Source organism: Curtobacterium sp. BRD11, from assembly GCF_031844345.1.
GTDB lineage: Bacteria > Actinomycetota > Actinomycetes > Actinomycetales > Microbacteriaceae > Curtobacterium.
In genome coordinates this window covers 1-57,318 of sequence record NZ_JAUZUZ010000008.1, presented here as the reverse complement: position 1 = coordinate 57,318, position 57,318 = coordinate 1, and the positions used below count along the sequence as shown (strand labels likewise).

Sequence of the window (57,318 nt, the reverse complement as noted above, 5' to 3'; positions counted from 1 at the left end):
GCCTGCTCGCGCAGCGCCTCGGTCGTCCACCGGACCTGCCGGCTCTCCGCGTCGACCGCGTCGGCTCGGCGGAGCCGTCGGGCGATCACGAGTGACAGGAGCACGCTCGCGAGCGTCGCCGCGACGAGCGCGCCGGTGCTCCACGGGAGCAGGGTGCCGAGGGCCCGTTCCCGGTCCGCCGCGATGGTGGACTCGAGCACGCCGACCGCCACGACGCCGACGACCTCGCCCTCCGCGCCGACGACGGGCACCTTCGCACGCAGGGTCGTCCCGGTCGGGCCGGTCTCGGTGCCGACGAACTCCGCACCGCGGAGCACGGGCGCGATCGTCGTCTCGACGGGCTCACCGCGTTCCGCCGGGTCCGGGTGGGTGATCCGCACGCCGTCGTCGTCGGTGACCACGACGTACGAGACGCCGGCGGCACCCTCGACGAGCGTCGCGATCGGTTGCAGTGCCGCGGTGGCGGAGGCGAGGTCATCGGCGTCGGCGAGCGCCCCGGGTGCGCCCCGGTCGGCGACCGACGCCACCGCGTCCCGCACCTCGGGCAGGTCGGCCAGGCTCGACGCGACGCCGGACACCTGGTCGACCACGGACGTGCGGATGGCGCGCTCCTGCACCACGGCCGCGACCCCGGTCGTGACACCCGTCGCCGCGAGCACGATGACGCTCGGCAGCGCGAGCACCGCGGTCCGCCGCAACCGCCCGAGACGAGCCCTGGTCACCGTGGCGTCCCCCTTCGGCCGCGACGCCGTGAGCGTCAATGAGCACATCTCCGCCGCCGGGTGCTCGCCCGGTCGGCGGCTGCCATCGTACTTCTCGACCTGCGGCACGACGACGTGCGCAGGAGGGAGTCAGCAATGCCAGAGCAACCAGTGCAGCCGGAGCAACCCGTGCCCGCGGAGCAACCAGTGCCGGAGCAGCCGACGACGGGGACGCCGGGTCCGCCGCGTGCCCGTCGCCCCGTCGCACGCGTGGTCGGGACAGCCGTCGCCGCGGTGTCCATCGCGGTCGCGGCCTTCGGCTCGGTGACGTCGGCAGCGGCCGGAGGTGACCCGACCCGGTCGGTGACCCTCGTGGCGCCGGCGGCGGCCGGCGGCGGTTGGGACGGCGTCGCACGGTCCATGCAGCAGGCGCAGCGCGCGAACGGCATCGTCAACTCGGTCCAGGTGGTCAACATGCCGGGCGCCGGTGGCACCATCGCGCTCGGGAACGTCGCTCGGCTCGCCGGACAGACGGACACGCTGCTCGTCGGTGGGACGGGACTCCTCGCGGCCGAGATCCAGTTCGGTTCCGCGGTCACCCACGACGACATCACGCCGCTCGCGGTCACCGTCGAGGAGTACGACGTCATCGTCGTCCCCGCCGACTCGCCGTACGAGACGCTCGACGACCTCGTCAGCGCCTGGCGCGAGCGCCCCGGCTCGGTGCCGTGGACGGGCGGCGGCTCGTTCGACCAGCTCGTCGTCACCGACCTCGCCGTCTCGGCCGGGATCGACCCGAAGGACACGAACTACATCCCGTCGGACGGCGGTGGCGAGGCCATCCAGGCGCTCCTCAACGGCACGGCGGCGGCGGCCTCGGGCGGGTACCCGGACAACATCGACCAGATCGAGTCCGGTCGTCTGCGCGCACTCGCGCTCGTCGCGGCGGAGCCGGTCGAGGGCATCGACATCCCCACCGCGGTCGAGCAGGGGCACGACGTCACGCTGACGAACTGGCGCGAGATCGCTGCACCGGGCGGACTCGACGACGAGCAGCGGGCGCAGCTGACCGACATCGTGCTGGACACGCTCGACACCCCCGAGTGGGCGGACGCCATGGAGCGGTACCACTGGACCGAGCGGATCATCACGGGTGACGAGCTCGACGCGTTCATCGACGAGGAGCGCGAGCGCATCACCGGGCTGTACGAGGAGCTGGGCCGATGACCCGTCCGAGCAACCCCACGTCGTCCTCCGCGGTCGTCGGACAGCGGCTCACGCTGCGGGCCGACCCCGGCCGCGTCGCCGCGGTGGCGAAGGAGCTGACCACCCCGGCGCTCTTCACCGCCTTCGCGGTCTACCTCGTCGTCGGCATCGTCACGATGGAGGTCCCCGACGGAACCGCGTTCCCCGGGCCCGCGGTGTTCCCCGGCATCGTCGCCGCCGCACTCCTGCTGCTGGCCGCCCTGCTGGTCGTCCGGTCCGTCCGGGCTGCGCGCGGCCGACGGGTCGGGACCGACGGCACACCGTCGGAGGCCCGCACCGACGCCGCCGTCCGCGCCGACACGCACACCGCCGACACTGGAACGACCGGCACCTCGGTCGAGCAGCGCTCGGTCCGCGTCGACTGGCGCTCCCTGGCCTGGGTGGTCCTGTCCTTCGCCGCCTTCGCCCTGCTGCTCGGCGTGCTCGGGTGGATCGTCGGTGCCGGACTGCTCTTCCTCGGTGTCGCGAAGGGGCTCGGCGCCCCGGGGTGGCTGCGTCCGCTCGTCGTCGGGCTGACGGTGAGCGCGATCAGCTACATCGCCTTCGACATGCTGCTCGACCTGTCGCTGCCCTCGGGCATCGTCGGATGGGAGTTCTGACGTGGACGTGCTCGGTCTCCTCGGTGACGGCTTCGCCGGCGCCCTGACCCCCGCCAACCTGCTCTGGGTCGTCGTCGGGTGCCTCCTCGGCACCGCGGTCGGCGTCCTCCCCGGCCTCGGCTCGTCGATGGCGGTGGCGCTGCTGCTGCCCGTGACGTTCTCGCTCGACCCGACCGCGGCGTTCATCATGTTCGCCGGCGTCTACTTCGGCGGGCTCTTCGGTGACTCCACCATGGGCATCCTGATGAACACGCCGGGCCAGGCCTCGGCCATCGCCTCGACGTTCGAGGGCCACAAGATGGCGCTGAACGGACGAGCGGCCCAGGCGCTCGCGACGGCCGCGATCGGCGCGTTCGTCGGCGGCATGATCGCCTCGGTCCTGGTCGTGTTCCTCGCACCGGCACTCGCGTCGTTCTCGTCGAGCTTCGGACCGGCGGAGTTCTTCGCCCTGGCACTCTTCGCGTTCGTCACGACGTCGTCGGTCGTCACCGACGACGCGCTGAAGGGCCTCGGCTCGCTGTGCCTCGGTCTCGGCATCGCGGTGATCGGCGTCGACGGCATCTCGGGTGCACCGCGCTTCACGATGGGCGTGCCCGAGCTCTTCGACGGCATCTCGCTCGTCACGGTGACGGTCGCGGTCCTCGCGCTCGGCGAGGTCATCTACGTCGCGTGCCTGGCCCGACACCTGAAGGACGGCCGGATGGTGCAGGCGACCGGACGCCCGTGGCTCTCGAAGCGGGAACTGCGCGAGGCGGCGCCCGCCTGGCTGCGGGGCACCGCGATCGGGCTGCCCTTCGGCGTCGTGCCCGCCGGCGGGTCGGAGATCCCGACCTTCCTGGCGTTCGGGCTCGAGAAGCGTCTCGACGCCCGCCGGAAGGACCCGCAGTTCGGCACGGGTGCGATCCGCGGCCTGGCGGCACCCGAGGCAGCCGGCAACTCCACGACCGGCATGGCGATGGGTGCGCTGCTGTCCCTCGGCCTGCCGGTGTCGGCGACCGCCGCGATCATGCTCGCCGCGTTCCGCCAGTACGGCCTGCAGCCGGGTCCGCTGCTCTTCGACCGGTCCCCCGACCTGGTCTGGGCGCTGCTGGCGTCGTTCTTCATCGCGATGGTGGTGCTGCTCGTCATCAACCTCCCGTTCGCGATGCTGTGGGCGAAGCTGCTCCGGATCCCGCGCGCGTACCTCTACGCGGGCATCGCCGTCTTCTGCGGGCTCGGCATCTACGCGACGAGCGGTTCGGTCTTCGACCTGCTCATGCTGCTCGGCATCGGCCTCGTCGGGTTCCTCATGCGGGCCCTCGACATCCCGCTCGCACCGCTCATCATCGGGATGGTGCTCGGTCCGCTCGCCGAGACGAGCCTGCGGGACGCGGCGCTGAGCGCCGACGGGGACTTCTCGGTGCTGGTGGCCGGCCCCATCCCGATCGTGCTCTACGCGGTGCTGGCGGTCGTGGTCGCGGTCACGGTGACCGGCCGCGTCCGCGCACGCCGAGCGGCGCGGCGCGAGCTGGTCGACGCGTAGCCACGACCGAGCGGCGCCGGCCCGCGGCGCGCGGTCCGGGTCGGACCCGCCCCGTGTCGGACGGGAGGCACGGGGCGGTCCTGCACCGCACCTCCCGTCCGTCACCGCGACGGACGGGAGGCACGTGGCGGCACCGCACCGCGCCTCCCGTCCGCCGGGCGGCGCGCTACGCTCGTCCCGATGCGCGCGACCGTGCGGGACGTGGCGGCCCTCGCCGGGGTCTCCCCGAAGACCGTCTCCAACGTGGTGAACGGCGGCGTGCCCGTGCGGCCGGCGACACGGGAGCGGGTCGAGCGCGCGGTCGCCGAGCTCGGCTACGTGCCGAACCTGTCCGCGCGCGGCCTGCGCAACGGACGCTCCGGCGCGATCGCCCTGACGCTGCCCGAGCTCGGCAGCGCCTACTCGGCCGAACTCGCCCAGTGGTTCGTCGAACTCGCCCGCGAGCGCGGCTGGACGGTGCAGCTCGACCAGACCGGACACGACCCCGGACGTGAACGGGACCTCGTCTCCCGGGCCCGGGCCCACCTGGTGGACGGCCTCGTGCTCAACCCGGTGTCGCTCAGCGCGAGCGTCCTGGCCGAGACCGAGGGGCTCCCGCCGACCGTCGTCATCGGCGAGGTCGAACCGGAGCACGTCGACCAGGTGCACGTGGACAGCCGCCGCGCCGCACGCGAGGTCACGACCCACCTGCTCGACCGCGGGCACCGTCGGATCGCGGTCGTCGGGGCCGCCCGCTCGACGGACGCCACCGCCACGAGCGAGCTGCGCGACCAGGGCCACGCGGATGCGCTCGGCGCGGTCGGCCTCGACGTCGACCCCGCCCTGCGCGTGCCGCTGCCGACGTGGTCGACGAGTGCGGCGGCGACGGGGTTCGCGACCTGGCTGGACGCGCACCCGCTGCCGGACGCGGTGTTCGCGTACACGGACTCGATCGCCTTCGGCGTGCTGCACGTCCTGGCGGCACGGGGTGTCCACGTGCCGGAGCAGGTCAGCGTCGTGGGGTTCGACGACGTCGACGCCGCAGCCTTCGCGATCCCGGCGCTGACGACGGTGTCGTTCGACCGGCGGGCCTTCGCCACGGCGGCACTCGACCTGCTCACCCGACGCATCGCCGACCCGACGGCCGCTCCGGAGACCGTCGTCGTGCCGCACCGGATCGTCGAGCGCGCGAGCGTCGCCGCCCGCTGACCAGCCGGCAGCCGTCGCGCGGCCGTCGCGCGGCCGTCGCGGTGCTGGACCGTCCTGTCGACAGGCCCGGGTACCGTGCGCCGCATGAGTGCCGACGACCCCGCGATGCCCGTGCTGACCGCGACCGTCCTGCAGTCCCCCGACCCGGTGCGCCTCGCGCGGTTCTGGGGTGCGCTGACCGGGTGGACCGTGCACGAGGACGGTCCGACCTGGCTGCGGGTGCGCCCGGCCGACGGCGGGGTCGGGCTCTCGGTGCAGTACGACGACGCCTACGAGGCACCGACCTGGCCCCCGGTCACGGGGACGCAGGGCATGCAGCTGCACCTCGACCTGCAGGTGGAGGACCTCCACGCCGCGACCGCCCGCGCGCTCGAGCTCGGTGCGACCGAGGCGGACTTCCAGCCCCAGGACGACGTGCGGGTGCTCCTCGACCCCGACGGGCACCCCTTCTGCCTGTTCCTGCCCGGCGCCTGACCGCGGCGGCAGCGGCGCGGCACAGCACGGCCCCGAGACTCGGCCAGGCGGACGAGACTCGCGGGCCCCGGGGACGAACGTGTCCGTCAGCGCGAGTCTCGCGCACGGCCGCCGCACGGCCGCGCTCGGCTCAGCCCGCTGAGCCCGGGCCCGCGGCCGCGTCGAGCACGACCTCGCGGGTCTGCTGCGCGCCGAGGATCCGGAAGTGCCCGCCGACGGGCACGCGCACGTTCGTGGCCCCGGCGAGCTCGCTGCCTCCCGGGATGAGCGTGTCGAAGACCCCGTAGACGGACGTGATCCGGGCGTTCACGGCGAGGTCGCGTCCGAGCGCTGCGAGCACCGGGTCCGCCGCACGGAAGGCCCGCAGGTGCGGCACGGGCGCCAGCCGGGCGTACACGGACCCGCCGAACGGCGTCGACACCGCCACCATCCGGTCGATGCGCTCCCCCTCGGGCAGGGTCATCGCGTACTTGCCGATCAGACCGCCCTTGCTGTGCGCGACGACCAGCACCCCACGGAGGTCGTGCTCGTCGAGGTACGCCAGGACCTCGCGCGCCGACTCCGGCACGGGACGCAGATTGTGCCGCAGGACGGGCAGCACGTGCACCGGGTGCCCGGCGTCGTGCAGGGCGTCCATCAGCGGGCGCATGAAGTGCCAGGTCTCGTAGACGCCGGGCACGACGACGACCGGCTGGCCGTCACCGGTCCGGTAGTCATCGGCGGTCGTCGGTCCGGTGCTCCGCAGCTGCCACCGCGCGGCGTACCACCAGTCGAGGGCGGCCCACCAGGCGCGACGCAGCAGCGGCACACGGCCGGGAGGCACGGCCGCCGTCCCCGACGCCGCTCCCGTCCCCGGGGTGGTCCGGTCCGTCACCGTGCCGGCCCCGTCGTGGTGTCACCGGTCGACGGGCCACCGGCCGCGAGGTCCTCGACGGTCTGCACCCGCCGGAGCTCGTCGACCAGCCGCGCGAACGCGACGGGCTGCCGGTCCTGCACGTGGTGACCGCCGGGGAGCTCGACCAGGACACCCCGACGCGCTGCGACCGCGAGCGCAGCAGCCCAGTCCCGTCGCCCGATCGGGTCGCGGTCACCGCGCACGACGAGCACCGGCTGCGGGAGCTCCGGGACGGTGTCCTCGAGCCGGTAACGGAGCATCGGTCGGAGCTGCCGGACGTACTGTCGCAGGCTCCGCAGGTAGTCGGTGAGCACGACGAGGTTCATCCGCGGGTCCTCGACGAGGCAGTCGCGTCCGAGGTCCGTCGCCTGCTGCAGCAGCGTCCGCCGCGCCGGGTCCACGACGGGCCCGACCAGGACGACCGCGGTCACCGTCTCGGCGTGCCGACGGGCTGCCTCGACGACGACCTGGGTGCCCATCGACTGGCCGACGAGCACGAGGTCCCCGACGCCGCGCGACCGGACGGCTCCGACCACCAGGTCGCCGAGCTCCTGCAGGTCGAGCGGGCGGCCTGCCGGGGGGAGCCCGCCGAAACCCGGCAGGTCGACCGCGACCGTGCGGTGGGTGCGGGCGAGGTGGCGCTGCGTCCGGTCGAAGGAGCGGTGCGACATGCCGATGCCGTGCACGAGGACGACCGTCGGCGCGAGCGTGTCGTGCAGCCGCCCGGCCGGCGCGAGGGTCCGGAGCCGCACGGACAGCCCACCGACCTCGAAGGACTCCACCCGTGCGCGCACGGTGCGAACCTACCCGGCGCTCCCCGGCGCGGGATCAGCCTGATCAGCACGCACCTCTCGACGCGGGGTCGCGGCGGCCCTATGCTCCGCAGCATGCGCAAGGTGACCTCGGGGCTGTTCGCATCGATCGACGGTGTGGTGCAGGACCCGTACGAGTTCCAGTACGACTCGTTCGACGCCGAGCTCGGGACCGCCATGACGGCGTGGATGGAGCGGACCGAGACTGTGCTGCTCGGCAAGCAGAGCTACCTGGAGTGGTCCGAGTGGTGGCCCCGGCACGAGGACGACCCGTTCGGCCGGTGGATCAACCCGATCGAGAAGCACGTCGCGTCGACCACCCTCGGTGACGACCTGACGTGGCAGAACGCGCACCGGATCCAGGGCGACGTCGACGACTTCGTCCGCGACCTCAAGGCCGGCGAGGGCGGCGACGTCGCGGTCACCGGCAGCGTCACGCTGGTGCGCCACCTGCTGTTCGCCGGACTCCTCGACGAGCTGCAGCTCATGGTGCACCCGGCGATCGCCGGAGCCGGGCGGCGGCTCTTCGAACCGACGGACCCGCCCACCCGCCTGCGCCTGGTGCAGAGCGTGGTGACCAGCAAGGGGAACGTGCTGAGCACCTACGCGCCGTTCGACGCCTGACGGCGGCGGGGCGTGCCTCCAGGCCGGACCGCGGGACCGCTCCATCGGCAGCCGGACGGGCAGGTGGACGGACGGGTGCCGAGACCGGCGTACCCTTCTGGGTGGCCGTCGACCGCACCACCCTGGAGAACACCATGTCCGAGGACACCCGCCCGCACGTCGTCATCGTCGGGGGTGGCTTCGCGGGGATCGCGGCCATGCGTGAACTCGCCGACGCGGACGTCCGGGTGACGCTCGTCGACCGCCACGTCTACAACATGTTCCAGCCGCTCATGTACCAGGTCGCCACCGGCGGCCTGAACGCGGGCGACGTGACGTACTTCCTGCGGAGCCTGCGGGCGAAGCAGTCGAACGCCGACTTCCGGCACGGACTGCTCACCGGCATCGACACCGAGCACCGCATCGCGGAGATGTCGGACGGCGAGCACCTGCACTACGACTGGCTGATCCTGGCGAACGGCGTCAACACGAGCTACTTCGGCACCCCCGGTGCGTACGAGTACGCCTACTCGATGTACTCCCGCTCGCAGGCACTCCGCATCCGCGACGAGCTGTTCACCCGCCTCGAGCAAGCCGCGGCCCAGCAGGGTCCCGACGAGATCCGCGTGGTGATCGTCGGCGGCGGCGCGACCGGCGTGGAGATGGCCGGCGCCCTGGCGGAACTCCGCGACCAGGCGCTCGTCGGTGCCTACCCGGAGATCGAGCGCGGCAACATCTCCATCACGCTGGTGCACCGCAGCGGCGAGCTGCTCAAGCCGTTCGCCCCGCGCCTCCGTCGGTACGCGGCCAAGGTCCTCCGGAAGCGAGGGGTCGTGCTCCGCCTGGACACGGGCGTCGCCGAGGTCAAGGAGGACGGGGTCGTCACCGCCTCGGGCGAGTTCATCCCCGCGTCGCAGGTCATCTGGGCCACCGGGGTCGCGGCGCACAAGGAGGTCTCCGGCTGGGGCCTGCCCCAGACCCACGGCGGTCGCATCCAGGTGAACGACGACCTGAGCGTGAAGGGCGTGGAGCGGATCTTCTCGGCCGGCGACATCGCGGCGCAGGACGACGCGCTCGCGCAGCTCGCCCAGCCCGCACTGCAGGGCGGCAAGCACGTCGCGCGCCAGGTGGTGCGGCTGCTCGACGGGAAGCCGACCGAGCACTTCAAGTACTTCGACAAGGGCACGATGGCGACCATCGGGACGAACGCCGCGGTGGCGCAGCTGCGCGGCGGCATCACGATGGTCGGCCCCGTGGCGTGGCTGGCGTGGGTCGCGGTGCACATCGCCTCGCTGCTCGGCAACGGCAACCGGCTGTCGACGCTCTCGCACTTCTTCGTCCGCTACCTGTGGTTCATGCGGAAGCGCTCGATCCCGATCGTCGGGGACGTCCGGCCGGTGCGCCCGAACGGCGACCGCGAGCCCGAGCCCTGGCAGATGCAGAAGGCCGAGTAGGCCGGCCGGGCCGGCCCGGCCGGGCCGGGCCGGCCGCCGGCCCGGCGCCGGCCCGAGCCGAGACTCGACCATGCGGACAGATTCGCGGCGGTTGCGTCGCGAAACTGTCCGCTGTGCCGAGTCTCGCAACCGTGGTGACGAGCGTGACGAGCGCGGCGGGCGCGGCCGTCAGCGCGCGGCGGCGTGTGCGTACGCCCCCGCGGCGATGTCCTCGAGCAGGGACGGCCCGACGGGCTCCCACCCGAGCAACTCCTGCGTCGCGGTCGACGACGCCGACATCTCCGCGCCGAAGAACCCGCCGATGAACCCGAAGTGCGCCGACGCGTCCGACGGGTCGATGCTCGTGACCGGCAGCCCGAGCGCATCGCCGATCGCCGCGGCGATGTCCCGCGTGGGGATCCCCTCCTCGGCGACGGCGTGCAACCGTGCGCCCGCGGGGGCCTGCTCGAGACCGAGCCGCACCATCCGGGCGGCGTCGCTCACGTGCACGGCCGCCCAGCAGTTGCTGCCGTCGCCAACGTGGCCGGACACGCCCCGCTCCAGCGCCACGGAGGTCAGGTACGCGACGAAGCCGTGATCGCCGACGCCGTGCGTGGTCGGGCTGAACCGCGCAGCGATCGTGCGGACCCCCTGGTCCACGAAGTCGAGTGCCCGGTTCTCGCTGCCACCGCGGGGGCTGTCCACACCGGTGAAGGGAGACGGGTCCCGCTCCTCGGCGGGACGACCCGGAGCCAGGGCGGCGACCCCGGATGCCACCACGAACGGGCGGTCCGTGCCGACGAGGGCGTTCGCGAGGGTCTCGACGGCGGCGCGCTCGGTGGCGTTCGTCGCAGCCTGGTCGGACCAGTCGTGCTTGTTCGCGAGGTGCAGGACCCCCTCGGCACCGGCCGCACCCCGGGCGAGCGCCCCGAGGTCGTCGAGGTCGCCGCGCAGGACCGTGACGCCCTTCGTCTCGAGCGCCGCCGCCGCCGCGTCGGAGCGCGCGAGGCCGGTGACGTCGTGCCCGGCGGCGAGCAGGTCGTCGACGGTGTGGGAGCCGATCCATCCGGAGGCCCCGGTGACGAACACGTGCATGAGTGGTCCCTTCGTGGGGTGCCCACGACCTGATGTCATGGACTGACATCACCGTAGCACTCGATGTCAGCGACTGTCATCAGTAGGATCGTCCCATGGCACGATGGCGATCGGGCACCCGGGAACGACTGCAGGCGACCGCACTGCAGCGCTTCGCCGAGCACGGCTACGACGAGACGACCGTCGCCGAGATCGCCGCGGCAGCCGAGGTCACCGAGCGCACCTTCTACCGGCACTTCGCCGACAAGCGCGAGGTGCTGTTCGCCGGGCAGGACGACTTCACCGGCATGTTCACCGACCCGATCGCCCAGGCGCCCGTCGGGACGCCCGCCCTGGCCCTGGTCGGTCGCACGCTCGACTCCGCGGCCGCGTTCTTCCCCGACGACCGTCGCGCGTGGTCCAGGGCCCGACAGCAGGTCATCGACGCCGTCCCCGCACTGGGCGAGAGGGAGCTCGGCAAGCTCGCGACCCTGAAGGTCCACCTGGGCGGCGCACTGCGCGCACACGGGATCGACGAGCCGGCGGCCACGATCGCCGCAGAGACGGCGGTCACGGTGTTCCACCTGTCCTTCACGCAGTGGATCGCGGACGGCGAGGACCGCGACTTCGCCGCGATCGTGCACGAGCGGCTGGACGCACTGACCCGGATCCTGCACCCCGGATCTTGAGCGTCCTCTTACCCGGACAGGGCAAGCTCGTCGTCATCCGTTCGAACGATCCTCACAGGGAGGAACCGTGGCGACGAACACCCTCGCCCCCGAGCACGCCAACGCGGTCGACCGCAGCACACCGGTCGGCCGTGGGATCCGTGCTGCCCGGCCGACGCCGCCACCGCCGCTGACCCGCCGCGCTCCGGCCCTCGACGGGCTCCGGACGATCGCCATCGCCATGGTGATCCTGTACCACCTGCACGTGCCGCAGTTCGAGGGCGGCTTCATCGGCGTCACCGTGTTCTTCGCCCTGTCCGGGTTCCTCATCACGACGCTGCTGCTCGGCGAGCACCGGAAGACCGGACGCATCCGTCTCGGGACCTTCTGGCTGAAGCGTCTGCTCCGGCTCTACCCGGCCCTCGTCGCTCTCGTCGTGGTCGGGCTGCTCCTGTGGAACTGGGTCGGTGACTACAAGGGCGCCTCGTTCAGCCCCGGCGAGGCCGCGTTCATCGCACTGACCTACACCGGCAACCTCTTCCGCTCCTTCTGGGACACCACGCAGGGCGTCTTCGCGCACACGTGGTCGCTGTCGATGGAGGAGCAGTTCTACCTGGTGTGGCCGCCCGTCCTGGTGCTCCTCTTCCTGGTCCGCTCCCGTCGACGCTGGCTCGTCCTCGGGCTCGGCGCGGTGATCGTGACGTGCTCGGTCGTCGCCGGCCTGGTGTACGCGAAGCCGAACAGCGGCGCGACGCCCGACGTCTACTTCTCCCCCGTGCTCGGGGTCGTCCCGCTGGCGACCGGCTGCCTGCTCGCGCTGCTGCTCGACGACGAGCGCGTCCGCACGTGGGCCGCCGGGATCGCCGGGCACGTCGCGACCTGGGCCGGGATCGTCCTGCTCGCCGGGACCATGCTGTGGATCGGCGACGACTGGGCGCAGCACGCCTGGACCTTCAGCGTCGTGCTGCCGCTCACGGGCGTCGTCTCCGCGGTGCTCATCGGCGGGCTCGTGTCGGTGCGGTCGCCGCTGTCGGCCGCACTCGCCTGGTCGCCGGTCTCGTGGTTCGGTCGGCGCGTGTCGTACGCCGCGTACCTCTGGCACCCGCTCGTCATCGCGCTCCTCGCCCCCTTCGCCGTCGGGCCGTGGGGCAAGGTGCTCATGATCGCGGTCGCCGTCGTCGTGGCGGTCGGCGCCGCGTACGCCGTCGAGGTCCCCGTCGAGAAGGCACAGAAGCGCTTCCGCGAGGCCCGTCGACTCGCCGCCGAGGACCGCGCCGAACGCGCACGCGTCACCACCTGACGACGTCGGCGAGCGTCCGCCGACGTGACGCACCCTCGGACGGGAGGCCCGTGGCGCGCCCGCCACGCGCCTCCCGTCCGACGACGCCTGGGTGGGTCGCCGCGACGGGTCCGTAGGCTCGCCTCCGTGACCACGGAACGCGTCGACGTGCTCGTCGTCGGGGGCGGGCCCGTCGGCCTGTTCGCCGCTGCGCTCCTCGAGCGGGCGGGCGTCACGGTCGCCGTCTGGGAGCGGCGCGACACCGAGCCGACGGGCTCGCGCGCGATCGGGATCCACCCGCCGTCGCTCGACGCCTTCGCCGCGATCGGCCTGGACACCGCGGTGCTCGCCGAGGCGGTGCTCGTCCGCACGGGCGTGGCCCGGAGTCGCGGACGGGAACTCGGGACGCTGTCGTTCGACCGTGCCTCCGCGACGCACCCGTACGTCGCGACGCTCGACCAGCACCGCACCGAGGCGCTGCTGCGCGACCGGCTCGCGTCCGGGACGCTGCGGACGGGCACGACGGTGACCGCCCTGTCCCGCCGCGTCGGGGACGTCGAGGCGCACGGTGTCGGACCCGACGGTGCCCCGGTCGTCGTCGAGGCGGCCTTCGTCGTCGGCGCGGACGGCGCCCGCAGCGCGGTGCGGGACCTGGTCGGCATCGCGACCTCGGGCCGCGACTACCGCGACCGGTACGTGATGGGCGACTTCGCCGACCCCGAACCCGAGCAGGCCCGGTCGTCGGCACTGGTCGACGTCGGACCGGAGGGGGTCGTCGAGTCGTTCCCGCTGCCGGGTGGCAGGCGGCGGTACGTCGCCCTCGTGCCGGACGACCGCACCGCACCGGCCGGTGGCGAACCGGACCCGGACGCCGCCGCCCGCCTCGCCGCGATCGTCGCGGGACGCACCGGCGCCCGGCCCGACCCGGCGACGTGCACGATGACGAGCGGCTTCCGGGTGCGGCGGCGGGAGGCGTCGCACGTCGGTGTCGGACGGGTGGTGCTCGTCGGGGACGCCGCGCACGAGATCAGTCCGATCGGCGGCCAGGGCATGAACCTCGGCTGGCTCGACGCCGCCGCGCTCGCGCCACTGCTCGCCGAGGCCGTCCGTTCAGGCACGGACGGACCGTGGCAGGAGTCCGCGAACGGGTACGCCGTCGGGCGGCAGGCCGCGGCGCGGCGGGCTGCTCGGCAGGCGGAACTGAACATGGCGCTCGGGCGTCCCACGGGCGTGCTCGGGTCGGTGGGGCGGGAGGCGCTGCTCCGCACCGTGCTCGCGCTGCCGAGCGCCGACGGGCTCGCCGGGGTCTACGCGATGCGGTGGGCCTGAGTCAGCCGGTGCCGATGCCGTTTCCGGTGCCAGTGCCGGTGCCGGTGCCGGTGCCGGTGCCAGTGCCAGTGCCAGTGCGAGTGCCTGTGCCTGTGCCTGTGCCTGTGCCTGTGCTTGCGCCTGTGCCGGTCCCGGTGCCGCTTCCGGTGCCGTCAGGCGATCAGTCGGGCGCCGGCGACGCCGAGCTCGACGACGAGGACGAGCGAGGACGTGATGACGAGGCGGAACAGTGCCCGCGTCGGACGACCGGCGAACACGAGGCGGATCCCGACCACCGCGAGCACGACGACCACGAGGGCTCCGACGACCGCCAGGACCGTCCCGGCCGTGCCGACGCCTCCGCCGGCGGCCTGGCCGCCGAGCACCAGCGCCGCCGCGACGACGAGCGACCCGAACGCCAGCGTCCCCGCGCCCCGGAGCCCCAGCCGGTGGGGGAACCCACGGACGCCGGTCGCCTCGTCGTCGAGCAGGTCCGGCAGCACGTTGGTGCAGTGGATCGCGACACCGAAGACCGCTCCGGTGGCGATCGCCCACCACGCCGGCCACGAACCGTCACCCCCGGCAGCGACGGACACGACCGGCAGCAGCCCGAACGCCACCACGAACGGCACGACGGACCAGACCGTCCGCTTCAGTCCGGCGTCGTAGGCCCAGCCGGCCGCGACGAGGACGACGTGGGCCACCGCGGCGACCGGGCCCAGGGCGAGCGACAGGAGCACGGCGACACCCGCGGTCGTCACGGCCGCGGTCCGGACGGTCCCGACGGGGATCAGTCCGCGGGCGACGGGCTTGTCACTGCGGCCGACGGCCCGGTCGCGGTCGGCGTCGATCCAGTCGTTGGCGAGGCCGATCGACAGCTGCCCGGCCACGACGGCGAGCGCCACGAGCACGACGAGCCACCACGGGTGCCCGACGGCCGCGGCGATCACCGCGGCGAGGACCGTCACCGTGACCGTCGGTCCGGGGTGTGACGACGCGAACAGCAGGCGGACGGTCGAGGGCCGGCGGGTGTCGCTCACACCGGCGAGCGTACGGACCGGTGGCTGCGCGAGTGCGACGACGGCCACGGCCCGCGCCGCACCGGGTGTCGATGCGACGCGGACCGTGCGGCGGTCAGGCCGCCGGGATCAGGCCGTTCGGGTTCAGCACGTACTTCGTCGCGGCACCCTTGTCGAACTCCTCGTACCCGCGAGGGGCCTCGTCGAGTCCGATCGGCTTCGCGTTGACGTTCTTCGCGATGCTCGTGCGGTCGTGCAGGATCGCCATCATCAGCTGCCGGTTGTACTTCATCACCGGGCACTGCCCCGTGGTGAAGGACAGCGACTTGGCCCACCCGGTGCCGAGGCTGAGCGACAGGGCGCCCTTCTTCGCGGCCTCGTCGACGCCGCCCGGGTCACCCGTGACGTAGAGCCCGGGGATGCCGAGTGCGCCGCCGGCGGCCGTGACGTCCATCAGGGAGTTGAGCACGGTGGCCGGGGCCTCGTGTCCGGCACCGGAGCCGTGCCCCTTCGCCTCGAAGCCCACGGCGTCGATGCCGCAGTCCACGAGGGGTTCACCGAGGATCTGGTCGATCTGGTCGGCCGGGTCGCCCTTCGTCAGGTCGACCGTCTCGCACCCGAAGCTGCGCGCCTGCGCCAGCCGGTCGGCGTTCATGTCCCCGACGATCACCACGCTCGCTCCGAGCAGGAACGCGCCCGTCGCGGCGGCGAGACCCACGGGCCCGGCGCCGGCGACGTAGACCGTCGAGCCGACCTCGACCCCGGCGGTCACCGCACCGTGGAAGCCGGTCGGGAAGATGTCGGAGAGCATCGCGAGGTCGAGGACCTTCTCGAGGGCCTGGTCGCGGTCCGGGAACTTCAGCAGGTTCCAGTCGGCGTAGGGCACGAGCACGTACTCGGCCTGGCCGCCGACCCAGCCGCCCATGTCGACGTAGCCGTAGGCGCTGCCCGGGCGGTCCGGGTTCACGTTGAGGCAGATGCCGGTCTTCCGCTCCTTGCAGTTCCGGCACCGCCCGCAGGCGATGTTGAACGGCACGGAGACGATGTCCCCCACCTTGATGAACTCGACGTCCGGACCGACCTCGACGACCTCGCCGGTGATCTCGTGCCCGAGCACGAGGTCCGTCGGAGCGGTCGTGCGGCCGCGGACCATGTGCTGGTCGCTGCCGCAGATGTTCGTCGCCACGGTGCGCAGGATCGCGCCGTGGTTCACCTTGCGTCCGACGTTCGCCGGGTTCACCCCGGGTCCGTCCTTGAGCTCGAACGTCGGGTAGTCGGTGTCGATGACCTCGACCTTCCCGGGTCCCTTGTACGCGACTGCGTGGTTGCTCGCCATGTGATCCTCCTCGATCGGTCGGCGGCGGCACGTGCGGGGAGCGCGCAGCACTGCGGTGCGCTCCTCGTCCCGTCGAGGGGCCGTCTCCGTCGACGGGTGATCCGGACTGTACCGCCCGTGTCCGAGGGCGACAAGGACGGTGCGCGACTACCGGATGACCACTCGTCGCGCACGTGCCAGGATGGCGCCGTGGGGTGGGACGACAGCGGGCTGAGCCCGGCGCAGGCGGCGTTCGTCGCGCAGGTGCTCCCCGGGGCGTCGATGGTGGCGGACGAGTCGTGGGGCCTCCTCGACACCCGGGTGCTCCACGTCCGGAACGGTGCCGGGGAGCACACCGTGAAGGCGTCCGGACCGGAGAACACGCACTTCCCACGGGAGCTGACGGCGCACCGGCAGTGGACCGGGGCGCTCCTCCGTGGTGACGACACGGGCCATCTGGTCGCCGCGGACACCGAGAGCCGTGTGCTCGTGCTGGAGCGGGTCCCCGGGCACCTCGCGCTCGGGACCCCCGACGAGACCGCTGCGACCGTGCACCGGCAGGCGGGCACGATCCTCCGACGGCTCCACGACCAGGCGGCCCGCACCGATGCGGAGTACCTGACGGCCGAGACCGCGAAGGCACTCCGCTCCCTCGACGCCCCGCACCGCATCGATCCGCAGCTCGAGGACCGCGCGCGGACGCTGCTCCGGTCGTCGACCCCGCACGCCGCGACCCTGGTGCCGACGCACGGCGACTGGCACCCCCGGAACTGGATCGTGCAGGACGGCCGACTGCGTGCGATCGACTTCGGTCGCTTCGGGTTCCGCCCGGCCGCAGCGGACCTCACCCGCCTGGCGGTCCTGCACTGGGAGGACTCCCCCGAGCTCGAGCACGCGTTCTTCGCGGGCTACGGGTCCGATCCTCGTGACACCGACGACTGGCGCTCGCTCCAGCTGCGTGAGGCGGTCGGGACGGCCGTGTGGGCCTTCGCGGTGCACGACGAGCGCTTCGAACGACAGGGGCACCGGATGCTCGAGAACGCCCTCGCCGCCTTCTGACCCGCCGGAGGTTCAGGCGGACGTTCCGGCGAGGGACCTCCGGTACCAGCGGTCGGAGTACGGCTCGTCGTTGAACGGCTCGACCCGCCGGTAGCCGAGCCGCTCGTACAACGCGCAGGCCTCGGCGAGCTCCCCGCGGGTGTCGAGCTGGACCGTGTCGACGCCCCGCTCCGCGCACACCCGCTCGACGGCGCGGACCATGCGTCTCCCGATGCCCCGTCCGCGGGCCTCGCCCAGGGTGAACACCTTGGTCAGTTCGGCGACGTCCCCGCGGAAGCGCGCGCCGGCACACGCGACCGGTACCCCGTCGTCGAGGGCGACGAGGAGCACACCGGTCGTGCCCGTGAGGTCGTCGGAGGGCTCGTCGCGGAGTGCCTGGTCGACCTCGTCCTCCGTCGCAGGGCGGCCGTACCACCGCGAGGCGACCTCGGACGTGTACCGGCGGAGGATGCGCGCGGCGGCGGGCGCACCGGGGAGCACGGTCTCGATCGTCAGCACCGGGCGAGCGTACTGCCGCGGGTGAGCGCGCCGAGTCCTCCCGGGCGTACCCGGCCGTTCCGGGCGTACCTGGTCGATCCGGGCGTACCTGGTCGATCCGGGCGTACCTGGTCGTCCGTTCCCACCAGGTACGCCCGGTTCCACCTTCCATCGCAGCCGCTGTGGGAAAGAACGGGCAGCGCCAGAGCCGGAGCCCCGCAGCCCGCCCCGCCCCGCCCCGCCCGAGCGACGTCAGGCGGCGGCTGCAGCCCGCGGGGCGCTCCGCCGCCGCCCGCGCAGCACCCCGGACGCCAACGCGATCCCGAGCAGCACCACCAGCCCACCCACGGGCTCGTTCCACCGCAGCGGCTCCCCGAGCACGAGGACCCCGAGCGCCACCCCGACCACCGGCGTCAGGTAGGTCACGGTCGAGGCACGCCCCGCGCCCCACGCGCCGACCAGGCGCGTGTTCCACGCGTAGGCCAGCCCCGTGCCCACCGCACCGAGCGCCACCATCGCGGCCACGATCCTCCAGTCCAGGTCCACCGGCCCGGTCGCGATGACCGGCGCGACCAGCAGCATGAGCAGCGCCGCCAGGGTGAGCTGCACCGTCGCGACCGTCGTCGGGTCCTGCCCGCTGCCGACGCCGAAGCGCCGGAGCCACGCCAGTCCGATGCCGTAGGACGCGGTCATGCCGAGCAGTGCGACCTGGCCGGGGACGGTGGCGAGCACGGCGGGGTCGCCGATCAGGTCCCACGGACCGACGAGCACGAGGACACCCACGATCCCCAGCACGACGCCGCCGAGCTGGCGGCGGCTGAGCCGTTCGGACGGCACCAGCACCGCGAGCGCGAGGAGCGTCATGATCGGCGTCGTGGCGTTGTAGATGCTCGCCAGACCCGACGGCACGGTCTGCTCGGCCCACGCCATCAGCGAGGACGGCACGGCGTTGAGGAACACCGCGACGACGAACAGGTGTCCCCAGAGGCGCCGCTCGCGCGGCCACCGCCGTCGGGTGACGAGCAGCACCACGACGAGCGTGAGGGCTCCGAGGACCGTGCGGACGGTGGCGACCTGCTGCGGGGCGAGCCCCTCGAGCCCGATCTTCGCGAAGAAGAAGCTCGAACCCCAGGTGAGGGCGACCAGGACGTAGAGGAGGGCGTTCACGAGCGCTAGCATCGGCCACGTCCGGCACATGTGTCGAACGACTGACCTGCATGACGGCATGAAGGACACGCATGACCCTCTCGATCCCGCAGCTCCGCGCCTTCGTCGCCACCGTGGACGCCGGCTCCTTCACGGGCGCGGCCACCACCCTCGGCGTCGGTCAGTCCGCCGTCTCGCACGCCGTCGCAGGGCTCGAGCGCGAGGTCGGCGGGCCCGTGGTCCGGCGCGGCGGCGCCGCGGTCGCCACCCCGCTCGGCGACCGCATGCTGGCCCACGCCCGCAGCGTGCTCGCCTCGGTCGACGCCCTGGAGGCCGTGGTGCGGCCCGCCACGATCCGCGGCACCGTGCGCCTCGCCGCCGTCCCGACGGTCTGCCAGGGCCTGCTGCCACGGCTCCGCGAGCTGTGGGCGGTGACGCTGCCGGACGTCGACGTGCAGGTCTACGAGGGTGACGACGACGAGATGGCCGAGTGGCTCGAGGGCGGCACCGTGGACGCCGCCGTGCTCGTCGACCCGGTGCCGGCACCCCACGGGGGCGTGGTCGTCGCACGGGACGAGATGGGCGCGGTCGTCCGGCGCGACCACCCGCTCGCGTCGAGTACTGCGCTGACGCTCGACGACCTGCACGAGGACGGGCTGGTCGCCGGCGGCGGAGGCTGCGAGCACCAGATCCAGCGGATGCACGAGCTCACCGGGCAACCGTTCCGCTGGGCACACCGCGTGCGGGAGATGAGCACGATGTTCGGGATGATCCAGCGGGGCGAGGGGGTGTCGATCGTCCCGACGCTCGGGCGGGTGATGCTGCCGGACGACCTGGTGATGCTGCCCGTGGAACCGCGGTACGTGCGGACACTCGTGCTCAGCGGACCGGACTCGCGGCCGTGGCACCCGCTGGCCCGGGCCCTCGTCGACGCAGTGTGACCCCGGCCGCCGCCGTTTCTCCGACCTTCGGCCGATCCGGCGCGGGTGCCGGGGTTCCTAGGCTCGGAGCCGTGACCTCGACCGTGCTCCGTCCCGTGCCCCTCGGCCGACGCGTGTGGGCGCAGTCGTGGCGACTCGTGCTCGCGGCACTCGTCGGGCTCACCGCGTTCAGCGCGATCTGGTCGACCCTCGACACCACACGGTGGAGCGAGGCCCGGCTCGGTGCGGCGTTGCTCGTCGACCTCGCGGTCGGGCTCACCGCGCTCGTCCTGGTCCCCTTCCGGCACCGGGCGCCACTGCTCGTCGGCGTGCTCGTCATCGCCGGCAGCACCGTGTCCACCTTCGCGGTCGGCGCGGCCGTCCTCGCGCTGGTCTCGCTCGTCACCCGGCGGCGCCCGGCCGAGATCGCGATCGGGAGTGCGGCGTTCGTGGCCGCCTCGATGTTCGGTGAGGGGCTGTACCCGGTCGAGGACGCCACGCCCCTGTGGCAGGTGCTCGTCGCGGCCGTCGTGCTCACCGCCCTGCTCGTCGCGATCGGCATCGCGATCGGGCAGCGGCGGGCCCTGCTCGACGGGTTGCGCGAACGGGCCGCCCTGCTCGAACGCGACCAGCAGCTCCGCGAGGACCGCGCCCGGGAGCAGGAGCGGGCGCACCTGGCCCGCGAGATGCACGACGTGCTGGGACACCGGCTGTCGCTCGTCGCCCTGCACGCCGGGGCGCTCGAGTACCGCGGCCGGTCGCTGTCACCCGACGAGACGGTCGAGGCCGCCGGGGTCGTCCGGGCCGAGGCGCACGCCGCACTCACCGAGCTCCGCGACGTGCTCGGCGTGCTGCGGGAACCCGGGGACACCGCCGCGCTCGCCGGAGCCGCTCCCCCGCAGCCGACCCTGCGCGACCTCCCCGCGCTGCTCGACGAGGCGCGGTCCTCGGGCGCCGTGGTGTCGGCGACCGTCGACGAGGCCGTCACCGCCGCGCCGGACACCGTCGGGCGGCACGCCTACCGGGTGGTGCAGGAGGCGCTGACGAACGCCCGCCGACACGCTCCGGGGCAGCCCGTCACCGTCACGGTCGACGTGCTCCACGGCCCGGCGCTGCGCGTGCTGGTGGGCAACCCGACGGTGGGACCCGCGAGCACCGGCGACGGCGCTCGCGGCGGTCACGGCCTGCGGGGTCTGGCGGAACGGGCCCGGCTCGTCGGTGGGACCTTCACGGCCGGTCGCGACGACGACGGCACCCACGTGGTCGAGGCGGTGCTCCCGTGGACGGCGTGAGCGCACCGATCCGGGTCGTCCTCGTCGACGACGACCACCTCGTCCGGGCCGGGCTCCGACTGCTCCTGAGCGGCGACGACGGCATCGAGGTCGTCGGCGAGGCCGGCGACGGACTCGAGGCCGAGGGCGTGATCGCCTCCGCAGCACCCGACGTCGTGCTCATGGACATCCGGATGCCCCGCTGCGACGGCCTCGTCGCCACCGAACGGGAGCTCCGGAAGCAGCCGGAGCTGGCCGTGCTCGTCCTGACCACCTTCCAGGACGACGACCTCGTGCTCGGAGCGCTGCAGCGGGGCGCCCGGGGCTTCCTGCTCAAGGACACCCCGCCGCACGACCTCGTCCACGCGGTCCGGACGGTCGCCGCCGGGCGGTCGATCCTGTCGCCGTCGGTGCTCGACCGCGTCATCGCCGTCGCGGCGAGCGCCCCGACCGGAACGGGACGTGGGACGGCCGCCGTCGCGACCGCCGCGGCCGACGGAGCCGCCGAGCGCGCGCTCCTGGCGAGCCTGACCGACCGCGAGACCGAGGTCGCCCTCGCCGTGGCCGCCGGAGCCTCGAACGCACAGGTCGCCGCCGACCTTTTCGTGAGCCTGGCCACCGTGAAGACCCACGTGGGGCACGTGTACGAGAAGTTCGGCGTCGACAACCGGGTGCAGCTCGCCCTGGTCGTGCACGCCGCCCGCCGCGGAGCCTGAACACCCGCCGGGCACCGTCGGCAGGATGGACCGGTGCCCGAGATCCACGTGAAGACGTTCCGCGACCCCGACGAGGCGACCGCCGAGGCCGCCGGACTGGCCTGGCTCGCCGAGGCCGAGGAGACGGGCGGCACCCGGATCGCCCGCGTCCTCGACCACCCGGAGCCGACCGTGCTCCACCTCGAACAGATCCGCGACGGCAGCCCGACGCGTGCACAGGCCGAGCGCTTCGGTCGCTCGCTCGCACGCACCCACGCCGCCGGTGCCGACCACTGGGGTGCACCCTCGCCCGGGTTCCCGACCCGCGGCGGCCTGCGGATGGGTCGGTCGCGGACGCCGTTCACGAGCGCCGCCGACGCGCCGGCCACCTGGGGCGCGTTCTTCGCCGAGTACCGCATCCGGGACTTCGTGCAGCGCATCGTCGACCGCGGTGGCTTCGACGCTGCCGAGGCCGCGGTGTTCGACCGCGTGGCCGACCGGCTCGAGGACGGCACGCTCGGCTCCCCGCAGCCACGGCTCGTCGGCGACGCTCCGGCGCGCATCCACGGCGACCTCTGGGCGGGGAACGTCCTGTGGCCCACGGACTCCTCGGAACCGACCGGTGCGGTGCTCATCGACGCAACGCCGCACGGCGGGCACGCGGAGACCGACCTGGCACTGCTGGCGCTGTTCGGACTCCCCCGGCTCGAGTCGGTGCTCGCCGGGTACGACGCCGAGTCCCGCTTGGCGGACGGTTGGCAGGAGCGCGTCGAGCTCCACCAGCTCGCGCCGCTGCTGCTGCACGTGTACCTGTTCGGCGGCTCGTACACCGACCACGCGTTGCGCGCCGCCCGCCGCTACGCCTGACGCCGCGGGGCGTCCGCAGCGGCGGGGACGCAGGTGTGTCACCTACGCTGGCGCGATGGCGGTGGAGCAGACGGGTGGCCCGGTCCTCGCGTTGTTCGACGTGGACAACACGCTCGTGCACGGCGCGAGCGCCTTCCACCTGGTCCGTGGCCTCCGGGCCGCCGGACTGATCACCCTGCGCGACATCGTCAGCGCCGGGTGGAAGCACGCGCGGTTCAAGGTGCGCGGGGAGGACGACCGGCACCTCGCCGCGGCGCAGACCCGCGGGCTCGAGGTCATCACCGGCATCACCGTCACCGACATGGCCCGGTTGGCCGACGACGTGTGGGAGCGCCACACGGAACCGAGCGTCTGGCCGGAGACCGCCGCGCTCGCGCGGGAGCACCTCGCGAAGGGCCACCAGGTCTGGCTCGTCACCGCGACGCCGACGTTCCTCGCCGACGTGATCGCGCGGAGCCTCGGCCTGACCGGTGCCCTGGGCAGCGTGTTCGAGGTGCAGGACGGCGTGTACACGGGCCGCCTCGACGGCGCGTTCCTGCACGGCGAACAGAAGGCCGTCGCCGCCCGGGCGCTCCTGGCGAGGACCGGTGCCGACCCCGCGATCTGCTGGGCCTACTCGGACTCGCGGCACGACATCCCGCTCCTCTCGCTCGTCGGGAACCCCGTCGTGGTGAACCCGGACCAACAGCTCGCGACACACGCGCGCACCGCTGGGTGGCCGTCGATGCGGCTGCAGCGCGCAAGCATCCGCCAGGCCCGCCGACGGGTCCGCCGCGAGGCCGCCTCCGGCACCGGTACCGCTACCGGCACCGGCACCGGCACCGGCACCGGCACCGTGCAGCGCTCTTAGGGAGCACCGAGGGAACACATCGGATCGGCCGACCCGGACCGGCGATCGTCGTCGACATGACCACCTACCCGACCCCCGCGACCGACCGTCCGGGCCGCGCCCACCCCGGTGGGAGCACCGCCGCCCGGGTCCGTCGACGCCAGCCCCTCGTCCGCCTGTTCGCCGGCGAGCGCGAGGACGCCCGCTGGCTCCGCCCGGCGTTCTGGGCGCTCCTCGTCCTGACCGCCGTCGTGTACCTGTGGGACCTCAGCATCTCCGGGTACGCGAACAGCTTCTACGCTGCCGCCGTGCAGGCCGGCACGAAGTCCTGGGAGGCGTTCTTCTTCGGCTCCCTCGACTCGTCGAACTTCATCACCGTCGACAAGCCCCCGGCCTCGCTGTGGGTGATGGTGCTGTCCGCCCGGGTGTTCGGCTTCTCGTCGACCAGCCTGCTGCTCCCCCAGGCGCTCATGGCCGTCGGCTCCGTCGCCCTGGTGTGGGGCACGGTCCGGCGGACCCTCGCCCGCCTCGGTGCGACGACCGCGAACGTCGGTGCGCTGCTCGCCGGCTTCGTCGTCGCCGCGACCCCGGCCGCCGCGCTGATGTTCCGCTTCGACAACCCGGACGCGCTCCTCGTCCTGCTCATGACCGCGGGCGCGTACTGCACCGTCCGGGCGCTCCCGAGGGGCAGCTGGCGGTGGATCGCCCTCGCCGGTGTCGCCCTCGGCTTCGCGTTCCTGACGAAGATGCTGCAGGGCCTGCTCGTCCTGCCGGCGTTCGGCCTCGTGTACCTGTTCGCCGCACGCACGAGCTGGGGCCGGCGCGCGATCGGCCTCGGCATCGCCGCGGTCTCGCTCGTCGTGTCCGCGGGGTGGTGGGTGGTCGCCGTGGCGCTGTGGCCCGCGGAGTCGCGCCCGTACATCGGTGGGTCGACGGACAACACGGTCCTCGACCTGGTGTTCGGCTACAACGGCCTCGGTCGCATCTTCGGCGGCTCGGGCAACGGCGGCGGCGGGGGCGGCATGGGCGGAGGCGGCACCGCGGGCTCGTCGTTCGGCGGTGCGACCGGGTTGGACCGCCTGTTCTCGTCCGAGATGGGCCTCGAGATCTCCTGGCTCCTGCCCGCCGCGCTCGTCGCGCTCGTCCTCGGCCTGGTGGTCGTCGGTCGTCGGCACCTCGCCGATCCGGCACGCGCCGGTCTGGTGCTGTGGGGCGGCTGGCTGATCGTCACCGGTCTGGTCTTCTCGTTCATGTCCGGCACGATCCACCCGTACTACACGGTCGCGCTCGCCCCGGCGATCGCCGGCCTGGTCGGCACCGGTGGTGCGCTCCTCTGGCACGCCCGCGAGCGTGTCACCGGTCGCCTCGGCCTCGCCGCGATGGTCGGCGGGACGGCGTTCTGGAGCTGGTGCCTGCTGAACGAGGACCCGACCTGGCTGCCCTGGCTCCGATGGGTGGTGCTCGCCGGTGGGCTCCTGTCCGCCGCGGCGATCGTCGTCGGCAGCGTGCCCACCCTCCGGAAGGCCGTCACCGTCGGCGTCCTCGCCGGCACCCTGTTCGGGCTGACCGGCACGACCGCGTACGCGCTCGCCACGACGACCGTCGCGCACTCCGGGTCCATCCCGAGCGTCGGCCCGGCGGGCAGCGGCTCCGGTGGGACGGGCGGCGCAGCAGGATTCCCCGGCGGCGGTGGCGGTGGACAGCCGGGAGGCGCGGGAGGCCCCGGCGGGTCGACTGACGGCACGCAGACGGACGGCTCCCAGGACGGTGGCGGCCCGGGCGGGCAGGGCACGCAGCAGGACGGGACGGACGGCTCCCGGCAGGGCCCGGACAGCGGCGGGCAAGCGCCGACCGGCTCGGCTCCTGCGGGGACGGGCGACGGCGTCCCGACGATGCCGGGCAGTTCCGGCTCCGGCTCCGGCTCCGCGACCTCGGAGGACGGTGCCCCGACCGGCGGCGGCGGGATGGGTGGTGGCGGTGTGACGACGTCGTCGGCACTGACGAAGCTGCTCGCCGCCTCGGACGCGAAGTGGTCGGCCGCGGTGAACGGCTCGCAGTCGGCCGCGCAGCTCGAGCTCGACACCGACACCGCCGTGATGGCCATCGGCGGCTGGTCGAGCGACCCCGCGCCGACCCTGGCCGAGTTCCAGGCCTGGGTCGCGGCCGGTGACGTCGGCTACTACGTGTCCTCGGGCTCCGGCGGCGGGATGGGTGGCGGCTCGTCGACCGCGAGCGCGATCCAGGAGTGGGTCGCCGCGCACTACGAGGCGACCACGGTCGGCGGCCAGACCGTCTACGACCTGAGCGCATCGAAGTGACGGCATCGACGTGACCGACGACGAGGACACGGCGGTGGCTAGGCTCCGGTGCATGGCGGACCGACCACTCCGACGCACCGACGGCAGCCCCGTCCGGGTCCTCGTCGTCGACGACGAGCACGCGCTCGCCGATGCCGTCACCCTCGCGTTCGAGGGCGACGGCTGGGCCGTACGGGCGGTGCACCGCGGACGGGACGTGCTCTTCGCGGCGCGGGAGTTCCTGCCCGACGTGGTCGTGCTCGACGTGATGCTGCCGGACATCGACGGCTTCGAGGTGCTCGAGCGGCTCCGGGACGCCCGGGACCCCGTGCGGGTGCTGTTCCTCACCGCCCGGGACGCCCCCGAGGACCGGCTCGCCGGACTCACCGGCGGCGGCGACGACTACCTGACGAAGCCCTTCGGCATCGACGAGCTGCTCGTCCGTGCCCGCATCCTGGCCCGGACCGCACCGCAGGTGGTCGCGGCACCGGGGTCGTCCGCGGTCGTGGTCGGCGACCTCCGGCTCGACGAGGAGGACCGCTCGGTGCTGCGCGACGGCGAGCCGATCGAGCTCACGCCGACCGAGTACGAGCTCCTCCGCCACCTCGCCCGGAACGCGAACCGGGTGCTGTCCCGCGAGCAGATCCTGGCGAGCGTGTGGGGCATGGACTTCGGCACGTCGTCGAACCTCGTCGACATGTACGTCTCGTACCTGCGGCGGAAGCTCGACGCCGGACGCGAGCCGATGCTGCAGACGGTCCGGGGTGCCGGCTACGTGCTGCGGCCGACGCCGTGAGCCGTCCGGACGGGGCGGGGCGTGCCTCCCGGCCGGTGCGCACCCCGTCGCTGCGCTGGCGGATCGTCGGAGCCGTGGCGCTGCTGCTCGTCGCGACGAACGTCGTCGTCGGCGCGGTGACCGTGATCGCGTACCGCGAGTACCTGGTCGGGCGGCTCGACGCGGAGCTGGCGACGGCGGCGGGACGGACCCCGGGCGGGCAGCCGCCGTCCGGACCGCCCCCGGAGTCCTCGGACGGTCAGCAGGACCCGGACAACCGGTTCATCGGGGCGCCGGGGCAGGCGGCCGACACCGTCGTGGCGGTCCTGCGCGACGGTGCAGCCGTGCTCGCCGGGTACACGGACGGTGCCGGTGCGCAGCACGGTCTCAGCCGAGCGCAGGAGGCCGTGCTCGCGGACGTCGCACCGGATGCGACCCCCACGACGGTCTCGCTGGGGTCGCTCGGGGCGTACCGGGCGCAGGCGGTCACCCGCGGCGGCGAGGTCTTCGTGACGGCGCTGCCCCTCGGGGACCTGCGCGCGTCGGTCGTCCGACTCGTCGTCGTCATCGGGAGCACCACGCTGCTCGCACTCCTCGTCGCGGCGTGGGCGCTGACCCTGGCCGTCCGACGATCGCTGCGTCCGCTCGAGCGGGTCGCCTCCGTCGCGTCGAGCGTCACCGCGCTGGACCTCGAACGCGGAGACGCCGACATCGCCGCCCGGGTGCCCTCCGCGGACCTCGTGGTCAGCCGCGAGGTCGGACAGGTCGGCACCGCGCTCAACCGGCTGCTCGGCCACGTCGGCCGCGCACTGACCGTCCGACGGGACGCCGAGCGGGGCATGCGCACCTTCGTCGCCGACGCCTCGCACGAGCTGCGCACGCCGATCGCGACCGTCCGCGCCTACGCCGAGCTGTCGGCCGGTTCGCAGGACGTCGCAGCGCTGCAGCGGAACGCCGAACGGATCGGCCGCGAGGCGGTGCGGATGGGCGACCTGGTCGAGGAGCTCCTGCTGCTCGCCCGGCTCGACGCCGCGACACACGACGGCGCGGCGCCCGACGCCGCGGCCCTCACCGCCCGGCCCGGGACGGTGCACGAGGAGGTCGACCTCACCGCCACGGTGGTCGAGGCCGTGATGGACGCACGAGCCACCGCACCCGACCACCGGTGGATGCTGCAGCTCGCCGACGACCGCCCGCTGACGGTGTCCGGCGACCCGGGGCAGCTGCGGCGCGCCGTCACGAACCTGCTCGCGAACGCGCGGACGCACACCCCGGCGGGGACGACCGTCGTGGTGTCGCTGCAACGGGTCCCGCGCACCGGGGGCGACGAGGCCGCGACGGGTGGGCTCGCACGGCTGGTCGTGGCGAACGACGGACCCCCGATCGACGCCGAGGTCCTGCCGGTGCTGTTCGACCGCTTCACCCGGGGCTCGTCGTCCCGCTCGCGGGAGCACGGGACGAGCGGCCTCGGACTGGCGATCGTCCGCGCGGTCGTGACCGCACACGGTGGGAGCGTCCGGGTCGTGTCGGAGCCGGGACGGACCGCGTTCACGGTCGACCTGCCGGAGGTCGGCGACCGATCCGACGCATGACGATCCCGGTGCACGATCCCCGCGGACCGCGAACCAGGATCGTCACGCCTACCCGCTCCCGCTTCCTCGTCTGCCACGGGTACGCTGCGGGCACCGGCGGAAGGGGAACGCGATGGACCAGCGACACGGCGACCTGCGGGACGGCGACCTGCGCAGCGGCGACCTGCGGGACGGCGACCTGCGCAGCGGCGACCTGCGGGACGGTGACCCGCGCGGGACGGACCAGCGGTTCACCCGCCTGCCGGAGCGTGCCCGACCCGAGGACCTGGTCGTCGAGGTCCCGGCGTTCGAGGACGACCGACCCCAGCCCGAACCCGAGCCGCCGGCCGCCGCCCCCGAGCTCGTCGCCGCGACCCGCTTCGCGCAGACCTCGCACGCGATGCCGACGATCCGGCGGACGCAGACGCGCGCGGGGCTCTGGATCGCGGGCGTGCCGATCGCGGCGCTCGCCGTCGTCGCGATCGTGCAGATCGTGCTCGGCGTCACCGGCTGAGCCCTCCGACCGCTTCTTAGGGGCACCACAGGGTGCTGCTGCGGTCCGCATCGACGCGCTGCCGAGCCTGGGCGGCATGACGGAAGCAGCCACCCCCCACGACCGCAGCACCCCGCTCGACAGCAGCACCGCGCTCGACATCGACATCGTCGTGCCCTGCCACGACGAGCAGGGCACGCTCGCCGCCCACGTCCGACGTCTGCACCACTTCTGCCGGACGTCGTTGCCGCACACCTGGCGCATCACGATCGCCGACAACGCCTCGACCGACGACACCGGGCGCATCGCCGACGACCTCGCCGCGATGCTGCCCGAGGTGCACGCCGTCCACCTGCCGCTCAAGGGTCGCGGCCGCGCCCTCAAGGCGGTCTGGGCAGCGTCCCCGGCCGCCGTGCTCGTCTACGTGGACGAGGACCTGTCGACCGACCTCGCGGCGCTCGAACCGCTCGTCGCACCGCTGCTCTCCGGCCACTCCGACGTGGCGATCGGCACGCGGCTCGCGGGGTCCTCCCGGGTCGTGCGCGGCGGCAAGCGCGAGTTCATCTCCCGCTCGTACAACCTGCTCCTCCGCAGCACGATGGGCGTGTCGTTCTCCGACGCCCAGTGCGGGTTCAAGGCGATCACCCGCCAGGCCGCCGACCACCTGCTGCCCCTCTGCGAGGACGACGCGTGGTTCTTCGACACCGAGCTCCTGGTGCTCGCCGAGCACGCGGGGCTGCGCGTCCACGAGGTCCCGGTCGACTGGGTCGACGACGTGGACTCCTCGGTGCACATCGCGTCGACCGCAGCCGAGGACCTCAAGGGCATGTGGCGGGTCTCCCGGGGGCTCGCGACCGGGCGCATCCCGATCGACCCGGTGTACGACGCCATCGGCCGGCAGCCCTTCACGACACCGCACGTGGGGATCATCGGTCAGCTCATGCGCTTCGGGACCATCGGCGTGCTGTCCACGGTCGCCTTCGCGCTGCTCTACGCACTGTTCCGTCCCGCGATCGGAGCGCAGACGGCGGACTTCCTCGCGCTGCTCATCACGGCGATCGGCAACACCGCACTGAACCGCCGCTTCACCTTCGGAGTCCGAGGGCGGGCGGGGGCCGGCGTCCACCACGTGCAGGGACTCGTCGTGTTCGGCGTCGCCTGGGCGATCACCGCCGGGTCGCTCGTCCTGCTGCACACGACCGTGCCCGGGGCGTCGCACGGCGCCGAGGTCCTGGTGCTCACCGGCGCGAACCTCGTCGCGACCCTGGTGCGCTTCGTCCTCTTCAAGGCGTGGGTGTTCCGCACGCGTCGGCGTCCCGTGCTCGTGCGCCCCGGCGGCCCCACCGCTCCCACGGCCGACGTTGCCGGCCCGATCGCGACGACGGCGACCGCCGCGTCGGCGGCCCGGCGGGTCGACGAGCCGGCGGCCTGACCCGCCGCAGCAGGCGCGCCGCGGCGCGGCGCGGCGCGGCACGGCGCGGCACGGCGCGGCACGGCGCTCGCGGCACAACCGGAAGCACGTCGCGCCACGGGATCCCGTGGCGCGAGGTGCTTCCGGTTGTGCGCAAGCAGACAGAACCGCGGGAGCAGAACGGCACCGGCACCGAGAACAGCACCGGCACCGGCACCCGCACCGGCACCCGCACCGGAACCGGCCGCGCACCGGACGGGAGGCGCGTGGCCGGACCGCCCCGCGCCTCCCGTCCGGCCGGTCTGTTGCACCCGCGGTATACCAAGCCGTAGCATCGGCTCACCGCACCACCCCCACACAGGGCCACGACCGCCACCACCGGTCCGCCCGCGGCGAGCGCTCCACCGATGCAGCCCTGGCCGTCCGCTGCCGGCTGAGCCCCACTGGACCCGCACGTGAACCCCTCCCCCTTCGGTCTGTACGACCCTGCCCGCGAGTCGAGCGACTGCGGCGTCGGCTTCATCACCCGCCTCGACGGGGTGCCGACCCACGACGTCATCGTCCGCGGTGACGAAGCGCTCTGCTCGATCCCGCACCGGGGCGGCAAGTCCGCCGAGGGCGTCGGTGACGGCGCCGGCGTGAGCATCGACCTGTCGGTGGAGTTCTTCAGCGCGATCACCGGCGAGGAGCTCGTCGCCGGGCACTTCGGCGTCGCGAACTGCTTCGTGCCGGCCGACCCCGACGAGCGTGCCGCCGCCGTGCAGACCGTGACCGACGCGATCGAGCACGAGGGCTTCGCGCTGCTGCTCGTCCGCGACGTCCCCGTCGACCACTCGGTCGCCCGTCCCGAGGCCGAGCAGTACCAGCTGCCGATCGTGCAGTGGGTGTTCCGCGCGCCCGAGGGGTGGTCCCGCACCGACGTCGACGCCGCGGCGAACCGCGCCCTGCTCGCCGTCGAGCGCGTGTCCTACACGCAGGCGGCCGAGGCCCGTGCCCCGCACGCCGCGCTCTACCCGCTGTCGCTCAGTGCCCGCACGCAGATCCTCAAGGGCCGGCTGAACTCGGGCGAGGTGATCTCGTACTTCCGCGACCTCACGGACCCGCGGCACTCGGTGCGCACGCTCTACTTCCACACGCGGTTCTCGACGAACACCGAGCCGCACCCGACCATGGCGCAGCCGTTCCGGTTGATGGCGCACAACGGTGAGCTCAACACCGACCGGAAGAACCGGCTGTCGGACGAGGCACTCGCCGCCGCCCGCACCCGCAGCATCGTCCGGCCTCCCGGACAGTCGGACTCGAGCCGGCTCGACCAGACCCTGCAGAGCCGCGTGTTCGACGACGGGCTCGAGATCGTCGAGGCCGTCGTCACGCTCATGCCGCCGGCGTGGGAGAACGACCGCACCCTGACGGCCGACGTCCGGGACATGCTCGAGTACTTCTCGCTGTACGAGGAGAAGAACGACGGCCCGGCCGCGGTGATCTTCAGCGACGGCGACGTCGTCGGCGCACGGCTCGACCGACTGGGGCTCCGTCCCCTGCGGACCGTGCAGACGGACGAGTACCTCATGGTGGCGTCCGAGTCCGGCCAGGTGACGTTCCCGGCCGACGAGGTCGTGCACCGCGGTCGCATCGAGGCCGGCGGCATGCTCGTCGTCGACCACCGCACCGGGTCGGTGATGCGCACGGACGAGGTCCTGCGGATGCTCGCCGCCCGTCGCGACTACGGGACGCTGCTCGACGCCGCCCGCGTGCACCTCGACGACCTGCCGGCGCCGGCCTACGACCGCGGCACCAGCACGCTCGGCTACGACGGCGACCTGTCGCTCGCGGGCCGCTACGTGGCGTACTCGCTGAACCAGGAGAGCTTCCGGTTCATGCTCGACCCGATGCTCGCCACCGGCTCGGAGCGCATCTCGGCGATGGGCTACGGCAACGCCATCAACGCGCTGAGCGACACCGAGGGCGGCATGGCGAAGTACTTCTCGCAGCGCTTCGCCCAGGTGACGAACCCGCCGCTCGACTCGATCCGCGAGGCCGACGGCATGTCGATGCGGGTCGCCCTCGGCAGCAAGCCGGACGGTACGGGCAGCGCGTCCGGCACGTCGAGCCGGCAGATCGTCGTGGACTCCCCCGTCCTCGGGCACCTCGACATGGTCCGCCTGCGCGACCAGACGATCGTGCCGCTCGAACGGTTCGACATGCTCTACGTGCCGGTCGTCGACGACGAGCAGGCGAACGCGGACGCCGTCCGTACCGCGACCGAACGGCTCGCCGGTGCCGTCGTGGCCTTCGCCGAGCGCCAGGGCGGGATCGCGGTCCTGACCGACCGCTCGGTGTCGTCGACGCACGCACCCCTCCCCGTGATCCTCGCCGTCGCCGCCGTCAACCAGCGGCTCATCGAGACCGGTCTGCGCCTGCGCGTGTCCGTGGTCGCCGAGTCCGGCCAGCTGCCGTCCTCGCACCACGTGGCCACCGCCCTGGGCTTCGGGGCCTCGGCCGTGTACAGCCTGTCCGCCCGGCTCCGCGCGGAGGAGAAGTACCCCGCCGCCCCCGCACCCGCCGGCGAGCTCACCGAGACGGATGCCGCCCTCGAGCGCTTCCGCAAGGCGGCCGAGAAGGCGCTGGCGAAGACGATGGGCCGCGTCGGCCTGTGCACCGCCGAGAGCTACATCGGCGGCGAGTTCTTCGAGCCGAACTACCTCGACACCGGCGACGACCTGTTCGCCCGGGTCTTCCCGCACATGGCCGCTCCGGTCGGCGGTGTCGGCTTCGCCCGCATCGCCCAGGCGTCCACCGAGTGGCACGAGCGCGCGCGCTCGGTCGCCACCGAGGGCCAGGTCCCCCTGCTCGGCCTGTTCAAGGAGCGGTCGGACGGCGCCGGACACTCGTTCGGCGTCGCGAGCGTCCGCGGCTTCGGCGGCATGACCGAGGAGCGCCCGGCCTTCGAGCGCTCCGGTGACTCCGACGCGCTGCGGCTGCTCACGCTCCGGCAGCTCGACGACTCGTTCGGCATCTCGGACACGGCGTACCGGAACACCGGCTACGACCGGCTGAGCGACGCCGAGATCGACGCGCACCGCATCACGCCGGGCTACGTCACGTTCCTGCAGACCACGCACGACGAGCGTTCCCGCCGCCCGGCGGCCCTGCGCGACGTGCTCGCCCTGCCCGCGGACGTCACCGGCATCGACGAGGCGTCGGACTTCGCGCGCGAGCTCGGCCGCTTCTCGACCACCGGGAACGCGAGCATCACGGTGCGCGGGCTGTCCGGCTCGCGGTCTTCCTCGGAGGACGCCCTGCCGGGAGGCACGACCCGCTTCACCCTGCGGCTCACCTCGACGGGGCCCACGGGCGCACTGCGCCACCGGGCCCTCGCGGACGGGCTCGCCCTGCTGCACCCCGGCACGGTCGACGTCGACGTCGTCGCCGACGACCGGGTGACGCTGCGCGCCACCGGTGCGGCCGCCGACCTGCTCGGCCTGCTGCAGCAGGCACCGGCGAGCGTCGACGTGGCCGAGGTCCAACCCGCGCACGAGATCACCCGGACCCTGGCGTCCGGTGCGATGAGCCACGGCGCCCTCGTCGCGACCGCGCACGAGGCCGTCGCCCACGGCACGAACATGGTCGGCGGCATGTCGAACTCGGGCGAGGGCGGCGAGCACCACTCCCGCTACGGCACGATCCGCGGCTCGCGCATCAAGCAGTTCGCCTCGGGTCGGTTCGGCATCTGGGCGGGCTACCTGGCCGACCCGATGCTCGAGGAGCTCGAGATCAAGATCGGCCAGGGCGCCAAGCCCGGCGAGGGCGGACAGCTCCCCGCGCCCAAGGTCACGGTGGACATCGCCGCGGCCCGGGGTGGGACGCCCGGCGTCGAGCTCATCTCGCCGCCGCCGCACCACGACACGTACTCGATCGAGGACCTCGCGCAGCTCATCCACGACTGCAAGGCCGCCCGGGTCCGCGTGGTCGTGAAGCTCGTGTCCTCCGAGGGCATCGGCACGATCGCGGTCGGCGTCGCGAAGGCCGGCGCGGACGTCATCAACGTCGCCGGGAACACCGGCGGCACGGGCGCCGCAGCCGTCACCAGCCTGAAGTACGCCGGGCGGTCGGCGGAGATCGGCGTGGCCGAGGTGCACCAGGCCCTCGTCGCGAACGGCCTGCGCCAGAAGGTCACGCTCCGCTGCTCGGGCGCGCACCAGACCGGCTCGGACGTCGTCACGAGTGCGCTGCTCGGCGGGGACTCGTTCGAGTTCGGCACGACCGCGCTCATGATGCTCGGCTGCGTGATGGCGAAGAACTGCAACGTGAAGTGCCCGGCGGGCCTGACCACGAACGCCGAGGCCTTCGAGGGCGACCCCCGAGCGCTCGCGCAGTACCTGCTCAACATCGCGCACGACGTCCGGCAGATCCTCGCGCGCCTCGGCCTGCAGTCCCTCCGCGAGGCCCGGGGTCGCACCGACCTGCTGCAGCTCCTCGACCACCCGGCGTCCGTCGGCCGGCTGGACGTGCGGAACCTGCTCGCGCAGGTGCCCGAGAAGGTCGTCACCGACCCCGAGTACCTCGAGAAGGACTACCGCACCGACGACGCCCTGATCGACCAGGTGCGGGCCGCGCTCGTCGACGGGCACGAGCACGCCCTGACCGTGGACGGCATCGGCCTGGGCAACGCCGACAAGTCGGTCGGCGGGCAGCTCGGGATCGACGTCGAGCGCCTCCTCAACCACGAGCTGCGGGACGTCGACCTGTCGGGCCACCCGGCGGTCACCACCGACGACCGCGGTCGTCGTCGCCTGGTCGACGGCGCGGTGACGGTCCGCACCCACGGCGCTGCCGGGCAGTCGTACGGCGTCTTCACGAACGACGGCACGACGCTCGAGCACACCGGCACGGCGAACGACGGTGTCGGCAAGAGCCAGTCCGGCGGACGCATCGTCGTCCGTGCCCCGGGCGGCGGGAGCGCCGAGCGCGGCGGCAACGTCCTCGTCGGCAACTTCGCGCTGTTCGGCGCCACCGGCGGACGCACGTTCGTCGAGGGCGAGGCCGGCGACCGGTTCGCCGTCCGGAACTCCGGCGCGACGGCGGTGGTGGAGGGCCTCGGCGACTTCGGCTGCGAGTACATGACCGGCGGCGCCGTGCTCAACCTCGGCGGCCACGGCAAGGGCCTCGGCAACGGCATGTCCGGCGGGTTCCTGTACCAGTACGACCCGTCGGGAGCGGTGACCGAGCGCGCGAGCACCGACTCGCTCCTCGTCTTCCCCGTCACGGAGACCGAGCGCGGTGCGTTCCACGAGGCCGCGGCGAAGCTGCTGCTCGAGTGGCACCTCGAGGCCACCGGGTCCGCCCTCGCCGAACGGCTGCTCGCGGAATGGGCGACCACCCGCGAGCACGTGTTCGTCGGGATGCCGCGCGCGCTCCTGCTCAGCCAGGACGCCGACGAGATCCTCGCCGCCGCGACGCGGAACGAGCTCCTCGACGAGCTCGCGACCTCGGTGGCGACGGACAAGCTCCGGGCGTTCAAGGTGGACTACCGCGACCAGCGGACGGTGCTCGACGGCCGCGCTCCGGCGCTCGGTGACCAGGGCGAGGACACGTTCTCGCTGCTGTCGTCGTACACGGTGCTCGGGGTGGCGCAGGACGTCGCGCAGGAACGTGTGCCGGGTGCCGCGCCGAGCGACCCCCGGGTGACCGAGGCGGTGCGCAACCTCGTCCTGACCGAGGACTTCCAGGTGAAGCAGCGCGTCGTCAAGTACCTCCGCGGCACGTTCGACCGGTTCGCCGACGACGAGCTCGCGACCCTCATCGCCGTCAAGCGGCTCGACGACGCCAAGCGTGCCCTCGCACAGCGGAACAACCGCAGCGCGGACATGCCCGGTACCACGGGGTGGATCATGCACCAGAACGCCAAGAACGCCGGCCGTGTCCGCGCCGCCCGCTTCGATGAGCTGCTCGCGACCGCGGCGCTCGAGGACATCGCCGCCCGCGCCCCGCAGGCCCCCGTCGAGGCGGTGTCGGCATGAGCACGCTTCCCCCCACCGGGCAGCTGATCCCGGTCGACGCCCCGTTCTCGGCAGCGCAGGAGTCGTGGCTCGCCGGGTTCATCGCCGGCATCGCGGCCGCGGGCAAGCGTGCCACCGGCGGTGCCCCGACCACGACGGTGGACGTGCTCTTCGGGACGCAGACCGGCAACGCCGAGTTCCTCGCCGACGAGCTCGTCACCGGCGCGAAGGCGCGCGGGCTCGGCGGACGGGCGACACCGCTCGACGCCGTGACGCCGGAGCAGCTCGCCGGCATGTCGCACGTGCTCGTCGTCACCTCGACGTACGGCGAGGGCGAGATGCCCGACAACGCCGGCCTGTTCTGGGACGCGGTCCAGGCCTCGACGGTCCCCCGGCTCGAGGGGCTGCAGTACGCGGTGCTCGGGCTCGGCGACACGAGCTACGACGAGTTCTGCCAGGCCGGGAAGCTCCTCGACCTGCGGTTCGAGCAGCTCGGCGCGACCCGCATCCACGACCGCGTCGACTGCGACGTCGACTTCGAGGACCCCGCGGCGCTCTGGAGCGCGGCGGTCCTCGACCGGCTGGCGGCCGAGGCCGGAGCGCAGCCCTGGGCGGACGGCCCCGCCGCAGCCGCGACCACGTCGTCCGCCGCAGCGGGCGCGTCGGAGGCGGGCCGCGCCTCCCGGCCGGGATCGCAGTGGAACAAGCGCAACCCGTACCGAGCCCCGCTCGTCGTGAACCGGCTGCTCTCCTCGCCGCGCAGCGCGAAGGAGATCCGGCACGTCGAGTTCGACCTCGGCACCTCGGGCATCGAGTACCGCGCCGGCGACGCCCTCGCGGTGGTACCGCACAACGACCCCGCGCTCGTCGACCAGCTGCTCGAGCACCTCGGGGCCGACGGGGCCGCCGTGTTCGACGGACGGCCGCTCGCCGAGGTCCTGCGCACCGAGCGCGAGATCCGGACGCCGTCGAAGGACCTCGTGGCCGACCTCGTGCAGCGCGCACCGGCGTCGGAGCTCGCGGCGGTCGTGTCGCACGGGGACAAGCACGAGCTCGACCGGTGGCTCTGGGGCCGCGACGTCCTCGACCTGCTCCGGGACGCCGGTACCGCGGCGCCGTCGATGGAGGAGCTGCTCCCGAACCTCCGCGGGCTGCAGGCGCGGCAGTACTCGATCTCGTCGAGCCCGCTGGCGCACCCGGACCGCGTCCACCTGACGATCGCGTCCGTCCGCTACGGCGACGCGCACCGGTCCCACGCCGGCGTCGCGTCGACGTACCTGGCCGACCGGGTGCAGGCCGACGGTGAGGTCGATGTGTACCTCCAGCCGAACGCCGCGTTCGGGGTCCCCGCCGACGGCGACGCCCCGATGGTGATGATCGGCCCCGGCACCGGCATCGCCCCGTTCCGCGGGTTCCTGCACGAGCGGGCAGCGGCCGGTGCGACCGGGCGGAACTGGCTGTTCTTCGGCGACCAGCACCGCGAGACCGACTTCGTGTACGAGGACGAGCTCACCGCGATGCAGGCGTCGGGCGTGCTCACCCGGCTCGACCTGGCGTTCTCGCGCGACCAGGCCGAGAAGGTCTACGTGCAGACGCGGATGCGCGAGCAGGCGGCGGAGCTCTTCCGGTGGCTCGAGGACGGGGCGCACGTGTACGTGTGCGGCGATGCCTCGCGCATGGCGAAGGACGTCGAGCAGGCGCTCCTGGAGGTCATCGCGACCGGTCGGGGCCGCGGGGACGACGACGCGCAGGCGTACCTGGCGGACCTGCGGCGCGCGAAGCGCTACGTCCGCGACGTGTACTGAGCGGCGCCGCCGCCGAGGCGTGCCCCGGCCGCCGAGGGACCGACGGCCGGGGCACCCGAGGGACGGTCACCCGGTGACGGCGACCGACTCCGCATCCCGCACGACGAAGAAGTCCGAGTACAGCGCGCACCCGTCCGGCTCGACCAGGAGACCCCTGATCCAGATCTCGTGTCGACGCTCCACCTCGACGACCGTCCCGGCGCGGTCGTCGACCGTGTCCTCCGTCGCGGACATGCGGTTCCCTCCGTCCGCGGTCGCAGCCGGCCGGCTCCCTGACGCCGGCCGTGGGGACTGTGCGTCCAGCGGCACCCGTACCCTACGGACGCGCCCGCGACGGCCGGAACCCGTTGACCCGGCTCGGCCGCTGTGCTACTCCGTGTCGCCGGCCGACGAGGACTCCGCCGCCCCCGGGACGACCGCTCGGGACCACGCAGAGTCCGCCGCGGTGCTCGTGTCCGGCGGCTCGGGCACGAGCACGAGCCCGGCGCCGGAGGTCGCCGCCGCGTAGAGCTCCTCGAGCCAGCTGCGGTTGATCGCGGGCACCCGGCTGCCCGCGAAGGTGAACCGCAGGCTGACGTTCGGGTGCAGCCAGACGGAGCTGCGCCCGTCGCCGTGGAGCACGTCGTCCTTCCACGAGAACACGAAGCGGTGGTCGCGCCGCAGCATGTTCACGATGACGATCTGCAGGTGCGTGAGCGCGCGGTCGTCGACCCGCAGGTCGAGCACCTCACCGTCGTAGACGATCTGACCCATGAGGATCCTTCTACACCGTGCGGGCGAGCGAGGGACGGGTGCGGGGACGGACGGGAGGCGCGGTGCCGGCCGGCCCCGCGCCTCCCGTCCGTCGTGGGGTCGCGTCAGTCCTGCGCGGTCGCCTCGTAGTGCCGCGCACCGCCGCGCACACCCGCGAAGCGGTACGGCGCAGCCGTGACGCGGGCCCGTTCGACGTCCTCGCTCGTGGCGGCACCGGCAGCGTGCAGCTCCCGGTACGCGTCGACCGTCAGCGGGGTGCGCGCCGCGAGCAGTGCGCGGACCCGGCCCTCGCGGCGGTGGGAGCGGTAGTCGGGCCGGACGATCCCGGTGATGAGCTCCCCGACGCTGCCCGAGCCGTAGCTGAACAGGGCGATCCGCTCGCCGCCCAGGTCGTCGTCGAGGTCGAGCAGCGCCGCGAGCCCGATCCAGAGCGACGCCGTGTAGGTGTTGCCGGTCTGCTTGTTGTAGGTGAAGCCGATCGCGAGCTCGGACTCGTCGAAGGGCACCCCGACGTGCTGCGTGAGCTTCCGGTGCGCCTTGAGCGCCATCTTCGTGAACGGCTGGTGGTGGACGAAGCGCACGATGTCCTCGTACGCCGGGCCGCCCTGCGACGCCAGGTCGTCCCACGCCCCGACGAACGCGTCGACGTACGCGCTGACCGACAGTCGGCCGTCGACGAGCGCCGTCGAGCGGTCGTTCGGTCGCCAGAAGTCGTCGACGTCGGCGGTGAAGACCCCCGCGGCGGGCTCGATCTCGATGAGGTCGGGGTCCGCGGACACCAGGATCGCGGCGGCCCCGGCGCCCTGGGTGGGCTCGGCGGCGGTGTCGACGTCGTACCGGGCGACGTCGGCGGCGATGACGAGGACCCGCTCGTGGGGTGCGCGCGCGATGATGCCGAGGGCGAGCTGCACGGCGGCGGTCCCGCCGTAGCAGGCCTGCTTCAGCTCGACCACGCGGACGTTCTGCGGGAGGCCGAGGAGCCCGTGCACGTAGACACCGGCGGCCTTGGACTGGTCGACGCCCGACTCGGTCGCGAACAGCACCGTGCGGATGCCCTCGACGCCGTGTCGGTCGATGACCTCCTTCGCGGCGGCGGCACCCATGGTGACGATGTCCTCGTCGGGCGCGGGCACGCTGAACGCGTCCTGCCCGATGCCGACGTGGTACTTCGCCGGGTCGACGCCGAGCCGTTCGGCCAGGTCGTCGAGCTCGAGCACGTGGTGGCCGGTCGCGATCGCGATGTCGTGGATGCCGACGGACAGCGGCTGCCGTGCGTCGCGCTGCTGGGCGCTCATGCTGCACCTCCTGCGGGCTTCGACCCGCGACGTTCCATGGCGACGTGCGCCGCCATCAGCTCGCCCGGGTTGGTCTGGGCGGCGAGCAGGGACAGCTCACCGCAGAGCACCGTCGCCGCGCACAGGGCGGCCAGGCGGCGGGCGTTGGCACCGGGCTCCCGGTCCTCGCGGCAGCCGAGGCGCACCAGGGCGTCCTCGACGACGGGCAGGTCCCCGCCCTTGCCGTTGCCGACCGTGCCGACGATGAGGTGCGGCAGCGCCGTGGAGAAGTAGAGGTCGTCACCGCGGGCTTCGGCGTAGGTGATGCCCTGCGAGCCCTCGACGATGTTGGCGGCGTCCTGCCCGGTGGCCAGGTAGAAGCCGAGGAGCATGTTCGCGTAGTGCGCGTTCGCGGAGCGCAGGGCCCCGGCGATGGTCGAGCCGACCAGGTTCTTCGCCACGTTGAGCTCCGCGATCCGCGCAGCGCTCGACCGCAGCCGCTTCTCGACGATCTCCCCCGGGATCACGATCTCGGCGATCGTGTTCCGGCCGCGACCGCGGATGCCGTTCACCGCGGTGGCCTTCTTGTCCGTGCAGAAGTTGCCCGAGACGCTGACGTAGCGCAGGCCCGGCTCCCACGCGAGGATCGCGGGCAGCAGCTTGTCCGCCGCCTGCGTCACCATGTTGTGGCCGGAGGCGTCACCCGTGGTGAACGCGAAGCGCAGGAACAGCAGGTCGCCGACGATCTCGGGGTGCACCTCGATGAGCTTCGCGAAGCGGCTCTGCCCGGTGACGATCTGCTCGAGTTCGTCCTGGCGCGCGAGGATGCGGCCCGCCGCGATGTGCGCAGCGGCGGCGCTGTCCGCCTTCACGACGACCGAGCGGGTCATGCGCTCGTCGACGACGGTCGCGACGATGCCGCCCTCGACCATGCGCGAGATGCGGGCACCGCGACCGACGGACGGCCACAGCGGCGACTCGTACGTGGCGAGGGGCACCTCGTGCTCGCCCTCGACGGCGTTGCCGCTCACGCGGATCGGCCCCACCCACTTCGTGGGGATCGGGGTCAGCAGGTCGGTCATTCGACGCTCCCTTCGGGCGCTTGCACCGCGACGCTGAGGTGTCTGATGTCGTGCGCCTCCCAGGCGCGGTGGATGCCGGCGAGGTCGGTGTCCGCCGGGACGAGCGCGATGCCGCAGTCGCCGCCGCCGGCACCGGACGGCTTCGCCGCCCCGCCGGCCGACTCGACGACGTCGCACAGGGTCGCGAGCCGCTCGGTCTCGATCTGCGAGCCGACGGACGCGCCGAGGCGCTGCATGAGCACGCGGGCGCGCCGCAGGGCGTCGAGCGTCATCGCCGCGTCGCCGGTCCGGAGGCCCGCGGTCAGGTCGTCGACGCAGGCGCGGCTGTCGTCGAGGAACGCCTGGTACCCGCCGTTGCGGTGCTTCCGGACCACGCTGACGAGCTTCGTCGTCGACGCCGGCGAGCCCGTCCAGCCGACGAGGAGTTCGAGGTCCGCCGGCGCGGGCAGGCGCTGCACGTCGAAGCCGGTCCAGGCGTCGGTGTCGTCGAGGATCGCGGTCACGGAGCGGCGGTCGAGCATGGCCACCAGGCGCTCGCGGTCCGGTGCGCTGTAGCGGAGCCAGCCGCCGAACGTGCTCGCGGCGAGGTCGCCGCCGGACGCGCGCGGGTTGACCCGGACGGTCGCGAGCAGCGCGACCCGGAAGCGGTCCCGCTGGGAGAGGCCGATGCCGTAGAACCGGTCGAGTGCACCGACCGTGGCCACGGTGACCGCGGCCGAGGATCCGAGTCCGAACTTCCGGCCGCTGGCGTCGTCGAGCTGGCTCTCGATGCGGAGGTCGTGGAACCGCGGTGCGATCCCACGCTCGGCCCGGAGCTTCTCGACCAGGTCGATCGTCGCCATGACGTAGTCGTAGGGGTGGTGCTCGCGGTCCAGCGCCAGGCCGTCCTCGTCGCGGGTCCACGTCAGCGGGAGGTGCCCGTACTCCTCGGAGTGCACGCTCCCGGAACCGTGGCCCTCGCGCACCCGGGCGGTGATGGCCCGGTCGAGGGCGATGAGCACGGATGGCTGCCCGGGCTCGACGACGGCGTACTCGCCCGCGACGAACAGCTTGCCGTGGGCGCGGAACTCGATCACTCGGCGGTCTCCTCCGGTCGGACGGCACCCACTCCGGGTGCCTCCGTCCCTTCGGAGCGGACGACCCGTGCGCCTGGTCCGGTGCCCGACTCGATGACGTCTCCCAGACCGGCGAGCGCCGTGGCGACGGCACCGCGGTCCTCGGGCTTCGTGAGCACCACGACGTTCGGGCCGGCGTCGGCGGTCGCGTACGCCTCGGTCCCGGCGGCACGGAGCTCGGCGACGGCATCGAACACGGCGACGCTGCGGGCGTTCAGGTACCGGATGGGCGGGAAGGCGCCCTCGATCGTCGCGTGCATGCGGAGCGCGTTGCTCTCGGTGAGCTCCCCGATCCGGGTGAAGTCACCGGCGGCGCAGGCGTCGAGCATCTCCCCCACGGTCTCGGTCGTCGACGTCACCCACGCCGGGTAGAACGGCGAGGTCGCGATCGTCCGGCGCATCGCCTCACGCGAGCCGATCGCCTTCTCGCCGGCGGAGATCGTCACCACGACCATGGCCATCGGCGGGGCGGGGACGCGCTCGGCGTAGGAGCCCTGGTCGTCGCCGGCGTGCCAGACCGCGACACCGCCGGGGATCGAGCGCGTGGCGGACCCCGAACCGCGTCGGGCGAGCCGGGAGAGGTCGCGCTCGGACAGGTCGAGCCCGTAGGCCGCCGACGCCGCGGTCGCGAGGGCCGCGAAGCCGGACGCGCTGGAGGCCAGCCCGGCGCCGGTCGGCACGGTGTTCTCGGAGACGACGGCCGCGCGGTCGGACGACCCGGCGAGCTCGCGCACGAGGTCGAGGAACTGCTGCACGCGGAGCACCGCACCCTCGGGGGCCGCGCCGCCGTTGAGCACGAGCGAGTCGGCGTCCGCCGCGGCGTCGAGCGTCACGGTCGTCGTGGTCGGGAAGACGTCGAGGCCCATCGACACGCTGCCGGTGGCGGGCAGGGCGAGTTGCGCGTCGGCCTTGCCCCAGTACTTCACGAGCGCGATGTTGGGGTGCGCGACGGCGGTGGCGGTCATCAAGCGCGGGCTCCGATCGTGGTGGTCCAGGTCTCCGTCGCGCCCGCGGCACGGAGTGCGGCGGACACGCGGTCGGCGTGCTCCCCGTCCGCGACGAGCGCGAGGACGCATCCGCCGCGCCCACCGCCGGTGAGCTTCGCGCCGAGGGCGTCCGCACGGCGTGCGGCGTCGACGAGCCGGTCGAGGTCCGCGCTCGACACGTCGAGTTCGGTGAGCAGTTCGTGCGCGGCGTCCATCGTGGCACCGAGGGCCTGGGCATCGCCATCCTCGAGTGTCCCCCGTGCGCGTCGCGCGAGGGCGCCGATGGCGTCGACGACGCCGTCGACCGTGGCGGGGTCGGCGTCGTGCCGTTCCCGGACGGCCGCGACTGCCTCGCGCGTGTGCCCCGGGACACCGGTGTCCGCGACGACGAAGGTGAACACCGCGCCGAGCGGGACGGGCTCGACCACGCCGCCCTCGAACCACACGGGCACCTCGGCGACGACCCCTCGGGCATCGAGTCCGGAGGGGCGGCCGTGGGCGACGCGCTCGCACTCCTGCACGAGTTCGTGGTGCTCCTCGGGGTCGAGGGTCCGACCGAAGACGTCGGCCACGGCGGCGGTCACAGCGGCGGCGACGGCGGCGCTCGAACCCATGCCCCGGGCGGTCGGCACGGCACTGTCGACCCGGACGTGCACGTGCTGCTCCTCGGCGCCGAGGTGCCGGAGCGTCGCGGTCACGGCGGTCACCGTCGGCAGCACGGCCGCCGGTGCGGTGTCGAGGGGGCCGTTGTGCACGGTCGACTCGAGCCGGCTGCCGTCGCCGGGCGCCACCGGGGTCACCGTCGCGGTCACCCGCACGTCGAGCACGGGGAGCACGAGCGCGGGTACGCCGTACACCACGGCGTGCTCGCCGATCAGGATCGTCTTGCCGTGGGACGACGCTGACCCGGTGCGGAGGCTGGGTCCTGCTCCCGGGGTCGCGGTGCTGTCGGTGTCGTTGCTGGTCATCGTGGCTCAGGTCAGCCTAACCGGCCGTGCGCGCGACCGCCCGTGCCCACCTGTGAACAACCTGGTTGTGCACAACTGAGTTGCGTGCCACACTGGTGGGCATGCCGGTGACCGACGAGATGGTGTGCTTCTCGCTCTACGCGGCGTCCCGGGCGACCACCCAGGCGTACCGCGCACTGCTGGAACCCTGGGGACTGACGTACCCCCAGTACCTCGTCCTCGTGACCCTGTGGATCGAGGGCGACCAGACCGTCTCCACGCTCGGCGAGCACCTGCAGCTCGACTCCGGCACCCTGTCGCCGCTGCTCCGGCGCATGGAGCGGGCCGACCTGGTCCGCCGCGAGCGCCGCAGCACCGACGAGCGCGTCGTGACCGTCACGCTCGGCGACCGCGGTCGCTCGATCCGCCCCGAGCTCGCCCACGTCCCCGCGCGCATCGCCGCGGGCATGGGCCTGTCCGACGAGCAGGCCGCCCTCGAGCTCATCGCGACGCTCCAGCGCCTGACGGCGACCATGCACGCCGCGGCCGACGACACCGCCACCACGACCACCGACGCCCCCACAGCGTCGGACGACTGACCCCACGAAGGAAGGAAGGACCCCCATGGACGTCCTCTACACCGCCGAGGCGCTCGCCACCGGCGAGGGCCGCAACGGCCACGTCGCCACCAGCGACGGCCGCGTCGAGCACGACCTCGCCATCCCGAAGGAGATGGGTGGCTCCGGCAACGGCGCCAACCCCGAGCAGCTCTTCGCAGCCGGCTACGCCGCGTGCTTCCACTCCGCGCTGCAGGGCGTCGCCCGCGCGCAGAAGGTGAAGATCACCGACTCGACCGTCGGTGGCCGCGTCTCCATCGGCCCGAACGGCCAGGGCGGCTACCAGCTCGCCGTCATGCTCGAGGTCGTCATCCCCGGCCTGGAGCACGACCAGGCCCAGGCCCTCGCGGACGCCGCGCACCAGGTCTGCCCGTACTCGAACGCCACCCGCGGCAACATCGACGTCACCATCGTCGTCTCGGAGGACTGACCCATGACCGACACCACCCCCACCACCATGCGTGCCGTCGTCCACGAGACCTTCGGCGAGCCGGCCGACGTCCTGACCGTCGCCGAGCGCCCCGTCCCGCAGCCCGGCCCCGGCCAGGTGCTCGTCCGCACGGTGCTCTCCCCCATCCACAACCACGACCTGTGGACGATCCGCGGCACCTACGGGTTCAAGCCCGAGCTCCCCGCGGCCAGCGGCACCGAGGCGCTCGGCGTCGTCGAGGCCCTGGGCGAGGGCGTCGACCGCCTGCAGGTCGGCCAGCGCGTCGCGGGCGGCACCTTCGGCGTCTGGGCCGAGTACTACGTCGCCGACGCCGCCGGGCTCGTCCCCGTGCCGGACGCCATGCCCGACGAGTCCGCCGCGCAGCTCGTCTCGATGCCGTTCAGCGCGATCAGCCTGCTGCACTCGCTCGACCTGCACGAGGGCGACTGGATCATCCAGAACGCCGCGAACGGCGCCGTCGGCCGCATGGTCGCGCAGCTCGGCAAGGCCCGCGGCATCAACGTGATCGGTCTGGTCCGTCGCGCCGAGGGCGTCGAGGAACTGCGGGAGCAGGACATCGACCGCATCGTCGCCACGGACTCCGAGGGCTGGCAGGACCAGGTCCGCGAGCTCACCGGCGGTGCCCCGATCATCGCGGGCGTCGAGTCCGTCGGCGGGAAGGCCGCGGGCGACATCGCCTCGGTCATGGGCGAGAACGGCACGCTCGTCGTCTTCGGCGCCATGGCGTCGCCGACGCTCGAGATCCCGTCCGGCAAGGTCATCTTCGGCCAGCTCACCGTCAAGGGGTTCTGGGGCGCCGTCGTCAGCAGGACCATGCCGGCCGAGCTCAAGGGCCAGCTCTTCGGCGAGCTCATCACCCGCGTGCTCGACGGATCGCTGACGCTCCCCGTCTCCGAGACCTTCGTGTTCGAGGACGCCCGCGACGCGGCGCGTGCCAGCGACACCGCCGGCCGTGTCGGCAAGGTGCTGCTGCGCCCGTAGCGGTCCAGCACCCCGGGACGGACGGGAGGCGCGGTGCCAGCTGGCACCGCGCCTCCCGTCCGTCGCGGTGTGCGCCGGAGGTCACATCGCCTCCTTCAGCCCCTTCCGCACCAGGAGCGCGTTCATCGGGTACGAGCAGACGAACCCGGCGACCATCGCGACCTGCATCGCGACCCAGAACTCGGGTGTCAGCACGCCGACGCGGCCACCGAGCACCGCCGGCAGCAGCGCGAACTGCAGCACCGCCATCGCGCCGTACATGCCGACCTGCCACGCGGTGATGCTGAGGGTGTCGGCCTTGAGCGCGGCGACGAGCCCGTCCCGCCAGCCGAACCCGCGCATCGGCGCGATCGCCGCGTACTGGAACGCGATGCCGACGACGAACGCGATGACGAAGTCGATGATCCACCCGGCGAACATGCGGTCCTGGTAGAGCGTGCCGAGCCCGACGAGGGTGCCGAGGGCCGGGAAGGCGACGAGCCCGAACTCGCCGACGAGGTCACCGAGCGCACACCCGGCGCCGCAGTGGCTCGTGTCGATCGCGGTGCCCGCCCACCGGCCGTGACCGCCCACCGTCGCACGGCCCCGGCGGAGGTAGAAGACCAGCCACACCACGCTGCCGAAGAGCATCGTCAGCGGCCAGACGAGCGCCATCACCCGCATGTGCGGTGGATGCCGGACGACGTCGACCGCGACGACGAGCGCGCAGCCGACCGCCACCACGAGGAGCACCGCGCAGACCGCGGTCAGCGTCGTCGGCAGGTCGCCCACCTGCAGTTCGGTCATCGCGTGCGCCTCCCGTGATCGTTGTCGCCCGACAACGGTGCACCGTACACACCCGTGCCGGAGCCCCGGTCGAGCAGGCGTCCCCCGGCGTCGGTCCGCGTGGCAGCGCGAGCTACCGCTGCGCCTGCTCCGCGGCGACGGCGGAGACGGCACCGGTGGGGAGCCCCTGCTCGACCTCCTCCAGGGTGCGGCCCCGGCTCTCGGGCACGAACCTCCGGATGAAGAGCAGGGCCAGGACGCCGACCGCGGCGAACCCGAAGAAGGTGCCGGTGATGCCGGTCGCCGCGACGATCGTGGGGAAGGTCAGCCCGAGGAACGCGTTCGCGGTCCAGAGGCAGAAGACGGCGATCCCCATGCCGAGCGCGCGGATCTGCGTGGGGAAGATCTCCGACAGGATCACCCACGTCGCGATGTTGAGGAACGTCTGCATCGAGCCGACGAACGCGACGACGAGGACCAGGATCACCCAGGGTCGAGCGGGGGTGCCCTCGACCAGGGTCATCGACGCGATGCCGATCAGGAAGTGGCACACCGTCGTCAGCGAGTACCCGATGACGAGCGTCGTGCGGCGGTCGATGCGCTCCATGTTGGTGAGGGCGACCACCCCGCCGACCACCGCGATGACCCCGGGAGCGATGTTCGCGATGAGGGCCGCCGACTCCTGGAAGCCGGACTCGACCAGGACGGTCTGCCCGTAGTACATGATCGAGTTGATGCCGGTGAGCTGCTGCGCGACACCGATGCCGGACCCGACGAGCACGGTCCGGACCAGCCACCCGCTGCCGAGCAGCGTGCGCCACCCGCCGCCGTGCCGGGCCTCCGCCTCGCGCTCGTTCGCGCGCTCGATCTCCTCGAGTTCGGCCGTGGCGCGCTCCTCGGAGCGGACCTGCACGAGCACCGCACGGGCCTCGCCGTACCGGCCCTTCGACGCGAGCCACCGCGGCGACTCCGGCACGCGCAGCATGCCGACGAAGAGCGCCACCGCAGGCAGGGCGCAGACGGCGAGCATGACGCGCCAGACGCCGTCGCCCTCGCCCCAGAGGGTGCCGATGACGGCGTTCACCACGAAGGCGGCGAGCTGGCCGATCACGATCATGAGCTCGTTGCGGCCCGACAGCGATCCACGGATCTCGTACGGTGCGAGCTCGGCGAGGAAGACGGGCACGACGGTCGACGCCCCACCGACCGCGAGCCCGAGCAGGACCCGGCCGACGACCATGACCCCGAACGTCGGGGCGAGGACGCAGGTCAGCGTGCCGACGAAGAAGGCCACGGCGAGCAGGACGATCGTCCTCCGACGTCCCCAGCCGTCCGCGATCCGACCGCCGAGCACCGCACCGACCGCAGCGCCGAAGAGCAGCGAGCTCGTGACGACGCCCACGGTCAGGTCCGTCAGGCCGAGCTCCTGCTGCATCGGGAGCAGCGCCCCGTTGATCACACCGGTGTCGTAGCCGAAGAGGAGGCCGCCGAGGGTCGCGACGAGGGCCAGGACACCGAGACGGCGGCGGTGGGGGCCCTCCCCCACCGGGGGGAGAGCGACCTTCGGTGCTGTCGGCGCGGTGTCGACCATTGCGTGGCTCCTTCGTCGGGGGACCTCGCGACGGTGCGCGCGGCGATCGTGTCCCGTTCCGTGTCCCGTCGACCGGACCGCTCACCCGTGCGGCCGGCCGATCCTCCGACCGGTCGGCGGAGGCCGGTGCTGCTCAGTCGGAGTCGGCCGGACCGTCGCCGAGCACGTCGCCGAGCGAAGCCATGCCGGCCCCGTGGTCGGTGTAGCGGCGGACGGTCCGTCGGGCCGCTGCACTCGCGGCCCCGCCGAGCGCCGGGTTGCGCCGAGCCGCGTCCGCCACCCGACCCGCGTGCCCGGCGGTGGACAGCAGGACGTTCGCCAGTGCGCGTGCGGCGCCGGACTCCGGGACCCCGGTGACCGTCCAGGCGCTCCGGAGCTGCTCGTCCGGTGTGACCCCGCGACGGGTGCCCATCCGGTGCCAGTCGGAGAGGGCGCCCTCGGTGCGCTCAGCGGCCCGCTCGACCTCTCCTGCACGCCGGCGCTGGACCGCGCGGACGGCCTCGGCCGAAGCATCGTCCGTCCCGTGCTCGCGCCCCTCGACGGCGGCGGCACGCTGCCGGGCGGCCGTGTCGTCACCGCCCGCCTCGGCGATGCGAGCGGCGTGGGCGGCGGCTGCGGCGGCGAGGATGTCGTGGCGGTCCATGCCTCGACGGTAGCCGCTCGCGCCGACAGCTACGTCCCTCGACACATCCGCTCGCCGCCGCTCCCTGCCGCGCCGGGTCCGCCGGTAGCATCTCGAACCGAGGGGGAATCATGAACCGAACCGTTGCGACCGGTGCTACCGCTCTGGTCGTCGCCGTCGCGCTGTCCGGTTGCTCGCTGCTCGGCGGGTCCGACGGAGCGCTCCCGGCGCCCTCGGCCCCGCCGACGGCGAGCCGGACGTCCACCCCGTCGCCGACGGCGACCGAGGACCCGGACGCCGCCCGGCTCGAGGCCTCGGCGACCCCGCGCGCGCCCAGCCCGGTCGCGTCCGAGGCCGCCGTCCCCGACCCCGTGCTCACCCCGATCCCGGCCGGGACGGTGCTGGCCGAGGGCGACGTCGCCTCACCGAAGGGCAGCATCCACTTCCACTACCGCGTCGTGGCGGACGGCGACGACACCTTCACCGCGCAGTTCAGCGGCGTGACCTCGTCGCTGCCCGTCCCGATCGGGGCCGGGTTCTTCGAACGCGAGCGGACGGTGGGCGACGGCCTGACCTACCCCGGCGTGGGCGACACCGTGCTCGGCGGTCCGACCCCCGCGCCGGTCGCGAAGGACGTGCCGCTCGACGGCTCGGGTGTCGACCCGTCGGGGCTCGTGACGCTCGTGGTGTCCTCGGCGGCCGACCCCGGCCAGGCCGACCTGCCGATCGAGATCGCGGCCGGCAAGGTGCTCGCGGTCGCGCCGGTGCGTTGGTCGGTGCCCGAGCGGCAGACGAACGTGCACCCGGTCGACGGCGGAGCACGGTCGAACGCCTCCGGTCCGGTCACGGCGACGACGGCGTCCGGTGCGCCGCGCTCCTACACGGTCGCGCCGGACGACCTGATCGGCGACGTCGCGGCACGCTTCGGCATCAGCGTGAAGGCGCTCGTCTGGTTGAACGCCGACGTGCAGGTGTTCGGCGACGACCAGTACCTGTACGAGGGGACGACCCTCAACCTCGACCCGCTCGCGCGCTGACGCCGGCTGGTCGCACGCCCGCCGAGTCTCGCGCAGGCGGACGTGTTCGCGGCTCGCGAGCCGCGAAGGTGTCCGCGGGGCCGAGTCTCGGGGCCGAGGCCGCCCCGCGGCAAGCGCGACCACGCACCGGACGGGAGGCGCGGTGCCAGCTGGCACCGCGCCTCCCGTCCGTCGTCAGGTGCGTGTGCTACTCGCCGCGCAGCTCCAGGTACTTGGCGATGAGCGCCTTCGTCGAGGAGTCCTGCGACGCGAGCGCGTCCTGGTCGCCGTCGACCGCCGGGGCGATCTGCAGCGCGAGCTGCTTGCCGAGCTCGACACCCCACTGGTCGAACGAGTCGATGCCCCAGATGGTGCCCTCGGTGAACACGATGTGCTCGTAGAGGGCGATGAGCTGACCGAGCACGCTCGGGGTGAGCTCCGGCGCGAGGATCGACGTCGACGGCTTGTTGCCCGTGAAGGTGCGGGCCGCGACGATGCCCTCGTCGGTGGTGCCCTCGGCGCGGACCTCGTCGGCGGTCTTGCCGAACGCGAGCGCCTTGGTCTGCGCGAAGAAGTTCGCCAGGAACAGCGCGTGGACGTCCTGGCCCGGCTGCACGGCCTTGCCGTCGCCCGACTCGTCCTTGAGCGGACGCGCCGGCTTCGCGACGGTGATGAAGTCCGCCGGGATCAGGCGGGTGCCCTGGTGGATGAGCTGGTAGAACGCGTGCTGGCCGTTGGTGCCCGGCTCGCCCCAGAAGACCTCGCCGGTGTCCGTCGTGACGGGCGAGCCGTCCCAGCGGACGCGCTTGCCGTTCGACTCCATCGTGAGCTGCTGCAGGTACGCGGCGAAGCGGTGCAGGTACTGCGTGTACGGCAGGACCGCGTGGCTCTGCGCACCGAGGAAGTTCGTGTACCAGACGTTGAGCAGGCCCATGAGGACGGGGACGTTCTGCTCGAGCGGCGTGGTGCGGACGTGCTCGTCGACGGCGTGGAACCCGGCGAGGAACTGCTCCCAGTTCTCCTTGCCGATCGCGATGACCACCGAGGTGCCGATGGCCGAGTCGACCGAGTAGCGGCCGCCCACCCAGTCCCAGAAGCCGAAGGCGTTCTCGGGATCGATGCCGAACGCGGCGACCTTGTCGAGCGCGGTCGAGACGGCGACGAAGTGCTTGGCGACGGCGTTCGACTTCTCGTCGTCCGACGCGTCGGTCAGGCCGAGGCGCTCCCACAGCCACTGGCGGGCGAGACGGGCGTTGGTCAGGGTCTCGAGCGTGCCGAAGGTCTTCGACGCGACGATGAAGAGCGTGGTCTCCGGGTCGAGGTCGACGGTCTTCTCGTAGATGTCGGCGGGGTCGATGTTCGAGACGAAGCGCGCCTCGAGGCCCTTCTGCACGTACGGCTTGAGCGCCTCGTAGACCATGACCGGGCCGAGGTCGGAGCCGCCGATGCCGATGTTGACGACGGTCTCGATGCGCTTGCCCGACACACCCGTCCACTCGCCGGAGCGGACCTTCTCGGCGAAGGCGTAGACCTTGTCGAGCGTGGCGTGCACGTCGGCGTCGACGTCCTGGCCGTCGACCACGAGCGCCGGCTCGATGCCCCGCGGACGGCGGAGCGCCGTGTGCAGGACGGCGCGGTCCTCGGTCACGTTGATGTGCTCGCCGGCGAGCATCGCCTCGAAGCGCTCGGCGACGCCGGTGTCCTTCGCGACCTGGAGCAGGGCGGCGAGGATCTCGTCGTCGACGAGGCCCTTCGACAGGTCGACGGTCAGGTCGGCGGCCTGGAACGTGTAGCGCTCGGCGCGACCGGGGTCGCTGTCGAACCAACCGCGCAGGTCGGGGGTGAATCCGTCGGCGATGCCGGCGAGCTTCTTCCAGCCGTCGGTCGATGTGGGGTCGACGGGAGCGGATTCGGTCACTTCGGTCCTCCTGGGTACCTTCTGGACGTACTGGACCGCGGGTCACCGCAGCGCTGCGTCGCGGACCACGTCCGAGCGTAGTGCCGCAGCAGTGCGGTTGCGCACAGCTCGGTGGGGCGAAGCGGCGTAACAACTCGTCGTACTGAGATTTCACACTTCAGAATCGACGTTCGGACCCCTACGGTCAGGAGTCCGGGGAGCACTCAGCTCTCGGACCCCAGAGGAAGGAATCGCATGTCGAAGGTCAGGACGTCGCTCGCCATCAGCGCGACCAGCGTCGCACTCGTCGCCGCAGGGCTGATCGCTGCCCCTGCAGCCAACGCCGCAGACACCACCGCGGGCGCGCAGGGCGCTGCTGCCAGCGCCGACGCGTTGCAGCACTTCACACCCGCTCAGATCGACGATGCGATCGAAGAAGCCCGAGCTGGCGGCTACGTCGAGCGGCAGACGGTCGACGACGACGGGAGCATCCGCACGACCCTGGACCTCGGGCAGGGAATGACCTTCGATCTCGTCCAGAAGGGTCCGACATCGCGTCTGAGCGCCGGTCGGGACAGCAGGGGCACGTACGTGGCGTTCAACAGCACCGACCAGAACCTGATCATCAGCGGAGCAGCATTCGGGCTCGGTGCCGGACTCTGCGCCATCAGTGCGGGAACGTTCTGCGTCGTCGCCGGCGCGATCCTGACCGCCGCGGCCGTTGCGATCACCTCGAACGGAGGAGTGCGGTGCAGCGGCGGCAAGGCTCTCCGGGTCTACCCGTTCGCTGGCGGCAAGGTCAAGCCGCGCTGCGCCTGATGAGCAAGCGCGCAGTCTGCGGGGTTGCCTCGAGCGTCCCGTTCGCCGTCGCCGTCAGTCTCGTCCTCGTGGGCGTCGGGTCCGTACTCGCCAGCTCCGACTCCTGGCTCGGGAAGCTCGCCCTGGGGGCCGCTCTCTTCGTCGGGATCGTCCTCACCGGGTTCGCGGTGCGGAGGCACCAGCGACGCAGATGACCGACGGACCACCGTGATCGGCTGTCCCCGCGCCCCCGGAAGGGCGCGGGGACACTCGTCGGGCGTCAGCCGAGGGCCCGGAAGCGACGCAGGCGCAGGCTGTTCGTCACCACGAAGACGGACGAGAACGCCATCGCGGCACCCGCGAGCACCGGGTTCAGCAGTCCCACCATCGCGAGCGGGATCGCCGCGACGTTGTAGGCGAAGGCCCAGAACAGGTTGCCGCGGATCGTGCGGAGCGTCGCCCGGGACAGCCGGACCGCGTCCGCCACGACGGTGAGCCGACCGCTCACGACGGTGATGTCGCTCGCGGCGATCGCCGCGTCGGTGCCGGCCCCCATCGCGATGCCGAGGTCCGCCGCCGCGAGCGCCGCCGCGTCGTTGACCCCGTCGCCGACCATCGCGACCGTCCACCCCTCGGCCTGCAGTCGCCGGACGGTCTCGAGCTTCGAGGCCGGGGTCGCACGGGCGTGCACCTCGTCGATGCCGACGCGGGCCGCGACGGCGCGCGCGGCGCCCTCGTTGTCCCCGGTGAGCAGCACCGGGCGCAGGCCGAGCGCGACGAACCGCCGGACGGCCTCCGGCGCCTCGGGCTTCACCGTGTCGCCGACGACGACGGCGCCGAGCACCGAGCCGCCCCGGGCAACGAGGACCGCGGTCCCGCCGTCCGACTCTGCCGCGGCGACCCGCGCGGCCAGCGTCTCGTCCACCGGCAGGGCCCACGCCTCCGCCAGCCACCGGGCGGTGCCGACGACGACCACCTCGCCGTCGACCACGGCCTGCACGCCCGCGCCCGGCGTCGCGGCGAACTGCTCCGCGACCGGGACGTCGAGTGCGCGGTCCCGCGCGGCCCGGACGACCGCACGCGCCACCGGGTGCTCGGAACCGTCCTCGACCGCCGCCGCCACCGCGAGCAGCGGTCCGTCGGCGTCTGGTGCGCCGTCGACCGGCAGGATCGCCGTCAGGCGCATCTCCCCGGTCGTCACGGTGCCGGTCTTGTCGAGCACGATCGTGTCCACGGCGCGGGTGCGTTCGAGCGCCTGGGGGCCGCCGATCAGGATGCCGAGCTGCGAGCCACGACCCGTGCCGACGAGCAGCGCGGTGGGCGTCGCGAGCCCGAGGGCGCACGGGCAGGCGATGACGAGCGTCGCGACCGCGGCGGTGACGGCAGCGGTCAGGGACCCGCCGGCGACGAGCCACCCGACGAACGCGACCACGGCGAGGCCGATCACGACGGGTACGAACACGGCGGAGACCCGGTCGGCGAGTCGCTGCACCGCGGCCTTGCCGGTCTGGGCGTCCTCGACGAGGCGTCCCATCCGGGCGAGCTCGGTGTCGGCACCGACGGCGGTGACCTCGACCACGAGCCGACCACCGACGTCGATGGTCGCGCCGGTCACGCGGTCGCCGGGTCGCACCTCGACCGGGACCGACTCGCCGGTGAGCATGCTGAGGTCGACGGCCGACGAGCCCTCGCGCACGATGCCGTCGCTCGGGATCCGCTCCCCCGGTCGGACGACGACGACGTCACCGACGACGAGCGACGCGGCGGGCACACGGGTCTCGACGGGACCGGACGGCCCGTCGCGGAGCACCGACGCGTCCTTCGCGCCGAGCTCGAGCAGCGCGCGCAGCGCCGCCCCGGACCGCTGCTTCGCCCGGGCCTCCATGTACCGGCCGGCCAGGATGAAGACCGTCACGGCCGCGGCCACCTCGAGGTAGAGGTCGCTCGCCTCGGGGTCCGTGGCGAACCACGAGAAGGTCATGTGCATGCCGGGGGCACCGGCGTCGCCGAGGAACAGTGCGTACAGCGACCAGCCGAACGCGGCGACGACGCCGAGGCTGACCAGGGTGTCCATGGTCGCGGCGCCGTGTCGGGCGTTCACCCACGCGGCACGGTGGAACGGCAGCGCTCCCCAGACGGCGACCGGTGCCGCCAGTGCCAGGGCAGCCCACTGCCAGTTCGGGAACTGCAGGACCGGCACCATCGAGAGCAGGACCACGGGCAGCGCCAGCACGGCGGAGACGACGAGCCGCTGCCGCAGGGGCGCGGTCGCGGCGTCGGGGCCGGTGGCGTCGTCGACGTCGTCGGCAGAGCCCGGAGTCGGCTGCCGCACGTGGACGGTCGCCCCGTACCCGGCGGCCTCGACCGCCGCGACGAGCGCTGCGGTGTCGACCGTGTCCGGGTCGGTCACCGACACCTGCGCCTGCTCGGTCGCGTAGTTCACGGTCGCGGAGACGCCCGGCAGCTTGCCGAGCTTCCGCTCGACGCGGTTCGCGCACGAGGCGCAGGTCATCCCCGTGATGTCGAGCTCGACGACGCCCTCGCTCACCGGGACACGACCTCGTACCCCGCCTCCGCGATCGCGCCGCGGAGGGCCTGGTCGTCGATCCGGTGGTCGGACGTGACGGTGACGGACGACGACCCGCCGGGCACGAGGTCCACGGCGACGTCGGTCACGCCGGCGAGCTCGGAGACCTCCTCGGTCACGCTCGCCACGCAGTGCTCGCAGGTCATCCCGGTCACGGCGACGGTCTCGGTGGTCATGGGTCCTCCTCGGTGTGTGGTGCGGTGGGGTCAGGAACGGACGAGTCGGGCGATGGCGTCGCTCGCCTCGCGGACCTTCGCGTCGGCAGCGTCGCCGCCCTCGGCCACGGCCTCGGCGACGCAGTGGCGCAGGTGGTCCTCGAGCAACGACAGGGCGACCCGTTCGAGCGCCCGGTTCGCCGCGGAGATCTGGGTCAGCACGTCGATGCAGTACGTCTCGTCCTCGACCATGCGCGCGATCCCGCGGACCTGCCCCTCCGCGCGGCGCAGCCGCTTGAGCAGGTCGTCCTTGTCCTCGATGTACCCGACGTGTGCGTGCGGTGCTGCTGGCATCCTGACCTCCATCCCCCCCAACAGGGTACCCCCCTGGGGTATTTCGTGCTCGTCGATCCCTCGGGAGGCGCAGAGTTGTCTGAGAATTCGTCATTGAGGGGCGGGATCGCTCGTGACTGCAGGCAAGGGTCGGCGTGCGCCGACGGATCCCCGCCGTGGCGCGGATCGAACCGGTACCCACCGGACGGGAGGCTCGTGTCGCGGCCGCCACGGGCCTCCCGTCCGGCAGCGCCCACCCGGGACGCGGAAGCGCGCATCCCGGACAGTGCTGGCATGATGCGCGGGTGAGCACCTCGTCGACGAACGGTTACCGCCGCCTGCGGTTCACCGAGAGCGACGGCACCGACTACGGCCGGATCTTCTCGGCCGAGTACAACGGCCGCGACCTCGGTACCGAGACCTACGTCGCCGAGGGCACCCGGTACGAGTACACGATCGTCGGCGACGACGACGTCACGCTCCGCACCATGCGCGCCGAGGGTGGACGGCGCGGTGGCGTGATCGGCCCGCGCAACGACCACGTCGTGTTCTGGCTCACCCGCGGACGCCTCGAGATGCACTTCGCGGACCGGACGCGGGTGATCGAACCGGGGAGCCCCTACATCGCCTCGGCGTCCGAGGCGTACCGGTTCGAGTCCGCCGACACCGTCTACAACGGCCTGCACGTGTCGGACCCGTTCCTCCGGTCGGTCGGCGCGGAGCTCGGCTACCGCCTGCCGGACGGCCCCCTGCTGTTCGACCAGCAGGACGAGGCGATCGCCCGGCGCGAGCCGCTCCGCCGCCTGGTGCAGGACCTCGCGCCGGCGCTGCTCGACGACCGCGTGGTCGGTCCGATGCGCACGGCCCTGAACCGGCGGCTCGCGGTGGTCGTCCTCGACACCTTCCCGATTCGCAACCGGGGCCAGGACGTCCCGGTCGCGAACCGGCTGCGCGACGCGATCCGCCACATCGAGGCACACGCACAGGACCGACCGTCCGTCCCCGAGATCGCGGCCGCGTGCGGACTGAGCCAGCGCGGCCTGCAGGACGTCTTCGCGCGGACGCTCGGCACCACACCGAACCGGTTCATGCGCGACCACCGGCTCGACTGCGTCCGTCGTGAACTGCTGCGCGCCGCCGGCGACGAGGGCGTGACACCGGTCGCCCGACGGTGGGGCTTCACCAACCCCGGCCGTTTCGCCGCGGCCTACCGGGAGCGCTTCGGCGAGGACCCCGCGGCGACCCTGCGTGGCTCACGGGCCGCGCGACCCGACTCCGGCCGGACGTCCTGGCGGGTCCGACGTGCCGTCGCGCACATCGTCGAGCACGCCGACGGCGACCTGACCGTCGACGAGATCGCGGACGCTGCGGGGGTGCGTCCCCGCCGGTTGCAGCAGCTCTTCCGACAGGAGTGCGGACTGTCGCCCATGGCGTACGTGCGCTCCGTGCGGGACGCTGCGTCGCGCAACACCGGGGCCGGTATCGGCGGCACCGGCTGACCCTCCGCCGTCGGGGTACACGGAGAACCGGCGTTCTGGCGCTTCCCCTGGAAGAGCGCTGAATCACACCGGACCCGT

The 57,318-nt window shown here is 73.2% G+C and carries 52 protein-coding genes (1 of these 52 only partly in view); 30 read left to right on the top strand and 22 right to left on the bottom strand.

The genetic code is table 11. From position 1 onward, the window contains the following. On the bottom strand, positions 1–722 hold the 5' portion of the coding sequence (locus Q9R28_RS15455) for an ATP-binding protein (RefSeq protein WP_311206531.1). It extends 556 nt beyond the left edge of the window; the window shows 722 of its 1,278 coding nt (coding positions 1–722); the start codon lies at positions 720–722; its stop codon lies off the left edge, out of view. Positions 723–971: 249 nt separating this feature from the next. Here Q9R28_RS15455 and Q9R28_RS15450 point away from each other — a divergent pair, with 249 nt between their 5' ends. From Q9R28_RS15450 to Q9R28_RS15430, 5 genes are all read left to right on the top strand, one after another. Further along, positions 972–1,928, top strand: coding sequence for a tripartite tricarboxylate transporter substrate binding protein (locus Q9R28_RS15450; protein ID WP_066658604.1), 957 nt, complete (start codon positions 972–974; stop codon positions 1,926–1,928). Then, a complete protein-coding gene (locus tag Q9R28_RS15445) occupies positions 1,925–2,566 on the top strand; it encodes a tripartite tricarboxylate transporter TctB family protein (protein WP_311206530.1) in 642 nt (213 codons plus the stop codon). Before Q9R28_RS15450 ends, Q9R28_RS15445 begins: the two co-directional genes overlap by 4 nt. 1 nt (position 2,567) lies before the next feature. After that, the gene (locus Q9R28_RS15440; RefSeq protein WP_209685533.1) at positions 2,568–4,088 is read left to right on the top strand and encodes a tripartite tricarboxylate transporter permease; all 1,521 of its coding nucleotides are present in this window, start codon (positions 2,568–2,570) and stop codon (positions 4,086–4,088) included. 180 nt (positions 4,089–4,268) lie between these two features. Then, positions 4,269–5,276: a LacI family DNA-binding transcriptional regulator gene (locus Q9R28_RS15435; protein WP_311206529.1), complete on the top strand. Its 1,008-nt coding sequence runs from the start codon at positions 4,269–4,271 to the stop codon at positions 5,274–5,276. A gap of 84 nt (positions 5,277–5,360) precedes the next feature. Beyond that, positions 5,361–5,750, top strand: a complete 390-nt coding sequence (locus Q9R28_RS15430) for a VOC family protein (RefSeq protein WP_235426366.1) — start codon at positions 5,361–5,363, stop codon at positions 5,748–5,750. A 130-nt stretch (positions 5,751–5,880) separates the two neighbouring features. On the opposite strand, the gene Q9R28_RS15425 is transcribed toward Q9R28_RS15430, so the two are convergent. Beyond that, complete coding sequence (locus tag Q9R28_RS15425) at positions 5,881–6,624, bottom strand: triacylglycerol lipase (protein ID WP_235426367.1); 744 nt, start codon at positions 6,622–6,624, stop codon at positions 5,881–5,883. After that, a complete protein-coding gene (locus Q9R28_RS15420) occupies positions 6,621–7,439 on the bottom strand; it encodes an alpha/beta hydrolase (protein ID WP_311206528.1) in 819 nt (272 codons plus the stop codon). Before Q9R28_RS15420 ends, Q9R28_RS15425 begins: the two co-directional genes overlap by 4 nt. A gap of 93 nt (positions 7,440–7,532) precedes the next feature. On the opposite strand from Q9R28_RS15420, the gene Q9R28_RS15415 reads away from it, so the two are divergent. Both Q9R28_RS15415 and Q9R28_RS15410 read left to right on the top strand, forming a co-directional pair. Then, the gene (locus Q9R28_RS15415; RefSeq protein WP_311206527.1) at positions 7,533–8,081 is read left to right on the top strand and encodes a dihydrofolate reductase family protein; all 549 of its coding nucleotides are present in this window, start codon (positions 7,533–7,535) and stop codon (positions 8,079–8,081) included. A 101-nt stretch (positions 8,082–8,182) separates the two neighbouring features. Further along, positions 8,183–9,514: an NAD(P)/FAD-dependent oxidoreductase gene (locus Q9R28_RS15410; RefSeq protein ID WP_235426368.1), complete on the top strand. Its 1,332-nt coding sequence runs from the start codon at positions 8,183–8,185 to the stop codon at positions 9,512–9,514. A gap of 168 nt (positions 9,515–9,682) precedes the next feature. Here Q9R28_RS15410 and Q9R28_RS15405 read toward each other — a convergent pair whose 3' ends face one another. After that, positions 9,683–10,588: an NAD-dependent epimerase/dehydratase family protein gene (locus Q9R28_RS15405; protein ID WP_209685526.1), complete on the bottom strand. Its 906-nt coding sequence runs from the start codon at positions 10,586–10,588 to the stop codon at positions 9,683–9,685. 95 nt (positions 10,589–10,683) lie between these two features. On the opposite strand from Q9R28_RS15405, the gene Q9R28_RS15400 reads away from it, so the two are divergent. The 3 genes from Q9R28_RS15400 to Q9R28_RS15390 all read left to right on the top strand — a co-directional run bounded on the left by Q9R28_RS15400 (position 10,684) and on the right by Q9R28_RS15390 (position 13,843). Beyond that, entirely contained in the window at positions 10,684–11,256 is a 573-nt protein-coding gene (locus Q9R28_RS15400) for a TetR/AcrR family transcriptional regulator (RefSeq protein WP_311206526.1), read from the top strand. Between the two features lie 67 nt (positions 11,257–11,323). Beyond that, the gene (locus Q9R28_RS15395; RefSeq protein ID WP_311206525.1) at positions 11,324–12,535 is read left to right on the top strand and encodes an acyltransferase; all 1,212 of its coding nucleotides are present in this window, start codon (positions 11,324–11,326) and stop codon (positions 12,533–12,535) included. A gap of 126 nt (positions 12,536–12,661) precedes the next feature. Beyond that, the gene (locus Q9R28_RS15390) at positions 12,662–13,843 is read left to right on the top strand and encodes an NAD(P)/FAD-dependent oxidoreductase (protein ID WP_311206524.1); all 1,182 of its coding nucleotides are present in this window, start codon (positions 12,662–12,664) and stop codon (positions 13,841–13,843) included. Between the two features lie 152 nt (positions 13,844–13,995). On the opposite strand, the gene Q9R28_RS15385 is transcribed toward Q9R28_RS15390, so the two are convergent. Beyond that, positions 13,996–14,862 (bottom strand): UbiA family prenyltransferase, encoded by an 867-nt coding sequence (locus Q9R28_RS15385; protein WP_311206523.1) that lies wholly within the window; start codon positions 14,860–14,862, stop codon positions 13,996–13,998. 94 nt (positions 14,863–14,956) lie between these two features. Then, positions 14,957–16,177: a formaldehyde dehydrogenase, glutathione-independent gene (gene fdhA / locus Q9R28_RS15380; RefSeq protein WP_251154445.1), complete on the bottom strand. Its 1,221-nt coding sequence runs from the start codon at positions 16,175–16,177 to the stop codon at positions 14,957–14,959. Positions 16,178–16,366: 189 nt separating this feature from the next. Between fdhA and Q9R28_RS15375 the strand changes: the two genes are divergently transcribed. Then, positions 16,367–17,215, top strand: a complete 849-nt coding sequence (locus tag Q9R28_RS15375; RefSeq protein ID WP_066655978.1) for an aminoglycoside phosphotransferase family protein — start codon at positions 16,367–16,369, stop codon at positions 17,213–17,215. Between the two features lie 12 nt (positions 17,216–17,227). Here Q9R28_RS15375 and Q9R28_RS15370 read toward each other — a convergent pair whose 3' ends face one another. Together Q9R28_RS15370 and Q9R28_RS15365 are read right to left on the bottom strand one after the other, a co-directional pair. Then, positions 17,228–17,713 carry a GNAT family N-acetyltransferase gene (locus Q9R28_RS15370; RefSeq protein ID WP_311206522.1) on the bottom strand — a complete coding sequence of 162 codons (486 nt, stop codon included), beginning with the start codon at positions 17,711–17,713 and terminating at the stop codon, positions 17,228–17,230. Positions 17,714–17,944: 231 nt separating this feature from the next. Then, on the bottom strand, positions 17,945–18,859 hold the full coding sequence (locus Q9R28_RS15365; RefSeq protein ID WP_311206521.1) for a DMT family transporter: 915 nt from the start codon (positions 18,857–18,859) through the stop codon (positions 17,945–17,947). A 71-nt stretch (positions 18,860–18,930) separates the two neighbouring features. On the opposite strand from Q9R28_RS15365, the gene Q9R28_RS15360 reads away from it, so the two are divergent. From Q9R28_RS15360 to Q9R28_RS15305, 12 genes are all read left to right on the top strand, one after another. Beyond that, positions 18,931–19,779 (top strand): LysR family transcriptional regulator, encoded by an 849-nt coding sequence (locus Q9R28_RS15360; RefSeq protein WP_311206520.1) that lies wholly within the window; start codon positions 18,931–18,933, stop codon positions 19,777–19,779. Between the two features lie 71 nt (positions 19,780–19,850). Further along, entirely contained in the window at positions 19,851–21,050 is a 1,200-nt protein-coding gene (locus tag Q9R28_RS15355; protein ID WP_311206519.1) for a histidine kinase, read from the top strand. Further along, positions 21,038–21,745 (top strand): response regulator transcription factor, encoded by a 708-nt coding sequence (locus tag Q9R28_RS15350; RefSeq protein WP_209685755.1) that lies wholly within the window; start codon positions 21,038–21,040, stop codon positions 21,743–21,745. The genes Q9R28_RS15355 and Q9R28_RS15350 overlap by 13 nt, the downstream gene beginning before the upstream one ends. 33 nt (positions 21,746–21,778) lie before the next feature. Beyond that, positions 21,779–22,591, top strand: coding sequence for a fructosamine kinase family protein (locus tag Q9R28_RS15345; protein ID WP_311206518.1), 813 nt, complete (start codon positions 21,779–21,781; stop codon positions 22,589–22,591). 55 nt (positions 22,592–22,646) lie between these two features. Continuing rightward, the gene (locus Q9R28_RS15340; RefSeq protein ID WP_066655993.1) at positions 22,647–23,441 is read left to right on the top strand and encodes an HAD family phosphatase; all 795 of its coding nucleotides are present in this window, start codon (positions 22,647–22,649) and stop codon (positions 23,439–23,441) included. A gap of 56 nt (positions 23,442–23,497) precedes the next feature. Then, positions 23,498–25,738 carry a glycosyltransferase family 39 protein gene (locus tag Q9R28_RS15335; RefSeq protein ID WP_311206517.1) on the top strand — a complete coding sequence of 747 codons (2,241 nt, stop codon included), beginning with the start codon at positions 23,498–23,500 and terminating at the stop codon, positions 25,736–25,738. A 52-nt stretch (positions 25,739–25,790) separates the two neighbouring features. Continuing rightward, complete coding sequence (locus Q9R28_RS15330) at positions 25,791–26,513, top strand: response regulator transcription factor (RefSeq protein WP_311206516.1); 723 nt, start codon at positions 25,791–25,793, stop codon at positions 26,511–26,513. Positions 26,514–26,548: 35 nt separating this feature from the next. Beyond that, complete coding sequence (locus tag Q9R28_RS15325) at positions 26,549–28,084, top strand: HAMP domain-containing sensor histidine kinase (protein WP_311206515.1); 1,536 nt, start codon at positions 26,549–26,551, stop codon at positions 28,082–28,084. 112 nt (positions 28,085–28,196) lie between these two features. Next, positions 28,197–28,577, top strand: coding sequence for a hypothetical protein (locus Q9R28_RS15320; protein ID WP_251160425.1), 381 nt, complete (start codon positions 28,197–28,199; stop codon positions 28,575–28,577). A gap of 76 nt (positions 28,578–28,653) precedes the next feature. Then, complete coding sequence (locus Q9R28_RS15315) at positions 28,654–29,988, top strand: glycosyltransferase (RefSeq protein WP_311206514.1); 1,335 nt, start codon at positions 28,654–28,656, stop codon at positions 29,986–29,988. 434 nt (positions 29,989–30,422) lie between these two features. Beyond that, a complete protein-coding gene (locus Q9R28_RS15310; protein WP_311206513.1) occupies positions 30,423–35,987 on the top strand; it encodes a glutamate synthase-related protein in 5,565 nt (1,854 codons plus the stop codon). Further along, positions 35,984–37,771 carry a sulfite reductase subunit alpha gene (locus tag Q9R28_RS15305; RefSeq protein WP_311206512.1) on the top strand — a complete coding sequence of 596 codons (1,788 nt, stop codon included), beginning with the start codon at positions 35,984–35,986 and terminating at the stop codon, positions 37,769–37,771. The genes Q9R28_RS15310 and Q9R28_RS15305 overlap by 4 nt, the downstream gene beginning before the upstream one ends. A gap of 66 nt (positions 37,772–37,837) precedes the next feature. Here Q9R28_RS15305 and Q9R28_RS15300 read toward each other — a convergent pair whose 3' ends face one another. The 7 genes from Q9R28_RS15300 to mvk form a co-directional block, all read right to left on the bottom strand. Next, positions 37,838–38,005: a hypothetical protein gene (locus Q9R28_RS15300; protein WP_158407765.1), complete on the bottom strand. Its 168-nt coding sequence runs from the start codon at positions 38,003–38,005 to the stop codon at positions 37,838–37,840. 135 nt (positions 38,006–38,140) lie between these two features. Next, entirely contained in the window at positions 38,141–38,524 is a 384-nt protein-coding gene (locus tag Q9R28_RS15295; RefSeq protein WP_311206511.1) for an ATP-dependent DNA ligase, read from the bottom strand. A gap of 104 nt (positions 38,525–38,628) precedes the next feature. After that, on the bottom strand, positions 38,629–39,819 hold the full coding sequence (locus Q9R28_RS15290; protein ID WP_311206510.1) for a hydroxymethylglutaryl-CoA synthase: 1,191 nt from the start codon (positions 39,817–39,819) through the stop codon (positions 38,629–38,631). Continuing rightward, the gene (locus Q9R28_RS15285; protein ID WP_311206509.1) at positions 39,816–40,880 is read right to left on the bottom strand and encodes a hydroxymethylglutaryl-CoA reductase; all 1,065 of its coding nucleotides are present in this window, start codon (positions 40,878–40,880) and stop codon (positions 39,816–39,818) included. Before Q9R28_RS15285 ends, Q9R28_RS15290 begins: the two co-directional genes overlap by 4 nt. After that, positions 40,877–41,956, bottom strand: a complete 1,080-nt coding sequence (locus Q9R28_RS15280) for a phosphomevalonate kinase (protein ID WP_311206508.1) — start codon at positions 41,954–41,956, stop codon at positions 40,877–40,879. The genes Q9R28_RS15285 and Q9R28_RS15280 overlap by 4 nt, the downstream gene beginning before the upstream one ends. After that, positions 41,953–42,960, bottom strand: coding sequence for a diphosphomevalonate decarboxylase (mvaD, locus tag Q9R28_RS15275; protein WP_245172473.1), 1,008 nt, complete (start codon positions 42,958–42,960; stop codon positions 41,953–41,955). The genes Q9R28_RS15280 and mvaD overlap by 4 nt, the downstream gene beginning before the upstream one ends. Continuing rightward, positions 42,960–43,949 carry a mevalonate kinase gene (gene mvk, locus Q9R28_RS15270; protein WP_209685786.1) on the bottom strand — a complete coding sequence of 330 codons (990 nt, stop codon included), beginning with the start codon at positions 43,947–43,949 and terminating at the stop codon, positions 42,960–42,962. Before mvk ends, mvaD begins: the two co-directional genes overlap by 1 nt. Positions 43,950–44,050: 101 nt before the next feature. Between mvk and Q9R28_RS15265 the strand changes: the two genes are divergently transcribed. The 3 genes from Q9R28_RS15265 to Q9R28_RS15255 are packed head-to-tail and all read left to right on the top strand — an operon-like array spanning position 44,051 to position 45,977. After that, positions 44,051–44,527: a MarR family winged helix-turn-helix transcriptional regulator gene (locus Q9R28_RS15265; protein WP_200884109.1), complete on the top strand. Its 477-nt coding sequence runs from the start codon at positions 44,051–44,053 to the stop codon at positions 44,525–44,527. Positions 44,528–44,552: 25 nt separating this feature from the next. After that, positions 44,553–44,975, top strand: a complete 423-nt coding sequence (locus Q9R28_RS15260; RefSeq protein ID WP_066656027.1) for an organic hydroperoxide resistance protein — start codon at positions 44,553–44,555, stop codon at positions 44,973–44,975. 27 nt (positions 44,976–45,002) lie between these two features. Continuing rightward, positions 45,003–45,977, top strand: a complete 975-nt coding sequence (locus Q9R28_RS15255; RefSeq protein WP_311206589.1) for a zinc-binding dehydrogenase — start codon at positions 45,003–45,005, stop codon at positions 45,975–45,977. Positions 45,978–46,058: 81 nt separating this feature from the next. Here Q9R28_RS15255 and Q9R28_RS15250 read toward each other — a convergent pair whose 3' ends face one another. The 3 genes from Q9R28_RS15250 to Q9R28_RS15240 form a co-directional block, all read right to left on the bottom strand. After that, positions 46,059–46,763 carry a DUF4396 domain-containing protein gene (locus tag Q9R28_RS15250; RefSeq protein ID WP_311206507.1) on the bottom strand — a complete coding sequence of 235 codons (705 nt, stop codon included), beginning with the start codon at positions 46,761–46,763 and terminating at the stop codon, positions 46,059–46,061. Positions 46,764–46,875: 112 nt separating this feature from the next. Beyond that, on the bottom strand, positions 46,876–48,333 hold the full coding sequence (locus Q9R28_RS15245; protein WP_311206506.1) for a sugar porter family MFS transporter: 1,458 nt from the start codon (positions 48,331–48,333) through the stop codon (positions 46,876–46,878). A 133-nt stretch (positions 48,334–48,466) separates the two neighbouring features. Beyond that, complete coding sequence (locus tag Q9R28_RS15240; protein ID WP_271826830.1) at positions 48,467–48,976, bottom strand: hypothetical protein; 510 nt, start codon at positions 48,974–48,976, stop codon at positions 48,467–48,469. A gap of 110 nt (positions 48,977–49,086) precedes the next feature. Between Q9R28_RS15240 and Q9R28_RS15235 the strand changes: the two genes are divergently transcribed. Continuing rightward, positions 49,087–49,992 carry a LysM domain-containing protein gene (locus tag Q9R28_RS15235; protein ID WP_251154427.1) on the top strand — a complete coding sequence of 302 codons (906 nt, stop codon included), beginning with the start codon at positions 49,087–49,089 and terminating at the stop codon, positions 49,990–49,992. A gap of 187 nt (positions 49,993–50,179) precedes the next feature. Here Q9R28_RS15235 and pgi read toward each other — a convergent pair whose 3' ends face one another. Continuing rightward, complete coding sequence (gene pgi / locus Q9R28_RS15230) at positions 50,180–51,889, bottom strand: glucose-6-phosphate isomerase (protein ID WP_311206505.1); 1,710 nt, start codon at positions 51,887–51,889, stop codon at positions 50,180–50,182. A gap of 234 nt (positions 51,890–52,123) precedes the next feature. On the opposite strand from pgi, the gene Q9R28_RS15225 reads away from it, so the two are divergent. Continuing rightward, positions 52,124–52,687, top strand: a complete 564-nt coding sequence (locus tag Q9R28_RS15225; RefSeq protein ID WP_311206504.1) for a hypothetical protein — start codon at positions 52,124–52,126, stop codon at positions 52,685–52,687. Next, the gene (locus tag Q9R28_RS15220; RefSeq protein ID WP_251154424.1) at positions 52,687–52,881 is read left to right on the top strand and encodes a hypothetical protein; all 195 of its coding nucleotides are present in this window, start codon (positions 52,687–52,689) and stop codon (positions 52,879–52,881) included. The genes Q9R28_RS15225 and Q9R28_RS15220 overlap by 1 nt, the downstream gene beginning before the upstream one ends. Before the next feature lie 65 nt (positions 52,882–52,946). On the opposite strand, the gene Q9R28_RS15215 is transcribed toward Q9R28_RS15220, so the two are convergent. From Q9R28_RS15215 to Q9R28_RS15205, 3 genes are read right to left on the bottom strand one after another with little or no spacing between them, the layout of a single operon-like run. After that, positions 52,947–55,214, bottom strand: coding sequence for a heavy metal translocating P-type ATPase (locus tag Q9R28_RS15215; protein WP_311206503.1), 2,268 nt, complete (start codon positions 55,212–55,214; stop codon positions 52,947–52,949). Beyond that, on the bottom strand, positions 55,211–55,429 hold the full coding sequence (locus Q9R28_RS15210) for a heavy-metal-associated domain-containing protein (protein WP_209685798.1): 219 nt from the start codon (positions 55,427–55,429) through the stop codon (positions 55,211–55,213). The genes Q9R28_RS15215 and Q9R28_RS15210 overlap by 4 nt, the downstream gene beginning before the upstream one ends. 30 nt (positions 55,430–55,459) lie before the next feature. Continuing rightward, entirely contained in the window at positions 55,460–55,762 is a 303-nt protein-coding gene (locus Q9R28_RS15205) for a metal-sensitive transcriptional regulator (protein WP_066656058.1), read from the bottom strand. A 284-nt stretch (positions 55,763–56,046) separates the two neighbouring features. On the opposite strand from Q9R28_RS15205, the gene Q9R28_RS15200 reads away from it, so the two are divergent. Then, on the top strand, positions 56,047–57,240 hold the full coding sequence (locus Q9R28_RS15200) for an AraC family transcriptional regulator (protein WP_209685802.1): 1,194 nt from the start codon (positions 56,047–56,049) through the stop codon (positions 57,238–57,240). Positions 57,241–57,318: the final 78 nt, after the last annotated feature.

What these genes read in the sequence shown, in the direction of transcription:
- Q9R28_RS15260 (WP_066656027.1), top strand. Translation starts at nt 44,553, where the DNA reads ATGGACGTCCTCTACACCGCCGAGGCGCTCGCCACCGGCGAGGGCCGC.
- Q9R28_RS15405 (WP_209685526.1), bottom strand. Translation starts at nt 10,588, where the DNA reads ATGCACGTGTTCGTCACCGGGGCCTCCGGATGGATCGGCTCCCACACC.
- Q9R28_RS15320 (WP_251160425.1), top strand. Translation starts at nt 28,197, where the DNA reads ATGGACCAGCGACACGGCGACCTGCGGGACGGCGACCTGCGCAGCGGC.
- Q9R28_RS15225 (WP_311206504.1), top strand. Translation starts at nt 52,124, where the DNA reads ATGTCGAAGGTCAGGACGTCGCTCGCCATCAGCGCGACCAGCGTCGCA.
- Q9R28_RS15315 (WP_311206514.1), top strand. Translation starts at nt 28,654, where the DNA reads ATGACGGAAGCAGCCACCCCCCACGACCGCAGCACCCCGCTCGACAGC.
- Q9R28_RS15435 (WP_311206529.1), top strand. Translation starts at nt 4,269, where the DNA reads ATGCGCGCGACCGTGCGGGACGTGGCGGCCCTCGCCGGGGTCTCCCCG.
- Q9R28_RS15285 (WP_311206509.1), bottom strand. Translation starts at nt 40,880, where the DNA reads ATGACCGACCTGCTGACCCCGATCCCCACGAAGTGGGTGGGGCCGATC.
- mvk (WP_209685786.1), bottom strand. Translation starts at nt 43,949, where the DNA reads ATGACCAGCAACGACACCGACAGCACCGCGACCCCGGGAGCAGGACCC.
- Q9R28_RS15300 (WP_158407765.1), bottom strand. Translation starts at nt 38,005, where the DNA reads ATGTCCGCGACGGAGGACACGGTCGACGACCGCGCCGGGACGGTCGTC.
- Q9R28_RS15235 (WP_251154427.1), top strand. Translation starts at nt 49,087, where the DNA reads ATGAACCGAACCGTTGCGACCGGTGCTACCGCTCTGGTCGTCGCCGTC.
- Q9R28_RS15330 (WP_311206516.1), top strand. Translation starts at nt 25,791, where the DNA reads ATGGCGGACCGACCACTCCGACGCACCGACGGCAGCCCCGTCCGGGTC.
- Q9R28_RS15335 (WP_311206517.1), top strand. Translation starts at nt 23,498, where the DNA reads ATGACCACCTACCCGACCCCCGCGACCGACCGTCCGGGCCGCGCCCAC.
- fdhA (WP_251154445.1), bottom strand. Translation starts at nt 16,177, where the DNA reads ATGGCGAGCAACCACGCAGTCGCGTACAAGGGACCCGGGAAGGTCGAG.
- Q9R28_RS15245 (WP_311206506.1), bottom strand. Translation starts at nt 48,333, where the DNA reads ATGGTCGACACCGCGCCGACAGCACCGAAGGTCGCTCTCCCCCCGGTG.
- Q9R28_RS15265 (WP_200884109.1), top strand. Translation starts at nt 44,051, where the DNA reads ATGCCGGTGACCGACGAGATGGTGTGCTTCTCGCTCTACGCGGCGTCC.
- Q9R28_RS15210 (WP_209685798.1), bottom strand. Translation starts at nt 55,429, where the DNA reads ATGACCACCGAGACCGTCGCCGTGACCGGGATGACCTGCGAGCACTGC.
- Q9R28_RS15205 (WP_066656058.1), bottom strand. Translation starts at nt 55,762, where the DNA reads ATGCCAGCAGCACCGCACGCACACGTCGGGTACATCGAGGACAAGGAC.
- Q9R28_RS15295 (WP_311206511.1), bottom strand. Translation starts at nt 38,524, where the DNA reads ATGGGTCAGATCGTCTACGACGGTGAGGTGCTCGACCTGCGGGTCGAC.
- Q9R28_RS15430 (WP_235426366.1), top strand. Translation starts at nt 5,361, where the DNA reads ATGAGTGCCGACGACCCCGCGATGCCCGTGCTGACCGCGACCGTCCTG.
- Q9R28_RS15305 (WP_311206512.1), top strand. Translation starts at nt 35,984, where the DNA reads ATGAGCACGCTTCCCCCCACCGGGCAGCTGATCCCGGTCGACGCCCCG.
- Q9R28_RS15290 (WP_311206510.1), bottom strand. Translation starts at nt 39,819, where the DNA reads ATGAGCGCCCAGCAGCGCGACGCACGGCAGCCGCTGTCCGTCGGCATC.
- Q9R28_RS15220 (WP_251154424.1), top strand. Translation starts at nt 52,687, where the DNA reads ATGAGCAAGCGCGCAGTCTGCGGGGTTGCCTCGAGCGTCCCGTTCGCC.
- Q9R28_RS15255 (WP_311206589.1), top strand. Translation starts at nt 45,003, where the DNA reads ATGCGTGCCGTCGTCCACGAGACCTTCGGCGAGCCGGCCGACGTCCTG.
- mvaD (WP_245172473.1), bottom strand. Translation starts at nt 42,960, where the DNA reads ATGACCGCCACCGCCGTCGCGCACCCCAACATCGCGCTCGTGAAGTAC.
- Q9R28_RS15400 (WP_311206526.1), top strand. Translation starts at nt 10,684, where the DNA reads ATGGCACGATGGCGATCGGGCACCCGGGAACGACTGCAGGCGACCGCA.
- Q9R28_RS15445 (WP_311206530.1), top strand. Translation starts at nt 1,925, where the DNA reads ATGACCCGTCCGAGCAACCCCACGTCGTCCTCCGCGGTCGTCGGACAG.
- Q9R28_RS15240 (WP_271826830.1), bottom strand. Translation starts at nt 48,976, where the DNA reads ATGGACCGCCACGACATCCTCGCCGCCGCAGCCGCCGCCCACGCCGCT.
- Q9R28_RS15360 (WP_311206520.1), top strand. Translation starts at nt 18,931, where the DNA reads ATGACCCTCTCGATCCCGCAGCTCCGCGCCTTCGTCGCCACCGTGGAC.
- Q9R28_RS15340 (WP_066655993.1), top strand. Translation starts at nt 22,647, where the DNA reads ATGGCGGTGGAGCAGACGGGTGGCCCGGTCCTCGCGTTGTTCGACGTG.
- Q9R28_RS15250 (WP_311206507.1), bottom strand. Translation starts at nt 46,763, where the DNA reads ATGACCGAACTGCAGGTGGGCGACCTGCCGACGACGCTGACCGCGGTC.
- Q9R28_RS15415 (WP_311206527.1), top strand. Translation starts at nt 7,533, where the DNA reads ATGCGCAAGGTGACCTCGGGGCTGTTCGCATCGATCGACGGTGTGGTG.